Source organism: Nocardia sp. NPDC052112, from assembly GCF_040680135.1.
Classification (GTDB): Bacteria; Actinomycetota; Actinomycetes; order Mycobacteriales; family Mycobacteriaceae; genus Nocardia.
This window is the reverse complement of sequence record NZ_JBFAWD010000016.1, coordinates 1-56,712: the sequence shown is the minus strand read 5'-3', so window position 1 is coordinate 56,712 and position 56,712 is coordinate 1. Positions and strand designations below refer to the sequence as shown.

Here is a 56,712-nt window from a genome sequence, read left to right as displayed (position 1 = left end):
TCTCACGTTCTGCCCTGACACTCGAACTCCAACGTCACCACAGGCGCCGCGGCTACCACCAAGCCGCCGAACTCCTCGAGCTTGCTCGAGCACGCCCCCGAACCACCCTCCGCGCCCGCCTACCCTGCCCGAACACAAGTCTCCTCATCCCCGAGCATTAGGCCCTGGGGTCCAACTCGGAGGTCATTTTCCGGCGGAGCCCGTCGGTTTCAGCACTTGTCGGGTCGGGCGGCTGACTCGGGGTGAAGATGCTACGAGGCGATCATGCCGTTCCGCGGCCACGCCTTCTCACGATGGGCCCGATGGGCGTGGTTCTCGATCTATTCGATGTCCTCACGTGTGAGTCGATCGCGAACGCATTCCAGAACCAGGACCAGAGCAACGCGAGCAAGCTGAAGGAAGTCACCTAGCTTTCGGTGAGTCGGCCGTTGTCCATGTGCCAGCGGCGGGTTGCCGTGACCGAGTCGAGCATGCGGCGGTCGTGGGTGACCAGAAGCATTGTGCCCTCGAACGATTCGATGGCCTGCTCGAGCTGTTCGATGGCGGGTAGGTCCAGGTGGTTGGTCGGCTCGTCGAGGACCAACAGGTTGACACCGCGAGCTTGCAGGAGCGCGAGTGCGGCGCGAGTGCGTTCGCCGGGGGAGAGGGTTTCGCAGGGGCGCAGGACATGCGGGCCACGCAGGCCGAATTTGGCCAGCAGAGTGCGCACATCGGCGTCGGGCCAGTCGGGCATTTCGGCGCTGAAAGTGTCCGCGAGGTCGGCGCTTCCGCGGAAGAGTCCGCGCGCCTGGTCGACCTCGCCGATTTCGACGCCGGAGCCGAGCGTGGCGGTTCCGTTGTCCGGCTGGATCTTTCCGAGCAGCAGCGCCAGCAGTGTCGATTTCCCCGAACCGTTCGCCCCGGTCAGCACGATGCGGTCGGCCCAGTCGACCTGGGTGGTAATCGGGCCGAGTTCGAAATCCCCTCGGACGAGGGTCGCGTTCGACAAAGTGGCGACCACCGAGCCGCTGCGCGGGGCAGTCGCGATGGACATGCGCAGCTCCCACTCCTTGCGCGGCTCCTCGACCGCCTCCAGACGTTCGATGCGCCGTTGGGTCTGGCGGGCCTTGGCGGCCTGCTTCTCGGTGGATTCGGCGCGCATCTTGCGACCCGCCTTGTCGGAGTCGAGCTTCCTGGGGTCGCGGGCCTGGCGGCGAGCATTGCGAACACCGTGTTCGAGCCAGTTGCGCTGCATTTGGGCGCGGGCCTCGAGCCCGGCCTTCGTGTCGGCATACTCCTCGTAGGCTTCGCGGGCGTGCTGGCGGGCGATCTCGCGCTCCATCAGATACGACTCGTAGCCACCGTCGTAGATCCCGACCCGCTGTTGCGCAAGATCGAGTTCGACGATGCGATTCACGGTGCGCGCCAAGAACTCTCGGTCGTGACTGATCACCATCAGTGGCACCCGCACGCCGGTCACGAACTGTTCCAGCCGAGCGAGGCCGTCGAGGTCCAGATCGTTGGTCGGCTCGTCGAGCAGCAGAATGTCGAAGCGGGACAACAGCACCGAGGCGAGTCCGGCTCGGGCGGCTTGGCCGCCGGAGAGTCCGGTCATCGCGGTGTCGAGGCCGTTCGGCAGGCTCTCCGCGAGACCGAGATCCGCCGCGACCTCCTCGGCTCGCTGGTCCAGATCGGCACCGCCGAGCGCGAGCCAGCGTTCCAGGGCCGGTGAATATTCGTCATCGCCGCCGTCGGCCAAGCGCTCTGCCGCGGCATCCATGGTGCGCTGTGCTTCGGCGACACCTGTTCGGCGGCAGAGGAATTCGAGCACGGTCTCGCCGGGGATCCGCTCGGGTTCCTGCGCCAGGTAGCCGACGGTGGCGTCGGGCGGAGACAGCATGATACTGCCGGTGGGCGTCGAGCGATTCGCGAGCATGCGCAGCAGCGTCGACTTGCCCGCACCGTTCATGCCGACCAAACCGATCACATCACCCGGTGCGAGGGTGAAATCGAGGTCGTCGAACAGGGTGCGTTCGCCGTGGCCCGCAGAGAGTCCGCGCGCATGCAAAGTGGTGCTCACCAGCATGAGTCTGCCGTGTCCGTATCACGCGCCGACAGCCGGTCCACTGCGCGGGGTCCGGTCCTCGGGGTTGCACCCTGAGTCCACGGCCTGCGGAAATCAGGGTCGGGATAGGTCATGCGGCCGATGTCATGCACGGTTTTCCTGGGCAGAGTCGATGTCGTACCGAACATCACCAGAGAGGCAACACAATGACCGCCCCCGCGCCCACCCGCCGACTCGCCCGCTCCGCCCACGACAAGTGGATCGCCGGCGTCTGTGGCGGCATCGCCGAATACTTCGGCTGGAACGCCAACGTCGTCCGTTTGCTCTTCGTCCTGTCCTGCCTGCTCCCGGGACCACAGTTCGTCGTGTATCTGGTGCTGTGGCTGATCATTCCGAAAAAGTGACAGTCCCCAAGAATTAGGGGCAGCAGCTGCGCCCGGGACTCGCGGATGACACTATGGACCGGTATCCACCGATCGACCGCCGTGTCACCCACGCGAGTCCCGACCAGGAGGAGTCATGATCACCTCAGGTGAATTCCCGGGCATGGATCTACCCGGCGTCGACGCATCCTCCGCCCTGGACGGCCTCGGTGAAGTCGAACTGCACCACCCGACCCAGGACATCGACGGTGACGGCACCCTCGACACCGTCACCACCACCGGCCCCGAAGCCATGCAGGTGTGGACCGACTGGGACCACGACGGCATCGCCGACCAGGTCACCGTGGTCGAGAAGGACGGTGATTACTCCGCATGGGAGTTCCATCGGCATCCCGACGGGACCTCCGAGTGGGTGCGGACCGATCAGGGGAAGATCGGGCACTAGCCGCCGAGCGGCCTCGATTCCCGGCCCGGCCCCTCGTATCCGGGGGCGGGCCGCCCCGAATCCGCTCACCCAGCCGTGACATCGGACCGGTCATCGACGCTTTCGCCGTCCACCCGCCCCCAATTACACTGTCCGACAACGGCCCCCACAACCCAGCCCCTTCGTGGGTCCACCCGGCCGCAGGCTGCAATGATCCGCGCGCCTCGTGTGCGGATCATTGGAACCTGCGGAACCTCTCCGCCGCCGGCCATATTCGAGCTCACCGGCTCCTGACGGTTGGTTGTAGCCGATAGGCCCACCCAGTAGATTTCTGCTGATCGATCCGATGGAACCGAATCCCGCCCGTACACGTCGAAGGAAGTAGGGCTCGGCGCGAGCTGGATCGCCGCCGGACGATCGGACGACAGGATTGGAGGGGCCTCAGCGATGACCGATTCGAGCCAGATGTTGGGCGTCAAGACCGGGGAACTCGGTCAGTTCGGCAGCGATCTGCAGCTGTCGGCGGCGGTCGTGACGAACAGTGCCAAGCGGGTATCCGACAATATGTTCGGTGAAGGGGATGCCGGACGTAATTACGCGGCCCAGGGTAAAGCGATCGATGGCGGGCTCGAAAATGTCGTGAAATGGCTGAAAGCCTGGGGATCGGCAGGTGCTGCCATCGGCGACACCGTCGGTGCGGCCAGCATCGTCTATTCCGATACCGACAAAGAGAATGCGGACAAGACCAAAAATGCTTAGTCATATACCGGGGCTGGCGGGTTCGACGGGCAAGGAGTCATAGCATGGCGGATACCACGTCACCGGACCTGAGCGGCAAGAATGTCGATGCAATTCTTGACACGGGATCGTCGGGGCTCCAGTTCTTTGCGCAGTTGATCGAGCGGTATAAGAAGGCGTTCGGGCACGACCCCAGTCTGACCCTGAATCAGATCTATGCCAGATATGACGAACAGCGTGGCATGAATTTGGAAAAGTTGGCCAATACCGCGACCGCTCTTCGTTCATCGCTCAATGAGGCTGATACCCAGTGGGATACGCAGTACACATTGTCACAGAAGTTGGACACGATATGGACGGGGCAAGCGGCGGGAGCCGCGAAGTACATGTTCGGCCAGCAACTCGCGATGGCCAAGGAGGATCGCCGCAAGGCCAGGGCCGCACTCGATGCGATTACGACCGTAGTACCGAAACTGCGGTCGGCGGTTCAATCGAAGGCGGATCACGTCCATGAACTGGCAAGCAGCTCCGGTGAGGTCAAGGTCGACGGTAAGTCGCCCTCGGATATCGACGAGATAATCAAGAGTGTCGATACCGGCTGGTCGGATTTTTCGTGGAAGGATGCCGGAATTGTTTCCGCCGCTGGCGCGCCGACGTTCGGTGTAGGGGGCGTGATTGCAGGCGGGATCATGGCCTTCGATCGAGAATCTACAAAGAAGGTCAGCCGTAAGTGGCTCGATGATGTTTTCAAGAAGAAATTCGAGGAAACGCTGACCAACTTCGTGAACAAATGCAATTCGACGGATACGGCGATCAAAGAGGCGTATCCGTTGCTGGTCAAGGCCATGGAGGATCTGGATAGCAACCCATATCCACGCCCGAAAGGGACCGCCACAGACAAGACCAACGCGAACAACAACAACAATTCCACCAACAACAATTCCACCACGACTTCGTCGACCCCCGGCACTACGACGACCCCGAGCGCGACTACCTCGACACCGACAACCACCACCACAACGCCATCCGCTGCCACCACGGCGAGCAATCTGCTGTCCGGGTTGTCATCCCTCACTTCTGCGGCATCGCAACTCACCTCGCTCGGTCAGACCATCGGGGAAGGACTCACCTCGCTGGGCACTTCGATCAAGGACGGGATCGATAATGCGGTGCAGGAGATCGAAAAGACGCTCAACCCGACGAGCACCGAAGACAAGGATGGCGACGGCAAGCCGGACGACAACAAGTCGGGCGCCGAATTCGATTTGGCCGGTAAGCATTTGAAGTTCGAGATGGGCCAGGACGGGCAGCTGAAACTGGTCTCGACCGATACCGACGGAAAGTCACATGAGTACAGCCTGAAGCTGGACGAGAACGGTGCACCGGTTATCTCTGACACCGAGACCGGGAAGGAAGGCGAAGAGCCCGGGGGTACTTCCTCCGACAACTCGCAGCAGGAGGAGGGCACGGGAAGTCCGGGCACAACCTCCGGTGCGCCCGGTGGCACGGGCACCAAGCGGGAAGAGGACGGCGAGCACACGCCCGACCCGGCGCTTACCGGCACCGAAGAAGAGAAGCCCCAGGAACCGTTCGACAGTGGGGCGCAACTCGCCGAGGCCGGTCCGCTGTAGTAAGTGGACGCGATTAGTAGAGGTGCAGGATGACGAATTACTCGGAAGAGATCGAGCGGATATTCGAAGAGCACGACCGCCAGTCTCGGCTGCTGCGTGAGGAACTCGTGGAAATCGAGCAGCGCAGCGCAGCGCAGGGGCGCGAATTCGTTGAACAAATGAACGTAGAAATACGCGAGCGCTGGGAAGAACACGCTGAGGAACTGGAGAAGGCGCAAGCGGAGGCCGAGGAGCGGGAGCGGCGTGAGGTCGAGGCTCGTGCAGAGCAGGAGCGCCTTGCCGTCGAAGCGCGCGAACAGCGGGAAGCGATAGCGCGGTCGATCGCGGCCCGCAAGGCTAAAGGTGTCGTCACACCCATCGACGAGGATGACGATCCGGAGTCCGAGTACTTCCGCCGCAAGAGTTGGCTGGTCTGAAACAGCGCCGGGTTACCAGCGGTCTTCTTCGGCTTCGCGGAGGCGTTGGGTTACGTGGTCGATCCACGTGATGAAGTGGGTGGTCAGATCGGTGGGGGTGGTTGGGCGGATGGTTATGTGCTGGGAGCGGTGTTCGGTGTAGCGGCCGTCATTGGTTATGTCGTGCCATTGGAGCGTGGTCAAGGGGTTGGTGAGCTTGTTGACCGGGCCGGTGCAGAGGAGGGCGGAGCCGCCGCCGGCGGCGGGGCGGTTCAGGAGGCGTTGGTAGCGCTCGCGAGGGGAGTTGCGGGTGACGCTTTCGAGGTGGCCGTTGGGGCGGCCGTAGATGTCGTCGGGGTGGAAGGTAGCGGGTGGGTGAGTGCCGGGGGTGCAGGGCGGGAGGGAACTGGTCAGTTGGGCGGGGAGGTGGTCTGTGGGGAACAGGCGGCAGCGGATCGGGCCGTTGGTTTCGCCGAAGGTGGCTTGGGCCAGTGACATGGCGTGGTGGTCGGTGCGGGCGCCGACAATTCGGTAGACCCGGACACCGCCGGCCGGGTTCTTGTGTTGGGTTGTGCCACCGAGGATTTGGATGCGGATCGTCGAGGTGGTCAGGGTGTGCAGGGCGAGTTGGATCTCTTCGAGTTCGTCGCGGGTGTAGCGTCCGCGCACGGTGGTGCGGTGGGCGTCGAAGTCGTCGCGGTAGGCGAAACGGCTGGTGAAGCGGAGTGGATTGGGGAAGCGATCGTTCGCGGGGCCGAACCATAGTGCGGCGAAATCGTCCGGCTCCCAAGTCCATTCAGCCATCTAGAGATTCCCATCGATTGTGCGGTGTACGCCGGAGGAGGTGTCCGGGGGAAATACATATTCCTGTTGCTGTGAAAGAGTCCGACGGCACTACCGGGTTGAGCCGAAGCAGCTGCGCCCAGGCGGTTGCACCGAGATGAGCCGATGAGGCTTCGTCTCGTTGGTTGCACCGACACCGCGCGGGGAACGTGTCGCGCACCGTCGGACATTCGCGCGATCAGTTGCGCTTCGGCGGAGGGGGTTCCGGATTTTCACCGATCACCCCGCCTTCGACGGTCTTCGCGGTTTCGCCGAGCAGTTCTTCGGTATTGGCGGCATTGATGAGGTAGTCCGGTCTCTGATGGGTGCTGTCCTCATCGGATTTGCCGCGTCCGGCACCGGCGCCCATACCGCCCATCCCCATGCCGCTGCGTCCGGTCGAGCTGGACGTGGTGACGGCGGCCGCAGCGGGATTGGTCGTAGTCGTGCCGGGGATGCCGGATACGGTACGGCCGGGACTCGGCGTCGTCGGTGTGGAACTACCGGGCGAGCTCGGCGAGCCCATTCCGGTCGGTGTGGAACTCGGGGTTGTCGTGGTGCTCGGCGTTGTTGCGGTTGTCGTGCTCGGTGTCGTCGTAGTCGGTGTGGTGGACGTCGGGTTGGTCGAGTTCGTGGTCGTATCGGAAGGATTCGTGTCCGTGGGTTCCCCGGTGGACTTTTCGTCAGGTTCGGTATCCTCGGAAGTCCCGCTGTTCGGAGTTGTCGGGCCGCCGGAGGTGCCGGAGGTTCCGCCGGGGCCGGAGGATCCCGGATCGTCGCCTCCGGATTTGATCGGTCCGGAGATGTCGAGGGGATTGGTCGGGTCGAGTGCGGTGGGCAGCACAGGGACTCGTCCATCGAATTCGGCGAATTTGTTCACGTAGTTCGTGAGCATGGCATTGCGGGCGCCCGCGGTCGCCTCGTTCTTGGTGTTCTCCTCCTCGTGGGCGCGGGGCGGCCACACGTTCGCGGTCCAGGAGTGGTGGTTGGCTTCCGGAATTCCGTTGGCTACGTTGCGGACTCCGTCGGCTGCAGCTTCCATGTCATTGGACATCTGCGTGATCAGTGGAGTCAGCTCATGGGCACTGGTGACGTAGCGGTTGATCGCGTCTTTGGCTTTATCAGCGGCTGAGCCTTCCCAAGCCTCAGCGATGGAGCCTTGGACGGAACGGGCGAAGGTCTCCAGTCCCTGGTCCCATTGAGTGGCGACGTTGGAGTAGGTCATCGCCGCGTTGTGGGTGTCTTTGGGATCCAGCGGCTTGAACGCTTCCTCGATTTCGGTACGTTCCCAGTGGAATACGTTCTCCCCGTTCGGGGGAATTCTGGTGGGCTCATTGCCTGACAATGGATCACCCTTTCCCTACAGACCTGGCCAGGCGAAGATCTTCGGCGGCGCCGGAGCCCGCTGCGGCAGGTTCGCTTCCAGGTCCTTGTAGTGGGTTGCCTGGTCGGTGTCGACACCGGTCATCGTTTGCCATTTCGCTCCCCTCCCAGTTCGCTTCACGCAGCGGTGGTCAGGCATTTGGCAGGCAGGCTGGGCACAACCTTCTCGGCCAACACCACGACCCCAACCGCGAACACAGAACCGACCACGAGCTTCCCCCTGCTGACCATGTGGTCCTCCCGGTCGCCGGATGTCGATGACATCGAACAGGGCCGGACCGGCTCCCCGCCCCCTATTCAGCTGGATCGACCGTACCCAGCGGTCGACCACCATGCAAGCGGCTCACAACCGAGTTCCCACTGGTCCGCGGCCCGCGCGGAAAACCCGTCGAACTCCCGGAATGCAAACGGCCCGTTGACAGTTCACCGCCCACAGCGTTACCGTCTAATCGGAATCGGAATCGGATTCCGGTTCATCAAGCTGACCGATTGGACTCCCATGCCCATCCCGACCCACTGGACCCTCCCGCGAATCCTCGTCGGCGCCGTCCTCCTCAACACCCTCATCGGCCCCCTCCTGGCCGACCTGGTCATCCCCGATATCGCCGATCTCCACCTGCACAACCCCGCCTGGCCCCCGCATGCCAAATTCCACGATGCCCAATACATCGGCATGGGCACACTCATCGGTGCGATCGGACTGGTTGTCCTGTGGCAGCGCACCGGAAGCCTTCGCGCGCAGTTCTTCCTGGCCGCCGCACTCGGGTCGGTCACCTGGCTGGCCATGTTCGGCGCCCTGCTCTTCCCCGGCACCGCCGCGCAGGATCCGGAACATGCGGCCGACGCCACCGAGGTCATCGGCATGGACCCGCAACTGTTCATCGCTTTGGTAATGCTGATCGCCTTGGCGGCCGCGATCGTCGTCGAGCGCACTCGCCGACCGATTCCCGTCTAACCTACGACCGGCCAGCAGATATGGGAGATCGATGACCGACCCGAACGCCCGCAAACTCCGCACCGACGCCGCGCGCAACCGCGACCAAGTCCTCGCCACCGCGGTGGCGCTGTTCACCGAACGCGGTGACGAGGTGCAGATGGCCGATGTGGCGCGCGCGGCAGGGGTCGGGGTCGGCACCATCTATCGCCACTTCCCGACCCGCCGCGCCCTGATCGAGGCGGCCGCCGAACAGCGCTTCGCCGGGATTCTCGAGCATGTACGTCGCGCCTGCCTGCCGAATCCGGATACCAGGCAGGCGCTGGCCGGTTTCCTCAGCCATGTCGCCGAAGTGCACGAGCACGGGCGTGCGCTCTCGGGCACCATCGAATCGGTCCTCGGTGACACCGAACCGCGCGGCACCGTCCGCGACGATCTGGCCGAACTCGGTGCGGAACTACTGGCCAGAGGCCGCGCCGACGGCAGCATTCGCGCGGATGCGACCGTCGCCGACCTCTATATGCTCGTCGGCGCGGTCGCCACGATCAGCCGCGACGGTTTCGGCGATTGGCGCCGATTCATCGAACTCGCGCTGGCTGGATTGCGGCCCTGACCGGCCGCGATCCCGCTATTTGCGCAACAGTTGCGCGAGCTGCAACACCGAGACCTTCGGGCGCTCCTCCTCGCGCGGCGCTTCCGGATCGACAACGGTGGTGTGCGGGATAACCGCATCCGGATCGGAAAACGCGGCATACGTCTTGTCGCGCTGCAGTGTGTGCAGCAGATATCCGGTGAGCAGTGCCCGCGTCGTCCGCGCGGTCTTGGCCTCATGCTTGGCCGCGCCCAACGCGGCCAGTGCGCGACGCCCCTCGATAATGCCGTTGTGCGACGCGCCGTCGACCGCGCGCAGAACAGCTGGCCCGGCCCATGCGGCGGCCAGCGGGATCGCATTCGAGCTGACCGACTCGATATCGGCGGCTCCCGCCAATACCAACACGGGCGTGTCGATATCGGGCGCGATGGTCTCGGCGGTCGGCGCGGTCGGCGCGGGGTAGAGGGCGGCGACCGCGGCTACGCGACGCTGTCCGGCGGCGATGACCGCGGCACCCGCCCCCATGCCGTGCCCAGCCAGCGCCAGCCGGTCCGGATGCACGCTGATCGCACCGTCGCCGAGCCGGACGCTGGTGCAGATATCCAGCGTGGTGAGCAGATCGGTGGCCAACCCGAGGTGTGATGGAATCGGCCCGCGCTCGGTATCGGGGGCCGCGGCCACAAACCCCCAGGACGCCAGGTGTTCGAGGGTGGCGCGATAGTTGGCGGCGCTGGTCAGCCAGCCGTGGCCGAAGGCGACCGCGGGTAGATTCAGTCCGGACTCCGGCGTGAACACCACGCCGGGCTGACCGGCGATGGCGAGGTTGCCGCGCAGTACGCGGTGGGGCCCCCGGCTGGTCAGGGTGCTCAGAAGTGATTTCACAGACGCCGACACGACGTGAACGTTATCCGATAAGTACTCTGGTGAGCCATGTGCGGAATCGTGGGGTACGTCGGGTACCGAGACGCCCTCGGCGTTGTCGTTGACGCGTTGCGCCGCATGGAATATCGCGGATACGACTCGGCGGGCGTCGCGATCCTGGATGGCGCGGGCGTGTTGGCCGTGGAACGTAAAGCGGGCAAACTGGCCAACCTCGAGGCCGAACTCACCGAAATCGGGACCGACCGTTTCGCGGGCACGACCGGTATGGGACACACCCGCTGGGCGACCCACGGCGCGCCGACCGACCGCAACGCCCATCCGCACCGCGACACCACCAACAAGGTGGCTGTCGTGCACAACGGCATCATCGAGAACTTCGCGCCGCTGCGCCGGGAGTTGGAGGACGCCGGCGTCGAGCTGAGCAGTGATACCGACACCGAGGTCGCCGTGCACCTGGTGGCGCGCGCATACACCGAAGGCCCGACCGCGGGTGACTTCGCGGCGAGCGCGCTGGCCGTGCTGCGTCGGCTGGAGGGTGCGTTCACGCTGGTCTTCAGCCATGCCGACCACCCGGACGTCATTGTCGCGGCGCGCCGCTCGACGCCGCTTGTCGTCGGGGTCGGCAAGGGCGAGATGTTCATCGCCTCCGATGTCACCGCATTCATCGAGCACACCCGCGAGGCCGTCGAACTCGGCCAGGACCAGGCCGTGGTGATCACCGCCGACAGCTACACGGTCACCGATTTCGCGGGCAACGACGCACTGGCGCGGACCCGCCCGTTCACCATCGACTGGGATCTGGCCGCCGCCGAGAAGGGCGGGCACGACTTCTTCATGTTGAAGGAGATCGAGGAGCAGCCCGCCGGGGTCGCCGACACGCTGATCGGCCACTTCACCCACGACGAGGCCGGTGGCCGGATCGTGCTGGACGAGCAGCGCCTCGCCGATCAGGAACTGCGCGACTTCGACAAGGTATTCGTCGTCGCCTGCGGCAGCTCCTACCACGCCGGACTGTTGGCCAAGTACGCGATCGAGCACTGGACGCGGCTGCCCGTAGAGGTCGAGCTGGCCAGCGAATTCCGCTACCGCGACCCGGTTTTGGACCGGTCGACGCTGGTGGTGGCGATTTCGCAGTCGGGTGAGACCGCCGACACGCTCGAGGCGGTGCGGCACGCGAAGGAGCAGAAGGCGCGCGTGCTCGCCATCTGCAATACCAATGGCGCGCAGATTCCGCGCGAGTCCGATGCGGTGCTCTACACCAGAACCGGACCGGAGATCGGTGTCGCGTCCACCAAGGCGTTCTTGGCCCAGGTGGCCGCGAACTACCTGGTCGGTCTGGCCTTGGCGCAGGCTCGCGGCACCAAGTATCCGGATGAGGTGGCGCGCGAGTTCGCCGAACTCGAGGCGATGCCGCAGCTGGTGCAGCAGGTGCTGGAGACCGCGCCGCAGGTGCGCGCGATTGCCAGGGAACTGGCGCAGGTGCCGACCGTGCTGTTCCTCGGCCGCCACGTCGGCTATCCGGTGGCGCTGGAAGGTGCGCTCAAACTCAAGGAACTCGCGTACATGCACGCCGAGGGATTCGCGGCGGGTGAGCTCAAACACGGTCCGATCGCGCTGATCGAGCAGGGACTGCCGGTGATCGTCGTCATGCCCTCACCCAAGGGGCGTGCGGTACTGCATTCGAAGCTGCTCAGCAATATCCGCGAGATCCAGGCCCGCGGCGCCCGCACCATCGTGATCGCCGAGGAGGGCGACGATACGGTGCGCCCGTTCGCCGATGATCTCATCGAGATCCCATCGGCGCCAACGCTTTTCCAGCCGCTGCTGTCGACCGTTCCGCTGCAGATCTTCGCCGCCGAAGTGGCTCAGGCGCGTGGGTACGACATCGACAAGCCGCGCAACCTGGCCAAGTCCGTCACCGTCGAATAGCACCTGGACCCGATCGATCGTCGAACGAGGCGAGTATGAAACGTCGCGCGTTCGTATGCCGTTTCTCTTGGCAACGCTGGGAGCGGCGGCGATCGATCAAAAAATGATCGCGACCGGCCGCACTAGGACTCCGGCGTGGTCGAGGATGCGGTCGGCGACGATGCCAGATGCTGGATCCTTCTCGCCGCTTGCCTGCCGTAGCCATGTGCCGACCGGAGGGCGCCGTCGTTTGCCCGACAGGGGCAGCTTGGTGAGTGATGCAGCGCCACCGGTTACCATATCTTCAGGGCCGCCCAGCACCGACCAGGGTTTCGCTTGTCTCGCTTGACATTTCGACGCCGCGACGTTCGAGATTGCCCGACAGGACCGCCAGCCCCAGCGCACTCACAACCAGGATCACCCCGACCCAGTTGGGTGAGGTGTACCCGTAGCCTGCGGCGATGACGACGCCGCCGAGCCACGCGGAGACCGCGTTGCCGAGGTTGAATGCGCCGATATTGAGGGCCGATGCCAGGGTCGGAGCGTTGCCTGCCTGGTCGAGGACGCGCTTCTGCAGCGGCGGGACGGTCGCGAAGCCGAGGGCGCCGATCAGGACGACGGTAATGGCGGCCGCGACCTTGTTGTGCGCGGTAAGCGTGAACAGTGCGAGTACCAGTGCGAGGCCGCCGAGGGTGGTGTAGAGCATCGGCATGAGATGCCGGTCGGCGAATTTGCCGCCGATCAGGTTGCCGAGGAAGAAGCCGATGCCGAACAGGACCAGCAGCCAGGTGACCGAACTCTCCGCATAGCCGGTGACCTCGGTCATCATCGGCGCCAGATAGGTGATCGCCGCGAAGACGCCGCCGAAGCCGAGCACGGTCATGGCCATCGCGAGCAGCACCTGCGGGTTGGTGAGGACGGCGAGTTCGTGACGCAGGCGCGCGTCGTGTGGCGCGGACTGTTCGGGCACCAGCACGGCAACGCCGACCAGACCGGCCAGGCCGACCAGCGCGACGAGCAGGAAGGTGAGCCGCCAACCGAACTGCTGACCGAGCAGTGTGCCCAACGGCACGCCGATGATGGTCGCGACGGTGAGTCCGGTGAACATCATCGCGATCGCACCGGCCTTGCGGTCCGGACCGACCAGATGTCCGGCGACCACGGATCCGATGCCGAAGAAGGCGCCGTGCGCGAGCGAGGCGACGATGCGTCCGGTCAGCATGAGGCCGAAAGTCGGTGCCAGCGCGGACAATACGTTGCCCGTGATCAGTAGCGACAAGCTGATGAGCAGCATGCGCTTGCGTGATACCCGGGTGCCGAGCCCGGTCATGATCGGCGCGCCGACCAGCACGCCGAGTGCGTACCCGGTGACCAGCAGACCCGCGGTGGGGATCGACACGGTGTAGGTGTCGGCGATGTCGGGCAGCAGTCCGACGACGACGAATTCGGTGGTGCCGATTCCGAAGGCCCCGAGTGTCAGGGCGAGTAGTGCGAGTGGCATGGGCATGAGCCTCCACGTGATGTTGCGCCGGAGCTTTACAAGCGCCAACAATAATTGCAGACGCGTATTAATTGCAAACGCTGGCTATTGCGGGGTTCATCTATTCTGGAGGGACGAGCCCCGACGCAGAAGGAACGCCATGACCGCGGATGCCGCCCTGACCGGCCTGGCCGATGGTTGGTACGCACTGTCGCTGCTGCACGATCGGATCGAGGCGCATATCGAACGCGCTCTGCAATCCGGTCACGAGTTGAGCGTGCGCGAGTTTTCGCTGCTCGTCGTGCTCAGCCGCCAGCACGACGGACCAGGCGGGCACCTGCGGATGAACCAGGTCGCCGAAGCCGTGGTGCTCAGCCAGAGCGCGACGACCCGCCTGGTCACCCGCCTCGAGGACCGCGGCCTGCTGCAGCGCTACCTCTGCCCCGACGACCGCCGCGGCATCTACACCGACGTCACCCCCGCGGGCCTGGAACTACTGACCCGCGCCCGCCCCACCCACGACGCCGCGCTGTCCAGTGCCCTGGGCCAGGCCGCCGCCGACCCCGAACTGGCACCTCTCGTCGCCGCCGTCGAGGCGATGAACACCAACGCCGCCCGAATCCCGCAGGCGTAGCGCCGCATTCGGTGCACGAGTGATCGGCGGGACGGCCTGGCCGCGGCTCGGCCCGGGATGCAGATCGTGTGCGCTGCGATGCAGGCAGGTGGTTCGAATTTCGCGGGCCGCCGAGAATGATGTGCCGGTCGATGCGCTGCGATGCCGCGCTCGGACTCGATGCTGATCGAGTGCGTGCTGCGACGCGACCTCGGAAATTATCGACGGTTCCAGCTGCTACCGCCGATACGCAACGACCACACGATGGTCTTCGGTGACCTCTTCATGCGCAGCCTCGACGCGTTGATACCGCTGGTTCGGCTGATCACATGGTCCGCAATCTCGCGGCCGAGGATGGGGGCAACCGGTTGATCGGCGCGATGCCTGGGCCGCGCTCGTCTCGGAGCGAGTGCCGTGACGGGCAGTCGATGCCGATGCGCTGTGCGGGAGTTGAGCGTGATCGGGTCCGGCTACTGGACGGTGACAGTGCCGCGCATCTGGGGATGCAGGGAGCACAGGTAGCGATAGGTGCCGGGGGCGATGAAGGTGTAGCTCCATTCGCCCCTGTCGAAGATCGGGCTGTTGATGCCCATGGCCTTATCGCCGATGCCCTGCACAGTGTGCGGGACGGAGTCCTTGAACTTCCAGGTCACGGTCTCGCCGACCTTGACGGTGACATCGGCGGGAGCGAACTTCATCTCCGTGACGTCGATGGTGACGGCGGCAGCTTTCGAATCGCCGGACTTGGCGGTCGTGGCCTGGGCGACCTTTGCCGTGGTCGATGCCGTGGTCGAGTGCGTATCGCCGGAGCCGCACCCTGGCAGCACTAGCGTCGCAGCCAGGACGAATCCGGTTGCGATCCGGGTGGACATCGCGCGGCGCACCATCGGCATGACGGCCAAGCGTAGTCTGCTGACCGTGCGGGCCCGCGCGGCGCCACGGCGTTGTCGCTTCGGCGTATCCCGCACCAGTGGAACCGCAGTGCCCGATCGACGCAGTGGAGGCGAGCGTTCATGTCCAGCCAGCGGGGCTATTTCACCGTCGATGAAGTGCGCGCGGCCGAGGCCGAGCTGTTCACCCGTGTCCCCGAGGGCACGCCTATGCATCGGGCGGCCTACGGATTGGCAACCGTGGTCGCGAGCGAGTTGCGTGCGCGGACCGGCGGCATCGCGGGCAGATCGGTGTTGCTGCTCGTCGGCTCCGGCGATAACGGCGGTGACGTGCTCTGGGCCGGATCAATGCTGCGCCGCCGCGGCGTCGCCGTGACCGCGGTGCTACTGAATCCGGAACGCGCCCACGCGAAGGGCCTTGCCGCGCTGCGCAAGGCAGGTGGTCGGATCCGAACCGCGTCGGAGGTGTCGTATGCGCGCGCCGCGAGCTCAGCCGGGTCGGGTGATGCCGGATCGAGCCATGGCGTACCAATGCTGGACTCAGGTGCACCTGATCTGGTGATCGATGGCATCGTCGGCATCTCGGGCCATGGTCCACTGCGCCCGCTGGCCGCGGAAATCGTTGCCGCTCTGCATGCTCCGATCATCGCCGCCGATCTGCCGAGCGGCGTCGATCCGGATACCGGCGCGGTGACCGGTCCTGCCGTCCGCGCCGAGGTCACGGTCGCGTTCGGCGCATACAAGCCGGTGCATGCGCTGGCGGCATCGTACTGCGGCAGAATCGAATTGGTGCCCATCGGTTTACGGCTACCCGAACCGAGTCTCGCGGCGCTGGAACCAGCGGGGATCGGTGCGCGGTGGCCGACACCGGGGCCCACCGACGACAAATACACTCAGGGCGTCACCGGCATCTGTGCGGGCAGCGCGACCTATCCTGGCGCCGCTGTACTGGCCACCGGTGCCGCCGTCGCGGCCACTTCCGGTATGGTCCGCTACGCGGGAACCGGCGCGGCCGATGTCCTCGATCATTTCCCCGAAGTCATTGCCGCCCAGACCATCTCGTCTACCGGTCGCGTCCAGTCCTGGGTATTCGGCCCTGGCGCGGGCACCGACAGCGACGCCAACAAGCGACTCGCCGAAATCCTCGCCACCGATCTTCCCGTCGTCGTCGACGCGGATGGCCTCACCCTGCTGGCCGCCGATCCCGACCTGGTCCGCGGCCGCGCCGCCCCCACCGTATTGACCCCGCACGCAGGCGAATTCGCCCGCCTGACCGGGCACGAGGTCGGCCAGGATCGGGTAGCCGCGGTCCGCGACCTCGCCGAATCCTGGCAACTCACCGTCCTGCTCAAGGGGCGAGCCACCCTCGTCGCCAGCCCGGATCGCCCCGTATTCGTCAATGAGGCAGGTGGCTCCTGGGCCGCCACCGCCGGGGCGGGCGACGTCCTCTCCGGCATTATCGGCGCTCTCCTTGCCGCAGGTCACAACCCCGCCTGGTCCGCGGCCGCCGCCGCCCGCGTCCACGCCCTCGCCGCCAACCTCGCCGCGCACGAAAACCACCCGTCCGCCGCTCCCATCTCGGCAACCCCGCTCCTCGCCCATCTGCGCCCCGCCATCCGCGTACTGCGCGCCCTCGCAGTCTCGTGAACCGTGGGCCCCGCCGCCCACGAAATCCGCCCCTCCTCGGCGACCCGGCTTCTTGTCCATCTGCGCTTTGCGTGTTGCGCGTCCTTGCGGTCTTGTAATCCGGGGCTTCGTCGCGCACGAAATCCGCCCCTCCTCGGCGACCCGGCTTCTTGTCCGTCTGCGCTTTGCGTGCTGCGCGTCCTCGCGGCCCCATAATCCGGGGCCCTCGCCGCGCACGAAATCCGCCCGTCCGCCGGACCCCGGTTCTCGCCCATCTGCGCCCCGCCATCCGCGTACTGCGCGCCCTCGCCGCCCCGTAGACCGACGCCCTCGCGCGGGCCGGACGCCGAATGGCAGGATCAGTAAGCGTGGAGGCGCAAGTGGAGACGGTTATCGATCTGGATGCCATTGCCCACAACGTGCGGATCCTGCGTGCATATGCGGGGGATGCGGCGGTGATGGCGGTGGTGAAGGCCGACGGCTACAACCACGGCGCCGTCGAGGTCGGGCGGGCGGCGCTGGCGGCCGGTGCGGCGGAACTCGGGGTCACCACGGTCGCCGAGGCGGTGCAATTGCGCGCCGCCGGAATCACCGCCCCCATCCTGTGCTGGCTCAATAACTCCGATGCCGACTTCGGCGCCGCGATCGAGCACGATATCGAGATCGGCATCTCGTCCCTGGAACACCTGCATGCGGTCGAGGCCGCGACGCGCGCCGCCGGCCGGACCGCCGTCATCTCGCTCAAGGTGGACACCGGTCTCAACCGCAATGGCATCGCATCGCTCGAGTACCCGGCGGTGCTCGCGGCCCTGCGCACGCTGGTGGACGAACGCGTGGTGCGGTTCCGCGCGATCTTCTCCCACCTCGCACACGCCGACGAGCCGGAACACCCCTTCCTCGACGTCCAGCGCGACCGATTCGTCGAGGCCATCGCCGCCGCCAAGGAGTACGGCCTCGAACCGGAGTTGGTCCACCTCGCGAACTCGGCCGCGACGCTCACCCGTCCAGATCTGGCCTTCGATATGGTTCGGCCCGGTATCGCGATGTACGGCCTGACTCCGATACCCGAACTCGGCGAGTTCGGCCTGCGCCCCGCGATGACCTTCCAAGCGCGCGTCGCCCTGGTCAAGCACGTCGCCGCGGGCGAGGGCATCTCCTACGGCCACCAGTGGGTTGCTCCGCACGACACCACTGTCGCCCTCATCCCCGCCGGATACGCCGACGGCGTGTTCCGCCCGATGAGCAACCGCTTCGCGGTGTGGCTCGGCGGGGGGTTGCGTCCCAATGTCGGTCGCGTCTGCATGGACCAATTCATCGTCGATCTCGGCGACAATGCCGTGGGCGTCACCGAGGGCGACACCGCGATTCTGTTCGGCGCGGACCAACCGCGCGCCCAGGACTGGGCCGATCTGCTCGGCACCATCCACTATGAGATCGTGTGCGCGCCACACGGCCGAGTGGTGCGCCGCCACGTAGGGGGAATTCGATGAGGATGGTCGTCCGCGGCGGACTCGCCACCGCCGGTGTGGTCGGCGCGCTTGCTGGTGCCCATGCCTTGCGCCGCGTCGGCGCCCGCGTGCTCTGGCCCGCCCGCACCGACGAATACCGCGACGAGAACTTCGATCTGCTCGACGAGGACCGGTCCGGTGCGGTGCTCACCGAAGACGGTGTGCGCCTTGCCACCCGGGAATGCGGCCCACCCGACGCACCGGTCACCGTGATCTTCGTGCACGGCTTCTGCAACACCATGGAGTCCTACCACTTCCAGCGCCGTGATCTGGAAAAACGTTGGGGCACAAGCGCTCGGCTGGTCTTTTTCGATCTGCGCGGCCACGGTCGCTCCGGCACGCCGACCGCCGGCAGCTGCACCGTTGCCCAACTCGGTCGCGATCTGGCCGCCGTTATCGAGGCGACCGCCCCGACGGGGCCGGTGGTCCTGGTCGGTCATTCGCTCGGCGGCATGGCCGTGCTTGCGGCCGCCGCGCAGTTCCCGGAGTTGTTCGCGGCACGGGTGATCGGGGTCGGTCTGCTTTCGACCGCGGCGGCGGAGGTCACCTCGGCGGGCATCGCGCAGCTGCTGCGCAATCCGGCGGTCGACGGTTTCCGTTTGGCCGTGCATACCGCGCCCGCATTGGTGCAGGTCGGGCGCAACACCGTCCGGCAGGTGATCACGCCGATACTGCACGTCAGCTCGTTTCACGGGCCCGTGAGCCCCACTCTCTCGCGCTTCACCACGCTCATGATCGACCGCACGCCGGTCGAAACGATCGTGAAATTCCTGAAGGCCATCGAATTGCACGACGAATCGGCGGCACTACCGACGCTCGCGGGCCTGCCGGTGCTGGTGCTCGGCGGCGCGCACGATGTGGTCATCCCGTTCCGCAATTCCCGGGCGCTGGCACGTGAACTGCCCGATAGCGAACTCTTCCGACTCGAGGACGCCGCGCATATGGCGCATTTGCAGTTCCCGGATATCGTCAACGCCGCACTCGACCGGCTGCTCGTGCGCGCGGGAGTGATCGAAGACACCCCATCAACCGCGGAGGTCGCCGGTGGCTGAACGGCAGCAACGGATTCTGCCCACGGTCGACGACACCGAGGCCTTCGGTCGCGAACTCGCCGCGGGACTCGGCGCGGGTGATCTGGTGGTGCTCGACGGACCGCTCGGCGCGGGCAAGACCGCACTGACTCGCGGTATCGCCGAGGGCCTCGGTGTGCAGGGTCGGGTCAGCTCGCCGACCTTCATCATTGCCCGCCAGCATCGGGCCGGACAGCGCGAGGGCGCCGTGCCGGTACCGCTGGTGCATGTGGACGCCTATCGACTTGCGGGTGATCTGGACGAACTGGACGCCCTGGATCTCGATACCGATCTGCATCAGGCGGTCGTGGTGGTGGAGTGGGGCAAGGGTGTTGTGGAACACCTCGCCGAGCGGCACCTGTACGTGTTGCTCTCGCGCGAACCGAATTCCGAAGTCCGCACCGCGATCTGGGAATGGGTCGGTTAGATCGCGGAGATGGCCTATGCTGCGGGTGCCGTAACTACGAGTAGCTCCGCGCCGCGCGCAGGTACCACCCGGTATCGTTGGGTCAATCATGCTTGTACTAGCCGTCGACACCGCGACACCCGCCGTGACAGCGGGATTGGTGGAACTGGAGCAGGCCGCACCCGGTACCGTCGCCCCGGCGCGGCTGCACACCGTCGCCGCTCGCGTCCGGGTCGACGCTCGCGCCCATGCCGAGGTACTCACCCCACAAATCCTCGAATGCCTCTCGGAGGCAGATCGTTCCAGGGCCGATATCGAGGCCGTCGTGGTCGGCATCGGGCCGGGTCCGTTCACCGGACTCCGGGTCGGCATGGCGACCGCCGCCGCCTTCGGGGATGCGCTCGGCGTCCCGGTCTACGGTGTGTGCAGTCTCGACGCGATCGCCGCCGACGCTGTCCTCGAACCCTCATTGCTGCCGGACATCACGCCCGAGAGCGAACTGCTCGTGGTCACCGACGCGCGCCGCCGCGAGGTGTACTGGGCCCGCTACCGTGACGGATATCGCATCGCAGGTCCGGAGGTGAGCAAGCCCGGTGACCTGGATCCCGTGCAGGCCACCATGATCGCCGGATCCGCCTCGCACGTCGACCTGTTCGACCTGCCGGTGCTGCCGGCCGAGACCCCGTCACCCGCCGGTCTGGTCCGGGTCGCGGCGCCCGAACTGCTGGCGCGTGCCGTGCCGGAACCGTTGATCCCGCTGTACTTGCGCAGACCGGACGCGGTCGAACGGAGCTACCGCACGCTCGACCGGACGGGAGCGTGACGGCCGTGGAGCCCGACCGGAGGTCCGAGGGGCGAAACCCCGCAGCTCGGGAGGTGTTGGGGTCTCCCCAACAGGCGCCGCGCATCGAGCCGATGAACGTCGCGGATATCGAGCGTTGCGTCGAACTCGAGCAGTTGTTGTTCCCGGAGGACGATCCGTGGCAGGCGGTGTCCTTCCGCTCGGAACTGGCCGGACCGCACAACCGCTATATCGTCGCGCGCGACGAGGCCGGCATGGTCGGCTATGCGGGTATCGCGCTGCTCGGTGATGCCGAACATCCCGAGGCCGAGGTGCACACCATCGGCGTCGATCCCGGCTGCCACCGCCGCGGCGTCGGCACGATGCTGCTGGAGGCGCTGCTGGCCGAGGCCGGCAAGCGCGGCGGGCCGGTCTTCCTCGAGGTCCGCACCGATAACGCCCCCGCCATCGCGCTCTATGCCAAGCACGGCTTCCACATCATCGGCCTGCGCAAGAACTACTACCATCCCAGCGGCGCCGACGCCTACACCATGCGCCGACCGGAACTTACCGCCGCGAACCCGACCTGGGGCCCGCAGCCGGGCGAAACGGCACAACCGAACGGGGTGCTGTCGTGATCGTCATGGGCATCGAAAGCTCCTGCGACGAAACAGGAGTCGGCATAGTGCGCCGACACCCCGACGGCAGCTGCGAACTGCTCGCCGACGAGGTCGCCTCCAGCGTCGAACAGCACGCCCGCTTCGGCGGCGTGGTCCCCGAGATCGCCTCGCGCGCACACCTCGAGGCCATCGTGCCCGCGATGCGCCGGGCGCTGGCCGCCGCGGGCATCAGCAAGCCCGATGCGCTCGCGGTGACCATCGGCCCAGGACTCGCCGGTGCGCTGCTGGTCGGCGTCGCGGCCGCGAAAGCCTATGCGGCAGCGTGGGATGTGCCGTTCTACGCCCTGAACCATCTCGGCGGACACGTCGCGGTGGACACCCTGGAACACGGCCCGATGCCGCCGTGCGTCGCACTGCTGGTCTCCGGCGGTCACACGCATCTACTGCACGTCACGGATCTTTCCGAGCCGATCGTCGAACTCGGCAGCACCGTCGACGACGCGGCGGGCGAAGCCTTCGACAAGGTCGCCCGGCTGCTCGGCCTCGGCTTCCCCGGCGGACCCGCGCTGGATGCCGCTGCGGCACACGGCGATCCGAACGCTATCGCCTTCCCCCGCGGCATGACCGGCCCGCGCGACCCCCGCTACGACTTCTCCTTCTCCGGCCTCAAAACCGCCGTCGCCCGCTACGTCGAGGCGGCCCAGCGCAATGGCTTCACCGCCGACGAACTGCCGATCCCGGATATCGCCGCATCCTTCCAGGAGTCGGTCGCCGACGTACTCACCATGAAGGCCGTGCGCGCGGCAAAGGACGTCGGCGTCGAGACGATCGTCCTCGGCGGCGGCGCCACCGCCAACTCCCGAATCCGCTCGATGGCCGAAGATCGCTGCGCCGCAGCCGGATTGCGCCTCCGTGTCCCCAAACCTCGCCTGTGCACCGACAACGGCGTAATGATCGCCGCCCTAGGCGCCCACGTAATCACAGGCGGCGCACCCCCCTCCGCCCTGACCGTCGCCACCGACCCCGGCCTCCCCGTCTCCATCAGCCAAGTCAACTAACTGCGATCAAGATCAGGTGGACATGGCTGCGGGTGTTTCTCGCGCTTTGCCGCCATAGTTTCCCCCTGATCACTTGTCCAACGGCGAGCCGGGGCTGGTGCTCGGACTTGTGTGTTGTTTGGTGGGATTTGCGGTGTGGGGGCTAGGGGGTGGGCGCTCGCTTGTTGTCTGGGTCTCGCGGTGGTGCGGTTGCTCTTGTGCTTGGTGGCGTTTGCTCGCACGATGGGGGCTGCCTGCCTTTGGGATCGGTGCCGCCTGCACCTGACTACCCGCACCCCTCCGGCCCGGCTACCGGCTGTCGCTTTCTCGTCTCGGGCTTGTGCCTCTGGCTGATCTGGGTGTCGCTTTCTCGTCTCGGGCTTGTGCCTCTGGCTGATCTGGGTGTCGCTTTCTCGTCTCGGGCTTGTGCCTCTGGCTGATCTGGGTGTCGCCTTCTCCCCTCGGGCTTCTGCCCCTGGCTGACCCGGCTATCACCCTCACCCCTCCGGCCCCAGCCCCTCACAATGGACCTCAGTGGTGAGGCGCAACCAGCTGCCCCGCACTCGACCCCGAATTGCCCCTGGGCGGGAACGGAATCCGGGGTTGCGCAGGTGTTTGCGATGGCGTCGCCGATGAAGCCGGAGTGCGGTCCGGCACCGAGGATCCCACGCCTGTCGTGTTCGGATTTCCGAACAGCGGCCCGAGCAACTCCGGGAACGGGATCGGCGGCAGGTTCGGATCCGGGCGCAGCGTCGGCGCGGACGGGCTGGTCGCGGCGGGCGATGGGGCGGCCGAGGTGGATGGTTGGCTTCGGTCCGGGGTGAGCGAGGGGATACTGGCACCGGAGGGCCGGTTGGTGCTCTCTCGGTTCGGGCCGGTGATCGAAGCGCCCGCACCGGTCGGCGGCACGACCGTCACCGGCGCCGTAGGTAGTTGGGCACTACTGGTGGTGCCCGCGGGAGAGATCTCGTCGTCCCCGGCCGGCGCGAAGGTCTTCACCCCGTAGCCGATGACCAGCCCGACCACCACGATCGCACCTGCCAGCGTGCCGGCGACCTTGGTGAAGGTCCCTACCGGCGCGTCTGCGGCACCGACCACCGGGAATACCGACGGCTGCACCGAATCCGCCACCAGCGCGGCACCTTTCGCGATCACCGCCTCCGGATCGTCGATGGTGTGCACCGGGATGTCCAGCTCGTGTTGGAGGGTGGACAGGACCGCGGGAATATTGGCTCCGCCGCCGATCACGATGACGGCCTGCGGGAACCTGGGCGCCCGCGCGAAGACCGCGGCGACGAAGACGGCGGTCTCGCGCAGCAGATCCGAGATCAGTTCCTCGAAGTCGGCCCTGGTCAGCTTGAGTGGCTGCCCCGCGACGTGGTCGATGGTCACGGCGGGCGCGATCGACAGGTGTTCCTTGGCGGCGCGGCCGCGGTTGGTAAGCATGCCGCGGTTGGGCCTGGTGCCGCGCCGGGCGTAGTGCAGATCGACGAGGTGGTGATAGATCAGCTCATCGATCGCGTTGCCGCTGACCGCCGCGGTGCGCTCGGTGCGCAGGATGGTGGAGTCGGCTTGATCGGCGACGGTGACGCTGAGACCGGTCGCGCCGAGATCGACGACGGCAACCGTGTCGTAGCGGTCCACGAGTCCGGTGTGCCGCAAATACGTCAGTGCCGCAGTACCTTCCGGCACCAGCCGCAGATCGCGCTGTTTGCCGGTGGCCGACCGGATCACCTGTGCCTGCTCTTTACTGCGGTAGGCGACCGCGACGCTGGTGGGCGGGCGACCGGCGGAACCGGTACCGAGCGATTTCGCACCGGCGAAGCGCGCACCGACCGGATGCGCCGGAAAGGCCACGTCATAGGAGAGCTGTGTGGTCGGAAGTTGGGTCGTCATCAGCTCGATCGAGGACGCGACGAGATCGCCGAGATCGGAGTGGGCCGCGTCCGCGGAAACCACTCGATAGTCGAAACTCTGCGCGCCGTTGGACGCGGTAGCGACCAGTGCCGAGCACACGACCTCGTTACCGGCCGATATGCCGAGGGATGTTCGCATGTCACCTCCCTTCGAGCGGATGGTCATGGTGTCGCCGACCATCTCGAATGGACAGCCGGACTGCTCGCGTGGATGGCGAGCGATCCGGACGCGGGACCGGGCCGACCCATTGTCCGGATGGGTCGCTGGGACGGCCGTGGATCACGTGTGGTCTTGCCCTCTGGTGAAGCTTCTTGTGGAAAATGCTGGGTGTTTGTGACGCTGGTTCGAGCTCGGTATTTGACGCTGATCTTGCTCTTGCGGAGCGGGTATTGTGCTGTGGCACTGGGTGTTTCGCGACGCTTGGTGCTCCCCCCACGTGGCGGTTTCACCGACGATCACGGCGAGCGGAGCACGACCGCCGTCAATACTGTCACAATCCGTTATCCGAACGTTACAGATTTGCCGAAGTCTTGGGAAGCCCTCAGACATCCGGGCGTGGCGCGTCGCATGCGTGTCGGAAAACGACACGAGGTGCCCGGACCAACGGTTTTGGCACAGTCCAACCTTGAGCGCTGGCACTCTCATGTATAGAGTGCTAGTCGGCACTGTGTGATGTGCGTGTGCCAGTTCGACTACTGAGCAGGGGTCCCGGCACCCGCGACGACGGGGCTGATGCGCAGGGTCGAGTTCGAGTGACCGCCGGCGACTGCTTGCGTGTCGCTCGATACAACACCGATACCGATGGTCCGGGACAACAGTTTCGGACGACCGTAAATCCCCTGAAAGTGGAGGGCTCAACGTGGCGAGCGTGAACATCAAGCCGCTCGAGGACAAGATCCTCGTCCAGGCCAACGAGGCCGAGACGACGACGGCCTCCGGCCTGGTCATCCCCGACACGGCGAAGGAGAAGCCGCAGGAGGGCACCGTTATCGCCGTCGGCGACGGACGCGTCACCGACAAGGGTGACCGCATCCCGGTCGACGTCAAGGAAGGCGACGTCGTCATCTACAGCAAGTACGGCGGCACCGAGATCAAGTACCAGGGCGAGGAATACCTCATCCTGTCGGCGCGCGACATCCTGGCCGTCGTCACCAAGTAGCCGATAGGCACATGCGTTCCGCCCCGGTGTCTTTCGCGACCCGGGGCGGAGTGCGTTCGGCCCAGAACACACAGGAGCTGACAAACACATGGCAAAGCAGATCGAGTTCGACGAGAACGCTCGTCGTGCTCTCGAACGCGGCGTCGACAAGCTCGCCGACGCGGTGAAGGTCACCCTCGGGCCGCGTGGTCGCCACGTCGTGCTCGCGAAGGCCTTCGGCGGCCCGACGGTGACCAACGACGGCGTCACCATCGCGCGCGATATCGACCTCGAGGATCCGTTCGAGAACCTCGGCGCGCAGCTGGTCAAGAGCGTCGCGACCAAGACCAACGATGTCGCGGGTGACGGCACCACCACCGCGACCGTGCTGGCCCAGGCGCTGGTGCGCGCGGGCCTGAAAAACGTTGCCGCCGGCGCGAATCCGATCGTGGTCGGTTCGGGCATCGCCAAGGCCGCCGACGCGGTCTCCGAGGCGCTGCTCGCGCTGGCCACCCCGGTCTCCGGTGAGCAGGCCATCGCGCAGGTCGCCACCGTCTCCTCGCGCGACGAGGAGATCGGCGAGATGGTCGGCAAGGCGCTGACCACCGTCGGCAAGGACGGTGTCGTCACCGTCGAGGAGTCCTCGACGCTGCAGACCGAACTCGTCGTCACCGAGGGCGTCCAGTTCGACAAGGGCTATCTCTCGCCCTACTTCGTCACCGATGCCGACAGCCAGCAGGCCATCCTCGAGGATGCCTACATCCTGCTGAACCGGGAGAAGATCAGCTCGCTGCCCGATCTGCTCCCGTTGCTGGAGAAGATCGCCGAATCCGGCAAGCCGGTGCTGATCATCGCCGAGGACGTCGAGGGTGAGGCGCTGTCCACCCTGGTGGTCAACTCGATCCGCAAGACCCTCAAGGCCGTTGCGGTGAAGGCCCCGTTCTTCGGTGACCGGCGCAAGGCGTTCCTCGACGATCTCGCCGTTGTCACCGCGGGCACCGTGGTCAACCCGGATCTGGGCATCGCACTGCGCGAGGCGGGCATCGAGGTGCTCGGCAAGGCACGTCGCGTGGTCGTTACCAAGGACGACACCACGATCATCGACGGTGCCGGCACTGCCGAGGACATCGCTGCACGTGGTGCGCAGCTGCGGCGCGAGATCGAGGCCACCGATTCCGATTGGGATCGGGAGAAGCTCGAGGAGCGCCTGGCCAAGCTGGCCGGTGGTGTCGCGGTGATCAAGGTCGGTGCGGCCACCGAGACCGCGCTCAAGGAGCGCAAGTACCGGGTGGAGGACGCGGTGAGCGCGGCCAAGGCCGCCGTCGACGAGGGCATCGTGCCCGGTGGTGGCACCGCCCTGGTGCACGCCGCCGCCAAGCTCGTCGAACTGCGCGACTCGCTCTCCGGCGACGAGGCCATCGGCGTCGAGGCGGTGCGTACCGCACTGCGGGCGCCGCTGTATTGGATCGCCACCAATGCGGGCGCGGACGGTTCCGTGGTGGTCAGCAAGGTCGCGGATGGCAAGGAGGGCTTCAATGCCGCCACCCTCGCCTATGGCGATCTGCTCACCGACGGTGTCGTGGACCCGGTGAAGGTGACCCGCTCCGCGGTCGTGAACGCGGCGTCGGTGGCCAGGATGATCCTCACCACCGAGAGCGCCGTGGTCGACAAGCCCGCCGAAGAGGAGCACGACCACAGCCATCACGGTCACGCGCACTGAGCGTCGGCCGCACGGCAAAAGGCCCCCGGGACCGCACGTCCCGGGGGCCTTCGTTGTGTGAACAATATGAACGCAATGGCCCACAACAAGTCGGAAAAGGTCAATCGCGGCTGCTCCGCCTCCCTGAGCCTTTTGTCGACGAGTGGGGTGGCGTCGAGAGCTACGTCGCGAGCCGACTTCCGGGCGTATCGGACGAGTTACCCATGTGCCGGCGAAATCAGTTGTCCCGCAGGGGGGACGAAAGAGGACTCAAGAGGCTACTGGTGGCTGCTCAGCGGCGATGGCGGCGAGCAATCCGGCACGCAGGGCGGCGGGCGGCTGGGCCGCCGTCGCCTCCGCGAGAGCGGCGAGGACTTCCTTCGTCTGCTGGACTTCGGTCATGAATTCCGCGCGTAGTACGGGGTCCTCGCTGTCGAGCACTTCCTGCACCGCATTGTGGTCTTCGTCGTCGATCGATCCGAGCGCGACGGTGTGCGCGAGATCGATCCGGACTTCGTTCATCTCACGTCACCCCCAAACTTTTCTTCAGTCGTGTCAATCCATCCCGTATACGGGACTTAACAGTCGGCAACCCTACGCCTAGGAAGGCAGCGACTTCCGCGTAGGTGCGCCCGCCGTAGTAGGCGAGCGAAATGGCTTCCCGTTGAGTCTGTGTCAATGTCCCTAGACCCTCCAGGACCGCCTGCTGCTCGAGCCTGCGCTCTACTTCTTCGGTGACCTCATCGAATTCGTTGCCGAGAACCCTTATCCCATAAGCGACTTCGCGCAGGGTATGGGCCTGTTCGGCGCGGACACGGTCGACGGCCCTTCGATGGGCGAGGGTCATCAACCACGTCACCGCGGATCCCTTGGTCGCGTCGAAACTGGACGCGGTCCGCCAGATCTGGAGATACACCTCCTGGGTGGTCTCCTCCGCGTATCCGGGGTCGTGCAGGACGCGTAGCACCAGACCGAACACTCGCGCACACGTTCGGTCGTACAGCTCGGCGAATGCCTCCTGGTCGGACCGGCCGCAACGTTCGAGAAGTGCGGCGAGCTCGATACTTTCGGCGGCGCGTGCCGTTACCGCAGATTCCACCCCGTTGGAAGAAACGGTGGGTGGGATGGCTTCTCTTCGGAACGAGTCGCCCTCTGCGGCCGGCGGCCGCGTTGTCACAACGCTCCATTCTGTGTCATCGGTCACTACCGTAGCGGGCCGCTATGGGACCCCGTGCGGTGGGGTATCAGCGAACCACTTGCGAGCTAGCAACTTCCCGGTAAACCTCGACACGCCAGGCGTTTTCTGGCGGAGACTCGCCGTGACACGCCGAATGTTTTCGCGAAACGCCGTACATACAACCGACTTCGGCTTGTGGCCATCGCCGGGTGTTTGCTAGGCATTCGGCGCGCCGCGCCACATGGATGGGAAGAAGTTCGTTTTAGACGGCCATGCGACGGCGGTTGCGCCGGGCATGCATCTCGCGCTCGGTTTCGGACATACCGCCCCAGATGCCATAGGGCTCGCTGACTTTGAGTGCGTGGCTGCGGCACTGCATGAGCACCGGGCAGGCTCGACAGATCTCCTTGGCGCGCATCTCGCGTGCGGTGCGGGCGCGGCCGCGTTCACCGTCGGGGTGGAAAAACACCGCGGAATCCTGGCCGCGGCAGGATCCCCGCATCTGCCAGTCCCAGACGTCCGCGTTCGGACCGGGGAGGTGGGTCGGCATGGGCATTGGTGAACTCCTCGTGGTGCGAGCTCGTCAGCGTTGTCGAGCAGTTGTTCTGCAACAGTTGTGGCCACGGCGCCGGGTCGGCGGCGTGCCATGGGCTCGCCTATTGCGGTCGCTGCAATTTCGCGCGGCGCCGACCGTGGCGATGAGCTACGTTAGGTCCAGCCGTGAAATTCCGTCAATAGTTCGATGCAGCAGTTTTCTAAATCTTAAGCTGCGAAATTTAACCTCGAAGCTGTTTACTTTTTGGACCCTTCCGGTAATACTGATCGGTTGACCAGAGGCTGGTATGTCCTCGCATGGCGTCAGTATTCCGCATTCCCGCAGGTGGGAACGGGTTGGTGCTTGCATCCCAGCGTGGTAGCCAGTACGCCCCGACGTGGGTCCTGTCACACCGGCGACGGGCCTGTTCGATGTCCGGTCGATCCGAGATGGCAGAAACGGGGCGCTGAGGTTAATTGCGCGAAACGCATGTGAATTCCGGTCACACACGCTATGTGATTGCCGGAAGTACTTTTACTTGATGGAAACATGATGACGGCGATGAAATGCTCAATATTAGCCGGAAGTACCTGACGGACGGTTTCCTTGGGTGCGGTCGCATGCCGCGTTCGGGATAGAGTTCGGCCGTGTTCGTGCCCGCTTCCCCTATATATATCGAGTCCGCCATGCTTGCCGACGCGGCTTTCGGCACCGGCCCCGGCCGCGCCGCTACCGAGTTGCCAGCCGCCGCCAACCCGCTCGATCGGTGGTATCGGGCGGTGGTTTCAGGTGGTCAGGGCCGCTACGGCGCGGCGCGCGAAGAGTTGCGGATATTGCGCGCGGGCACCGCCGATCCGGTGTTGCTGTCGCTGGCCGCTAGTACCGAGGGCTCATTTCTGCGCCAGCTCGGCTGGCATGCCCGCGCCGCCACATACGACGGTCGCGCGGCCGCGTTGATCCTGCCGACGGAGGGTACGGTCGGGCCCGATCGCGTGGCCGCGATCTGTGATGCGCTGACCGGACTCGCGGCCGACGCACTCGGCACCGGCCGCCTGGCGCTCGCCACCCGCCTGCTCCGACGCAGTCACGACGCGATGACCCAGGCGCAGTCACCGCAGGGCTGGCGAACGCTGATCCGCTGGCATTGGGTCTGCGCGGAGACCGCACTCGCTTCCGGCGCCCCGGACACCGCCGCGCCCCACGCCGCGACGGCCCTCGCACTGGCCGAGGACGGCCCCTCGGTTCGGCACCGGGTCAAGTCCCGGCTCTTGGTCGCCGCGACCGCCGCGGCATCCGGTGATATCGACCGCGCGCGCACGCTGGCCGATGTGGTTGGCGAGCAGTGCCGCGAACACGGGTTGCTGCCATTGCGTTGGGCCAGTTCGATGTTGCGCGCCGGGGTGTCCGTCGGTGCCGACGCGAGCGCTGCCGCGACGGATGCGCAGGAGTGTGCGGAGGCCATCGGCCGTCGTGGCGGGCGCTTTCGTCCTATGAGTGATTCTCGTGTCTGATCGAGAGACCACCGTGTTGCCCGTATCCACGGGTTGTATCGCTATTGTTAGACCGTTCCGCCCCTTCGGCGGAAGCACTGGCCGTCTCCGCCGGTGCCACTTGTAACGCCAGGAAATTCTCTGACGATGACGAACACGGGCGAAGAGTTGGACCTCGCCGTCGCTGCCGCAGCGCAGGGCGACAGATCCGCTTTAGCCCAGGTACTCGAAATGGTCCGCCCGTTGGTGGTGCGCTATTGCCGCGCGCGGATCGGCGCCGCGGAGCGTGGACAGCTCTCTGCGGACGACGTTGCGCAGGAGGTATGTCTGGCCGTGATGACAGCTCTGCCCCGGTATCAGGACCAGGGCAGGCCCTTCATGGCCTTCGTATACGGAATCGCTTCGCACAAGGTTGCCGACGCTCATCGCAACGCCGCCCGTAACAAGGCGGAGGCAATGGCCGAAGTACCAGATGTCATATCCACCGACCAGGGGCCGGAACAGCGAGCTCTGGAATCCGAAACGAGCAGGCAGATGAATAGCCTGCTCGCGACGCTTCCGGAGAAGCATCGCGAGATCTTGATCCTGCGCTTGGTCATGGGTTTGTCAGCAGAAGAAACCGCAGTCGCCGTGGGCAGTACGGCGGGTGCGATACGCGTCGCCCAACACCGGGCGCTCGCGAAACTGAAGTCACAAGTGGCGAGGGCAGGTGAAATGTATGGCTAGGGATGGCGAGCGCGGTCGGGGCGACTGGAAGGCGCGACGTGGATCGCGAAACAGCGGTCCCTACGCCGGGAGTGGTGACACCGGTCCGGTGGACATCGCGGCGGTGCGCAGAGACGATGCGCTTATCGATGCCATTGCTAGCAACGGTCCGGTACAGACCGACAGCGCGGAGGAGTTTCAGCTCGCGTCGCTGCTGGCGGACTGGCGTGCGGAGCTGATTTCTCCGCCGCTGCCCGCGGAACCGAGTCTCGATGAGATCGTTGCCGCGGTCAACCAGGAGATCGGTGCCCGGCAGGTCCGTATCGGTGCGCAGTCCGGCGGGCGACTACGGCTTATCCGTCCGATTCTCGGGACGGCCGCCGCGCTGGCTCTGGTTATCGGTGGTCTGTCGGCGTTCTCCTACGGCGCCGCTCCGGGTGATCCGCTCTGGCGGGTCAAGGAAGTCGTGTTCAGCGAACAGGCACAATCGACCGTCGTGCAGCGCGCCGACAGCGATCTGGCCACCGCGAAAGCGGCACTCGCTCAGGACAATCCGGAGCAGGCCAGGGCAAAGCTGGAGGGTGCCAAGGCGAATGCGGAGCTCATCGACGATCCGGCCAAGCGGGACAAGCGAATCAACGAATTCAACGCCTTGCTCGCGGAGTTGAACAAGATCGCTCCGGAGATCGGCAAGTCGCTCGCGTCGAGCACGACAGCGACGACGACACCCAATCCGGCGACAACCGACGGCAGCAACCCGCCGACCACCAAGCCTTCCGGCGCCGCTGGTTCGACCTCCGTGGTGGTGCCGCCGGGCGATACGAAGGTGCCGACGACGGAACCGAATACACCGGGTAAGTCGACAACACCACCGACAACCCAGCCGCCGGTGACCACGCCCGAACAGCCGACTCAGCCGACCCAGCCCAGTCACACGAACCAGGGTCCGCCGAGCACCGTGGTGGGAACCCAGCCGACGGGGGTTGTGCCGAGCGTGGACAGCGGCCCGCCCGCGCAGCCCTCGACCCATCAGCAGCCGCCGCCGCCGACCTTCGTGGTTCCCACCGGGTTGCCGTCTTTGCCGGGGTTTCCCGGATCGGGGCCGACCTCTTAATCGGAGTCGCTACCCCGAAGGCGCTTTGGTCGGTGAAAGCGCTCGATCCAGCAGAAGCGCTGTGGCGGATGCATATCCGCCACATCCGCGCGTGCGTGGGTGCGCGGACATCCGAAATATCGTGCACGAACCGATCGCCGACCGGCGGTCGGCTTTTTCTGTCAGCTATTTCACATCGCGCCCGCGCGTCAGCGCGCGGTGTGGGCGCGCGATGTCAGCTGTCGAACCCGTCGAATCCGTCGCCGTGGAAGGCCTCGTTCATCGAGGCGTCCGCGTATCCCCGGCAGTAATCCCAGGTGACATACGCTTCCGGCATCGGATCGTAGGCGGGCTCGTGCGGGCGTACCGTGCCGTCGACCAGCAGCTGAAGCAGGTTGGCGCGCAGCATATCCCAGTCGTGGTAGTGGTCCTGTCTGCAGTCTTCGCAGCTGACCACGAGTCCTCGGATGCCACGGTGCGCTAGTAGTGCCTCGTATACCGCAAGGTCGGCGAGATCCTCCTCGACCGCAAGGCGCTCGTGGGGATCCAGCGGTTCACCGGGCTCGATGGCATCGAGCGCGGCGGACGGGTCGGAGGGGTCTCCGGCGAACGGATCCGGCGGCAAGCCAGGTGGTAGATGGTCACGCACACCCCCACGGTACGCAGAACAGGGTGCTCTTCGCCAGCTATGTGGCGCGCCAGTTTCGGCGATGGGCTGAGTTCTGTGAGCAAGCGCAGCGAGTGAACCATAGGCGCGGCCGCGCTCGCGCACCGCGCAGTCGAGCGACAGCGAGGCGCAGTCGTGCGTGAGCGTCAGCGAGTGAACCATGGACACGGTGCGCCTCGCGCATGGCCGAGCCGAGCGTTAGTGAGGCGCGGTCGGGCGCGAGTTTGCGGGACAGATACCATGGGTGACAGGCCCCGGCCAGTATCCGACAGCGCTGGCGGAGCCGCCACCGTCCATTCCATCAGCTTCCACGACGCCGGCCATCCCGGCGTTCGTTGCTTTCGACGTCCAGGAGGGGTCGATCCGAATGAGTAATCCCGTATCGGGCGAACGAATCGCGGTCCGCCCTCCTACGGGTGGTGACGATCCGAACAAGATCGCCATGCTCGGCCTCACGTTCGACGATGTGCTGTTGTTACCGGCCGCTTCGGATCTCATCCCCAGCTCGGTGGAAACCTCCAGCCAGCTGACCCGCGAGATCCGGTTGCGTACCCCGCTCTGCAGTTCCGCGATGGACACCGTCACCGAGGCGCGCATGGCCATCTCCATGGCGCGCGCCGGCGGCATGGGCGTGCTGCACCGCAATCTCTCGGTCGCCGATCAGGCCGCGCAGGTCGAGACCGTCAAGCGGTCCGAGGCGGGCATGGTCACCGATCCGGTGACCTGTCGCCCCAGCGACACCCTGGCCGAGGTCGACGCGATGTGCGGCCGCTTCCGCATTTCCGGCCTGCCGGTGGTGGATGAGACCGGCGCGCTTGTGGGCATTATCACCAACCGCGATATGCGGTTCGAGGTGGATCAGAACCGGCGGGTCGCCGATGTGATGACCAAGGCGCCGTTGATCACCGCGCAGGAGGGCGTCACCGCCGAGGCCGCACTCGGTCTGCTGCGCCGCCACAAGATCGAGAAGCTGCCGATCGTCGACGGCAACGGCCGCCTGCGCGGACTCATCACCGTCAAGGACTTCGTCAAGACCGATCAGTACCCGAACGCCACCAAGGACCGCGACGGCCGCCTGCTCGTCGGCGCCGCGATCGGTGTCGGCGAGGATTCCTGGTCGCGCGCCATGACCTTGGCCGATGCCGGGGTGGACGTGCTCATCGTCGATACCGCGCACGGACATCAGGCCGGTGTGCTGCAGATGGTGACCAAGGTCAAGGCCGAGGTCGGCGATCGCATCCAGATCGTCGGCGGCAATGTGGCCACCAGGGCCGGTGCAGCCGCGCTGGTCGAGGCGGGCGCGGATGCGGTGAAGGTCGGTGTCGGTCCCGGGTCCATCTGCACCACCCGCGTGGTCGCCGGTGTGGGCGCGCCGCAGATCACCGCGATCCTCGAGGCCGTCGCTGCGTGCAAGCCGCACGGTGTTCCGGTGATCGCCGACGGTGGCATCCAGTTCTCCGGTGACATCGCCAAGGCGATCGCGGCGGGCGCGTCCACCGTGATGCTCGGCTCGCTGCTGGCCGGCACCGCCGAGTCACCGGGTGAGCTGATCCTGGTGGGCGGCAAGCAGTTCAAGAGCTACCGCGGCATGGGGTCGCTCGGCGCCATGCAGGGCCGCGGCCAGGCCAAGTCCTACTCCAAGGACCGCTACTTCCAGGACGATGTGCTCGCCGAGGACAAGCTGGTCCCCGAGGGCATCGAGGGGCGGGTGCCGTTCCGCGGACCGGTCAACCAGGTGATCCATCAGCTCGTCGGCGGGCTGCGGGCGGCCATGGGCTACACCGGGTCGCAGTCCATCGCCGATCTGCAGGAGGCACAGTTCGTGCAGATCACGGCGGCCGGGCTCAAGGAGAGCCACCCGCACGACATCACGATGACCGTCGAGGCGCCCAACTACACTGGTCGCGGCTAGCCTGCTTGACGGGTTGTGTACTGGACGGAATTGTCCGTGCATGATTGACCGTGTTCGCGGTCATCGAGGTGCACAGCCAACGGCATCGCGAGGCGAGAGGACAGGATCACGAGTCCTGACCTGCCGCCCCGGACGTAGTCGCCTGTTGGCGATCGACCGCTCAGTATGGCTCTACGAGTATTGGCGATCGACGACCCGATCTGCGACTACGAATATTCGTGCGTCAGATTCGTCTGGCGCACCATGGCTGACGTGATCGGCACCCGAGGCGACCACAACGGAGCGAGTCTTACGAGCGACCCGTTCGCGGCCGAGCCGTCGAAGCGCATGCGCCGCAGGCGTGAGTCTCGACGGCGCCGCTAGCGGCTGCTTGCAGGTCGCTCGAAAGGGTCAGTCGCGAGACACCAGGGGGCCGCGAACACGCCGCGCCGAAGGCGCGGCCAAAGATAAGGAGAACAAGCGTGCGCGACATGGTCGAGATCGGTATGGGTCGGACCGCCCGGCGTACCTATGAACTGGACGATGTCGATATCGTCCCGTCGCGGCGGACTCGTTCGTCGAAGCAGGTATCGCTGGCGTGGCAGCTGGACGCCTACCGATTCGAGATCCCGTTCCTGGCGCACCCCACCGATGCGCTGGTCTCGCCGGAGTTCGCCATCGAACTCGGCAGGCTCGGCGGACTCGGCGTCATCAATGGTGAGGGGCTGTGGGCCCGGCACGCCGATGTCGCCGCGAAGATCGATCAATTGCTCGAACTCGTCGCCAAGGGCGGCTATGAGCGGGCCGTCGGGCTGCTGCAGGAACTGCATGCCGCGCCGATGCAGCCGGATCTGCTGGCCGCCGCCGTCGCGCAGGTGCGGGCCGCCGGTGTGACGGTCGCGGTTCGGGTGAGCCCGCAGAACGCGCGCGCCCTGACCCCGGCGCTGCTGCAGGCCGGTATCGACCTACTCGTGGTGCACGGCACCATCATCTCCGCCGAACATGTCGGTGACGGTGAGCCGTTGAACCTCAAGACCTTCATCGCCGAACTGGATGTGCCGGTGGTGGCCGGCGGCGTGAGCGATCACAAGACCGCGCTGCATCTGATGCGCACCGGCGCCGCGGGCGTCATCGTCGGCTACGGCTCGTATCCGGGCGCGACGACCACCGGCGAGGTGCTCGGCATCGGGGTGCCGATGGCCACCGCCATCGCCGATGCCGCCGCCGCGCGTCGCGACTACCTGGACGAGACCGGCGGACGCTATGTCCATGTCATCGCCGACGGCGATATCGCCACCTCAGGTCAGCTGGCCAAGGCCATCGCCTGTGGCGCCGATGCCGCCATGCTCGGGGTACCGCTGGCATTGGCCGCCGAGGCGCCGGGCCGCGGCTGGTACTGGCCGTCCTCGGCCGCGCATCCGTCGGTGCCGCGCGGTTCGCTGCTGCATGTGGAGGATCCGTGGGATCTGGGCGGCGAACTGTCCGGTGATACCGGCGAGACGGTGCGCCCGAACCTGGAGCGGGTGCTGTACGGGCCCTCCGACGACCCGTTCGGCTCGCTGAATCTGGTTGGCGGCCTGCGTCGCTCGATGGCCAAGGCGGGCTACTCCGACCTCAAGGAATTCCAGCGGGTCGGTCTCAGCGTTCGCGCGTGAAACCAGCCGCGCTCAGCGGACGTCGGTGGGCACGGTCCGCTCGCGGAGGAACTGCTGGATGGCGTGATTCACCGCTTCGGGGTGGGTCATGGTGACCGCGAGCCGTGCACCGGCGATCTCGACGAAGGTCGATGCGGTCAGACCGGCGGCCAGCTGTTGGGCGCGCTCGCGGGCGATACCGCTGTCGGTGGCGTGAATCACCAAGGCGGGGCAGGTGATTTCGGATAGGCGATCCAGTACCGAATCGCGGCCTAGCAGACAGCCCGCGGCGACCTCGATGCCGCGGCGGTCGCGGACCAGCCAGCGCTTGGTCCAGATCGCCCGGTACCACTCGTCATCGCCGATCAGCCAATACGCGAGTTGTTCGACAGCCTCCTGCCGGGAGCCGTCGTCATACCACTCGTCCAGGAATTTCTGGGTCGCGGCGGACTGCTCGAGCGTCGGACCGTGCGCCTCGGTGCTGATCAAGATCAGTGCGGAGACCCGCTCTGGTGCGATGAGCGCGGCGCGCAGCGCGGTGAAGCCCCCTTGCGCGGTGCCGCCGACCACGGCGCGTTCGGCGCCGAGCTGATCGAGGACGGTGAGCGCATCGCGCGCTGCGGTCCAGTAGGTGTACGGCAGCCCCTGGTCCCTGGTGCGGCCGTGTCCGCGCGCATCCCAGGACACGATCCGGAATTCCGGTGCGAGCGCGGCCCGCTGCGATGCGAACATCGTTCGGTCCATGAGGAATTCGTGTGCTAGCAAGACCACCGGACCGTCGCCGCCACTGTCCTCGTAATGGATGTCGGCGTCTATCGCGCGGGCGAAGGGCACGGCATGAGGATAACCAGCGGTGCGGGCGCGCGCGGCACGATTTCCGCCGCTGACATCTACGCCTCGCCAGCGGTCGGCTCCGATGCCGGCGATGGCTGCCGTGCCGATGGTTCGCTCCCTGCCGCCTCCGCCTCGCTGGCACTCGGCTCCGCCGTCAGGGAGAACCCTGCTGTGCCGATGGTTCGCTCGCTTCGCCCCCTAACTAAACTGTGCGAGTGGCAGAAACTCAGAGACCGGTCCTCGTCGTCGACTTCGGCGCACAGTACGCCCAGCTGATCGCCCGGCGGGTCCGTGAATCGAGTGTGTATTCGGAGGTGGTCCCGCATACCGCCACGGTGGATGAGATCGCCGAGAAGCAGCCACTCGCGGTGATTCTGTCCGGCGGACCGTCCAGCGTGTACGCCGAGGGCGCGCCACAGCTGGACCCGCGGCTGTTCGATCTCGGCATTCCGGTCTTCGGCATCTGCTACGGCTTCCAGGCCATGGCGCAGGCGCTCGGCGGCACCGTCGCGCATACCGGCACCCGCGAATACGGCCGCACCGAGCTCAATATCGACGGCGGCGTGCTGCACGGCGGCCTGCCCACCAAACAGCCCGTGTGGATGAGCCACGGCGATGCCGTCACCGACGCGCCCGAGGGCTTCGAGGTCACCGGCACCAGCGCCGGCGCTCCGGTCGCGGCATTCGAGGATCGGGCCCGCAAGCTGGCCGGTGTGCAGTACCACCCGGAGGTGCTGCACTCGCCGCACGGTCAGCAGGTGCTCAGTCGCTTCCTGCACGACCTCGCCGGGATCCCCGCCACCTGGACCCCGGCCAATATCGCCGAATCGCTGATCGCTTCGGTGCGCGAGCAGATCGGCGACCGCCATGCGATCTGTGGGTTGTCGGGTGGGGTGGACAGCGCGGTCGCCGCCGCGCTGGTGCAGCGTGCCATCGGTGACCGGCTGACCTGTGTGTTCGTCGACCACGGCCTGTTGCGGGCGGGGGAGCGCGAGCAGGTGCAGCAGGATTTCGTCGCCGCGACCGGCGCCAAGCTGGTGACCGTCGACGCGGTGGAGAAGTTCCTCGGTGAGCTGAAGGGCGTCACCGATCCGGAGGAGAAGCGCAAGATCATCGGCCGGGAGTTCATCCGGTCGTTCGAGGATGCGGTCTCCGAGGTCGTCGTCGAACAGAGCGGCGGCTCCGCTCCCGAGGTCGAATTCCTGGTGCAGGGCACGCTTTACCCGGACGTTGTCGAATCCGGCGGCGGCACCGGCACCGCGAATATCAAGAGTCACCACAATGTCGGCGGTCTGCCCGACGATCTGGAGTTCGAACTCGTCGAACCGCTGCGGCTGCTGTTCAAGGACGAGGTGCGCGCGGTCGGCCGCGAACTCGGGCTGCCCGAGGAAATCGTTGCCCGCCAGCCGTTCCCGGGGCCGGGGCTGGCCATCCGCATTGTCGGCGAGGTCAGCGCGGACCGCCTGGATACGCTGCGGCAGGCCGATGCCATCGCGCGCGAGGAGCTGACCGCCGCCGGACTGGATCGCCAGATCTGGCAGTGCCCGGTGGTGCTGCTCGCGGATGTGCGCAGTGTCGGCGTGCAGGGTGACGGCCGCACCTACGGTCACCCGATCGTGCTGCGCCCGGTCTCCAGCGAAGATGCCATGACCGCCGACTGGACCCGGCTGCCCTACGACGTACTCGAGCGCATTTCCACCCGCATCACCAATGAGGTGGCCGAGGTCAACCGGGTTGTCCTCGATGTGACGAGCAAGCCGCCGGGCACCATCGAATGGGAGTGACCCCGCAATCGGGCCTGGTTTGCCGGATTTCGGGAGTACCGTCAGCCGGATAGAACCCAGTCCCAGGGGGTCCGGATGGCAGCGAAGAAGCCGCTCTGCACCGTCAACGCGGTCGTCGAGGCGCCGTGTGGGGTGGTTGCCGCACTGCTTACCACGGTGAGCGCCGGTCCGGTCGGTCCGGACAACGCCTTCTTTCTCGCCGACGGGCCCGATTCCGAGCTGCGGCTGCGTGGTGGTCCGAATGAATTCCGGGCCGCGGTCGCTCGGGATCCCAATCGGATTCGGGTCGAGGTGGATAGGGCACAGGCGATGCTCGCGATCGAGGGACAGTGGTGGTTTCGCGCCGAATGCCGGGTGTTGCCGCATCCGAAGGGGGCCAGGGTGACCCAACAGGTGTTCAATGTCGCGACCAGTGCGCGGTGGATGGTGCCGATGGTCGCGCGGGGTGTCGAGGGTAAGCAGCGGGTGAGTGTGCAGCGACTACTCGACCGGATCAGTGTGCATTTGGGCTGCCCGGCCTACTTGGAGTAGTGGTTTCGGGGCGCACCTGTGCCGGCCGTCGGCGAGCCTGGTGTGCGGCCGAGGACGAGTTGTCCGAGTAATAGGCCGCCGCCGAGGTAGCTCCGGCTCGGTGTCAGCGGCATGAAACGACCGATCGGGATTCCGGTATGTTCGCTCGGTTCGTCGTGGCTGTCGAACTGTTCCATGGGCATTGGCGTTGTGCTCCTCCGGAAAGAAAATGGCCCGTCGTTGGCGGGCCATTCGCGGTGATCAGCGGGGTCTACGCGGGGTAATGACCAGCAGGATGCCGACCACGATGGCGGTGATCACGACGATCCAGCCGAGCGAGGCCACGCCGGTTGCGGTGGTGGTCGGGCCGATGAAGGCCCAGATGCTCACGCCGAGGGCGAGCAATCCGACGATCAGCAAAGAGACCGAGGGTCCCCGCTTGGTGATGTTGTCTTCGGTGGGTTCAGCCACGGCGCACCTCCGCATCGCCGGTCCGGACATGGACTTTCAGGTCGAGCACCGGTGTGCCGTCGGCATGTGGGCCGGTAATGCCGGTGGGGCAGTTGACATCTCCCATATTGACCGAGCAATCGGTGCGTACCGCCATCCCCTCGGGCAGCAGGATCTTGGCCTCGCCGATCTGGACCGCGACCTCGATGGCCCGGTTCTCGGTCAGCTGCAGCGACCGCAGATCCAACGTGCCTGTCCCTATGGTCAACTCGTACTTCGGGGCCAGATCGGCCATTGTGGCCGGCGCCCAGGTGCGATCGCCGACGGTGGCACTGTCGAAGTGGATCGGGCCGAGCATCGAGGCCAGCACCACGAATCCGGCGAGCGGTGCGGTCAGCACCAGCAGCCCGAAGCCGCGACGGAGGAAGGCGCCGATCACCAGCCCCGATCCGATCACCGCCAGCGCCACCGCGCCGATGCGGCCGGGTGTCATCCATTCGACGCCGGAGGCCGCAAGCGCACCCGCGCCGGCGGCGGCCAGAATGGCCAGGCCGAGCACCACCGGGGTGAGCCGGGAGCGCGGGCGCTTCGGCGGTGGCGCGACGATGGTGCGGGTCGGGGCGGGTTCGGGGAGATCCCAGGCGAGTGGCGCGACGCCGAGCGGATCCCAGGAGGGTGGGGTCGGGCCGGTGGGGTGTGCGGGTGCCGCGGCCGTTGTGCGGGATGGGGGAGTGTTTGTGCCCAACGCGGATTCGGATCGTGACGGGGTACCGCCGTTGGTCGGGGCGGTGGTGCTCTCGCTGGCAGGCGGTGTGATGCCGGCACCTACCGGGGCGGATGTCGTGTCCGACGGGCCGCCGGTCGGGTGCGGTGTTCCCGGTGCTTGGTTGTCGGGCGCCGTGGGCTCGACGGGAAGCGCCGATGATCCCACGTCACTCTTGTCGAGCCGGACGGTGTCCTCAGGTAGCCGGACGGCATCAGCTGACGTATTGTCCGAATCGGTTGGCGTGCCGCCGATTTCCGGCGTTGCGCTCTTTTCGATCAGTTCGGCTGCGCCGTCTTGCGGCCGGGCCGTGTCCGGATCTACCTGCTGGGTAGGGGTATTCGCAACCGGTGCCTCCGGTGCAGGAGTGTCCGGAACGTACGCGTCGGGCAGCTTCGTGTGCGGCGTGTGCATGCTGGTCTCCGGCGCGTAGAAATCGCCGGGCATGGTGCGCTGCGGGAATACCGCCCCGGGATAGCCGGTCGCGGTGAGACCGCCGTCGAATGGCCCGAGCGAACTCGTGCCGGGCGGCGGCTGTGGATTGCGCATATGCAGCATCCACCAACCGGCCAGCATCAGCGCCATGCTGATCATGCCCGAGCCGGCAAGTCCGACGCCGACCGGTCCGATGGTGCTGACCGCGATGGCGAGTGCCACGATCAAGACGATGGTCTTGGTCTGTGACTGCGAGCTGTGTCCCTTGCCGAACAGTGATTCGGCCGCCGAGGACTGATCACCCGCCTCGCTGAACAGCAGCCAGGCGAGCAGGTACAGCACGATGCCCGCCCCACCGAAGATCGTCGACACCACGAGCGCGACCCGCACGAGCACCGGGTCGATCCCGTAGCGCTGCCCGAACCCGGCCGCGACGCCGGCGATCGGACCTTGCCGCGGCAACCGGACGGGCCGCGTCTGCCACATCTGGTGTATCTGATCGCCGAAGCTCGTTTTCGTCATGACTCCCATGGTGGTGCTGACCAGCACTTCGGCGCATCGGGGGGAACCCTGAGAAAATCTCTGATCTCTTTGGACCAAGCGGTCTCTTGTTCAGGCGCAGGGCGGACGGTAGGTGAGCTGGGGAAGGTGACGCTGCCACAGTTCAGGCGTCATGAGGGTGGCACGGCAGATGCGCTCGATGGCGTGCCGCTCGTCCAGATCCCACAGCCGTCGCGCGCCATCGCTGCTCGAAGCGGACAGATAGTTGCCTTGCGGACGGAACTGGATGAACCAGACGTTGGGGCCGAACGGTGCGATGGAACTGGACAGGAGGCGGGGATGACGGCGATCGGTGAAATCCCACAACCGCACCGAACCGTCGTTTCCGCTGGTGGCCATGATCGTGCCGTCGGGGCTGAACGAGGTCGAGATGATCGCCAGATTATGTGCGGTGACCCGATCACCGATCGGTTCGGGCGAGGCCGGGTTACCGATGTCCCAGACCTGGAACGTTTCGTTCGCCACGGTGACGGCGGTGTGGCCGTCGGGGTGCATGATCACGTCGAGCATCAACGACGAGTGCTCCGGCGCGGATGCCCCCAGCCGGACAGGGCGGTCCGGGTTGGAGATATCCCACAGCGCCAGCCTGGTTCGTAGAGCCATCGCTGGGGAGCCCGGTTCGGACAGCGTCGCTTCGATCACCGCGAGGGTCGGCCCGGTCGGATTGAATCCGAGGGCTTGGACCTGCGCGGGAGCCACGGATGTCGGTGTTCCCAGTAGCACCGGGCGGGAGCGGTCCGTAATGTTCGCGAGTTGGAAGGCCTCGACCTTGGCATCCGGAGTCAGCGCCGCCAGGGTCCAGTCACCGTTGAAGTTCAGGTGCGACCATTGCGACGATGCGGCCTGCCAGTTGTCGGATATTCGCATGCGCTTCGGGTCGGACAGGTCGACAAGGACCAGCGGCCCGGTCGCGCCGTCCTGCGCGATCAGGGACTTCCCGTCGGGGCTCGAGGCCCGGATCGATGATCCCGGTCTGGCCCGGAGTTCCCCGATCCGGACCGGCTCCCGGGGGTTGCTGGTATCCCATATGACGAACGTGCCGTCGCTGGAATCGCTCACCATTCGGGTGCCGGTCGCGTCGAATATCGGACTCCTGCCCCAATCGGTGTGTCCATCGAGCACCGCTGGGGCCAGCGTCCACAGCCGCACGATTCCCTCGCTGCCACCGACGGCCAAGTTCTTTCCGTCCGGGCTGAATGCCAGTCCCGTCGGTTCACCGCTACATCGGGTAGGAATCTTCGCCTCGTCGAGGCAGCGCGACGGAATCGCCGACAGCAGGGCGCCCAGCGGGGTCGGCTGCGCGGGATCGGCGATATTCCATAGTCTCGCACCGGTGGAGCCGCCGGTTGCCAGCGTGCGGCCGTTCGGGCTGAAGTCGAGCAGGGGGACGGGCTGCTGAACCACGGTATCCACCAGCGGAGTTCCGAGCGGGCGCGGCTGGGCGGGATGATCGACGGCCCATAACTGGGTCACGCTGACGTAGGTATGTCGTACGGTCAGGCGTGGACCGGCCAGGGCGAATGCGGTGTTATCGGGGCTGAACCGGATTGCCTCGACATTGTGGGCCACCTCGAATGGTTTTCCAGCGTGGGTGACCTCCCCCGCGTCGGGGACGGTCCACAATTCGACCGTCGCGGTACTGCGGTCCCAGTCGCTGGTCGCGACGGCCAGTAGTCGCCCGTTGCCGCTGAACGCGAACGCGGAGAGGTCCCGATCATGCGGCGCGGGAATGAAGCGACCCTGGATCGGTTCGGCCGGATTGCCGACGTCCCATAGGGTGACGCCCTTATCGCGCATGGATCCGACTGCCAGCGTCCGCCCGTTCGGACTGAAGGACACCAGATAGCCCTTTTCCCCGGTGGTAGTCGGCGGTGATCCGAACAGCAGGGGATGCGCCGGATCATGGACATCCCACAGCTGTGGCTGCGCCGACGTGCCGGTGGTCGCGAGTACCGTGCCATCACGGTTGAATGCCATGGACATTGCCCCGGAAGGGGATTCGCGTAAGGGCTCGCCCAGCGGGCGGGGATGTCGTGGATCGGCGACGTCCCAGAGGCGGATAGTGTTGTCGTTGCTCGCCGAGGCCAGCACCCGGCCATCCGGGCGATAGGCGATGGTCCTTATCCGCTCCTCGTGTGCGACGAATGGCGTTGCGAGGGGGACGTTCTGGGTCGCGAGCAACCGTGCCCGCACCTCCGGATCGCCCGGCCTGAGTTGTTCGGCAACGAGATATAGCTGTGCGGACAAGGATGGATCGATTTGCTGTAGTCGATCCGCCTCTGCCAATACGGATCCGAAGTTCTTGTCGTTGCGTTGCTGTTCGGTGCGCTCGACCTGTGCGTAGGCAGCTGTGCCGAGTACGAGTAGGCCGACGCCGAGCATGGCGAAAACTACGCGGGTCACCGATGACTGTCTGCGGCTGCGTGTTCGCGCTGCTCGGGAACGATCGAGGAAGGTGCGGACCTGACCGCCGACCACGGGTGGATCGACATGACCGAGAGCGGTCTCGAGCCGGGTGCCCCGATAGAGCAGTGAGCGATCCTGCCCGGTCGAATCCCATTCCGCGGCATCGGCTTCCAGCCGCTGCCGGACCAGGTAGCCGACACGGTCTTCATCGATCCAGGTGTGTAGGCGCGGCCACGCATCCAGCACGATCTCGTGGGTCAGGTACACCGAGCCGGAGTCGAGGGTGATGAGGCGGGTGCGGGCCAGCAGTTCCAGTGCGGCCGTGGCGGATACCGGGTCGGTGGTGCGTTGCAGCAGGGTCGGGCGCGCGGCGATGCGCCGGGTATCACGCGAATCATTGGCGACGGCAACGAGTCCGAGTAGGACATCCTTCGCGGCGGCCTGCTGGGTGTCGGACAGTTCGCTCCATGCCTGTTCGGCGGTGGCGGCGATGGAGCCGACGACACCGCCCGCCTTGCGATATCCGGCGATGGTGAGTTTGCGACCTTCACGGTGCTGCCAGGTGGCGGCCATGACGTGGGAGAGCAGCGGAAGTGCGCCCGGATCGTAGCTCTGGCGGTTCTCGTGATCACCGACTCCGCAGAGTTCGGTGATCACCAACTCCTCCAGACCGGACTCCAGTTCGAGCCCGGCGTGGTTGGCCGGTCCGGTGAGTGCCTGGGCGAGTTCGTCCAGCCGCATGGGGCCGAGCAGATAGCTGCGTTGTTCGAGAGCGTGCTGCAGGATCGGATAGTCCAGGCAGTGGGCATAGAAATCGGCGCGCAGGGCGATGATGACGGCGATGGCATCGTCGGGCCGGGTGGCGCAGCGGTCCAAGACCTGCAGAAAGGCTTCGCGCTCGCGTTCATCCGGACAGGCGGTGAACAGCTCCTCGAACTGGTCCACGATGAGCAGACGCCGCTGGCCGATGCTCCACCGATCGAGTGCCGCGAACACCTCGTCCGCGGACGGATTCGCGATCGGGTGATCGGCGTGAAAAGCGTTCGCCAGCGCGGAAAGTGGTGTCACCCCCGGCGTCATCGCCACGGTCGACCAGTTGTCGGCGGTGACAGTGGGGATGAGTCCCGCCGCCAACAGCGACGACTTGCCCGCCCCCGATGCGCCGATCAGGACAGCGATACCGTCCGTGTCGGCGGCGGCCTGGACCAAATCGGTGAGTTCGGCAGTGGACCGGGTTCTGCCGAAGAAGATGTCCCTGTGCTGTTTGCGATACGAGGTGAGCCCCAGGTAAGGGCAGGCCGCATCGTCCTCGTCATCCGGCGTCCAGGCGATGGCGGCTTGCCAGAGCCGCTGCCATTCACGGACTTCCAGCAACCGCCGAGCTGTCTGCGGTTCGGCCTTCTTGGCCAGGTCGATCAGGGTGAGCACCACCGGAAGCAGCGATTCGAAACGAGCCGGAACATTGCGCCCCGCTTTCCAATCACTGATCCGCTGCACCGAAGCAGTCGCCGCGGCCCGCGTACCTTGCGCGGCCCGCATCCTCGCCGCGGCGGCATTGGCCACCCGCCGCAATGTCGGATTGCCCGCGGCGGCATAGAGATCAGCGAACCGTTGCGCGAAAATCGCACGTGGTGTTCGGATTTCCCCCCGGTCTTCGGCGGTGGCGGCCCCGGTCACCACGTGCGCCCGGCGAAACTCCTGGGCGATACAGACATAAGAACAATTTAGCCGGTTCGGGGGTGGGCGACGAGGTAGCCGGCCTTCATGGTGCCCGTGCATTCGCGGGGATGGTGCCGTAGAAGGTGTTGTCCAGGAACACCTCTCGGTTGGCCGGCATTCCGTTGAGTGGGAGCACCGCGCGGAACTGTTCGTCCATGTGGCCGACGGCGAGTTCGAATCCCCCTGGGCCCGAGTAGTTCTTCTCGTGTGGAGCCATCCCGTGCGCATCGGGCCGATGGCGCACCCGCCACGGCGATTCCGACCAAGGCGGTGGCGGTGAGCAGTTACCGCGTGCGGCGGCTGAGCGGCGGATAAGAACGAGAGGTCAGCTTGTCCGACCCGGACGCTCGGGCTGCCGTCATGGCCGATGCTCTGGTTGTGGGCGGACGGTGAGAATCTGCTGGGCGTATCCGATGGGGCCGCGGGTGTCGTGCAGGACCGTGGAGGTCAGGCCCTGGCCGGTTCGGCCGAAGGTGACATGGGTGTCGAGGCCGGTCCATCGGCCTTCGGGTCGGCGATAGAGATGGATGGTCAAGTCCAGGTTGGGGAACATCCATTTGGTGGGTTCCTGCCGGACCGCGATGCCGTTCGCGGTATCGACGAGGGCGATGTATGACGCGAGGGTGCTGGCTTGTTCACCGGCCACCAGGTCCAGCGGCGTGGTGATCCACGCGGTGGTACGTCCGGGCTGCGGGATCCCGACCGCGCGGGTGTCGAGGGAATTGATGTATCCGCCGGGCCACACCGAAGTGAACGGCCATGACGGCAGTGATTCGGGCTCCGGGAGCCGGTCGGGCTCGCCGCCCGCGACATTATCGGTGTCGTGGGTGTCGAGGAACCATGCGCGCGCGGAAACGGTATCGCGGCCCGCGACGGTGACCGTCGCCTGGACGAGTTCGATGGTGCGGCCGGGCCGGACGGTCTGCACGTGGATATCGAACTCCTCGAACGCGATTCGGCCGAGGATGTCGAAGCTGATGCGGCTCAGCACCAGGGCGGGGCGCTGTTGGTGCGCCCGCACTCGTTCGATCTCGTGGACGATCAGCCCTCCGAGCGGGCTGAAGTGCTGCTCGTCGGTGGCCCATGCCCCGCTCGCATGGCCGGTCGGGGCGAAGCGGTGCGCGCCGACTCGTTCGAAGTAGCTGGGTTCGGGTCCGGTCGTGTCCATCACAAATATCAACCTAAGGGTCGAATTTCCGTATAGATAGTCGGAAGATAGTCTTTGTGGTTGAATTCACGGGTGCGGTCGAGTTATCGACCGCCAGGTCCATCCGTGCGGTTGACGGTGGATTTTTCGACAGCTGCCCCCGGATATGATCGGCCGATGACATCGACGGTGGACGGGGCAGCCGCTCCCGCCGGGCGCGCGGCTCGCCGTCGCGATCGCCGCAAGGCGGAGATGATCGCGGCCGCACTGCAGATCCTGTCCGGCAGCGGATATCAGGGCATGCGCTTCGAAGATGTGGCCGAGCGCACCGATATCGCGAAAGCCACGCTTTACCACTACTTTCCGAGTAAGGACGCACTGGTCGCCGCGGCCTTGGCGAAGCTCACCACCGACGTCATGACCCGTCTCGGCGAAGCCCTCGACGCCGTTGCCGACCGGTCCGCCACCGATCAGCTGCGCACGCTCGTCACCGAGCAGCTACACATGCTCACGGTGCTGTACCCCGAAGTAGGCAAGCTCTTCTCGTTCCCCGCGCCGTGGCCGGATGAGCACAGCGAAGCCATCAAGACGATGCGCCGCCGCCACGACCAGCTCTTCCGTGATGTCATCGACCGCGGCATCGCCGCCGGCGAGTTCGATTGCCCGGATCCGTCGGTCGCCCTGCACTGCCTGCACGGCATCCTCAACCACGCCTCCATCTGGCTGCGTCCGGACGCCGATCCGGACAATCGAACTCGCGCCGCCGTCGTCGACGCGGCTCTGCGGCTGTTCCTCCGAGCCTGATCGCCGATGGTCGCGAATCGGTGAAGATCAGGGTGATTCCTGATGGTCGGGTGTCGGTATGCCGTGCCAGTATCGAAGGCATGTACCCGTCCGTGCCCGCGTTCGATGCTGCTCGGGGCGCCGATCCCCGAGGTTTCGGCGCCGCGCCCGGGTTCGCGCCCGGCCCTGGCCGCTTCGGCGCCGTGCCGGCCCTTCCGCCGACCCCGCCGTATCCGAGGATGGTGCGGCGTTCGGGCGGCCGGATCGTCGGTGGTGTGGCCGGTGGTGTCGCCGATCATCTCGGGCTCGATGTGTTCAAGGTGCGGATGGCATTCGTCTTGCTGTCCGCGCTCGCGGGGGCCGGGATCGTCGCCTACGGGATGCTGTGGATCTTCACGCCGGGCGGCCACGATGCGGTAAAGCCGACCGGTAGGGAGCGCCGTCAGGCGATCGGATTGGCCCTACTCGGACTCGGGCTCGCGGTCGGGGTTTCGTGGTTGTTCAGCGGTACCGCGGCGAAGGTGATCGTGCCGATCGTCGTGGTGGCGGTGGGTGCGGCACTGGTGTGGCGCGAATACGACACCGACGGCCCGCGGTCACTGCTCGGACTGCCCGCGCGACCGTCGGTGGTGACTTGGTCGCGCATCGTCGCCGGGATCACGATGATCGTGCTCGGTCTCGGTGTGGTGGTGCTGGCCAGGATCGATCTGAGTTCGCTCGGCTCGGCACTGATCGCGGTGGCGGTGACGCTGATCGGCGCCGGTCTACTGACGGTGCCGCTGTGGCTGCGCATGATGCGCGCGCTGAATGCCGAGCGCGCGGCTCGGATTCGCAATGAGGAACGCGAGGAAATCGCGTCCCACCTGCACGATTCGGTGCTGCAGACCTTGGCGCTGATCCAGCGTCAGGCCGACGATCCACAAGAGGTGGCCCGGCTGGCGCGCAGTCAGGAGCGGGAACTGCGGCGCTGGCTGTTCGAGGATTCCGCGCCCGCACAGTCGAGTCTGGCCGCGGCGCTGCGCACGATCGCGGGCGAGGTCGAGGATCAGCACGGGGTGAAGGTGACTCCGGTCACCGTCGGCGATGTGACGATGGATGGTGCCGACAGCGGATCCGGCCTGCCGAAGGAGCATTTCACCGCATTGCTCGGCGCGAGCCGGGAGGCGCTGGTGAATGCGGCCAAACATGCGGGTGTCCCGGAGATCGATCTGTTCGCCGAGGCGGAACCGCATCAGGTGAGCATTTTCGTGCGCGATCGCGGGGCCGGATTCGATATCACGGCGGTGCCGCAGGATCGGCGGGGTGTCGCGAAATCCATTCGCGCCAGAATCGAGCGGCGCGGCGGTCAGGTGGAGATTCTGTCCACACCCGGTCGGGGCACCGAGGTACGGATCATCATGCCGCGCACCGATTCCGGTGATCAAGATCGGGCCGAGGACGTGCCGGTCGGCGACGACCAGGGTGATGGGGTACGGCAGACGGTTCGCAACTGTCGATGATCGCGCCGTTTCGGGATCTGCGGTGAGCCCGACGGTGCCGCATCGACGGAACTCGGGACGCGGTCGGAAGGGTTCGGACCGGGTGCCGTCGGAGCGCGTCCGCTCTGGTCGGTCGGCAGCGGACTCGAGGCGTCGCACTCGGTCGTTGGCGATGGTGCGGTGTGTTCGGTGGCCTTCGATGGCGGCGGATGTGGTGGCTGTTGTGGTACCGATGAAGTGCGGACGGCCTGCGGGCGGTCCGTGCGTCAGGGTGGGTCGATCCACCGAGGGTGAGGAGAAGTAGGTGGCCGTGCGGGTCTTTCTCGTCGATGATCACGCCGTATTCCGCTCGGGTGTGCGGGCCGAATTGAGCCGGGAGACCGATATGGAGGTCGTCGGGGAGGCCGGGGGCGTGGCCGAGGCGGTCGCCGGAATCAATGCCGCGCGTCCGGACGTCGTACTGCTCGATGTGCATATGCCCGACGGTGGCGGGGTCGCGGTGCTGTCCGGGATCGATGACGGTCCGGTGTGCCTGGCATTGAGCGTCTCCGACGCGGCCGAGGATGTGATCGCGGTGATCCGTGCGGGTGCGCGCGGCTACGTGACCAAGACGATCTCGGGATCCGAACTGGCCGACGGCATTCGGCGGGTCGCCGGTGGTGATGCGGTGTTCAGCCCGCGGCTGGCCGGTTTCGTACTCGACTCGTTCACCGGAAAATCACCGGTGCCGGAGCCACCGCTGGATCCCGAACTCGATTCGCTCACCCCACGCGAATTGGAGGTGCTGCGCTTGCTCGCCCGCGGCTACACATATCGGGAAATCGCGGAGAAGCTCTACATCTCGGTGAAAACCGTTGAAACACACGCCTCCAACGTGCTCCGCAAAACCCAACAATCCAACCGCAACGCCCTCACCCGCTGGGCCCACCGCCGCCGCATCGACTGACCCCAGGCATTCCGTCCACCGCGCACCCCTCCCCCGGCGGCCGCCGCGCCGTTGGACAAGTGATCAGGGGGAAACTATGGCGGCCAAGCGAGAAGCCGCCGCCAACATGTCCACCTGATCTTGATCGCAGTTAGTTGACTTGGCTGATGGAGATGGGGAGGCCGGGGTGGGTGGCGACGGTCAGGGCGGAGGGGGGTGCGCCGCTGGGCGCCTGGGGCGGCGATTATTACGCCCTTGGTGTACAGGCGAGGTCTGGGGACACGGAGGCGTAATCCGGCTGTGGCGCAGCGGATTACATCATGGCGATGATGATGGCGATGATGATGATCAGGCCGATCAGCAGGCCGACGGCGATGGCGAGCGGGGCATTGCTCGGTTCCTTCGGCTTCGGGCGCTGGGGTGCGGCGGCCACTGGGGCTGATGGGTTGCGGTGCGGGCGCGGCAGTGGAGTCGAATGCGGGCTGCGCAGGCCCGATGCCGAATTGCGTGCCGCCCAGGCCGGAATGGTGCCGTCCTCGGTGCGGACCGGAGCGCCGAGAATATACGGACCGGTGCCGGGACCGAATGCGGCGGTGAGGATTTCGTCCCGCGCCTCGGCCATGGTCGGCCTGCGCTGCGGGGCCGGTTCCATCATGTGCAGCAAGGCATTGGTGAGCATGCCGCTGCGGCTCGGCGGGATGATCTGGGCCATGGCCGCGCGATAGACCACGGCATCGGTGTCGTCGTCCATGCCGAACGGCGGTTGCCCCTCGATCGCGGTGTAGAGCGTGGCACCGAGGGAGAACACATCGCTGGCCGTGGTCGGCTGCGCGCCGCGCGCCACCTCCGGGGGAAGGTAGGCCGGGGTGCCGGTGATCACGCCGTCCGGTTCGTCGGAGCTGTCGGTCGCGCCGCGCGAGATGCCGAAGTCGCTGAGTTTGGCCATGCCGACGCCGGTGCCGCGGTCGGCGACGAGGATATTGCCCGGTTTGATATCGCGGTGCACGATGCCCGCGGCGTGCGCGGCAGCCAATGCGTCGGCGACCTGCGCCCCGATCTGTGCCACCTCGATCGGCGGCAGCGTATTCACCAACGCCAAAGCCCTTGCGACACTGCGCGATGGCAGATGCTCCATCACCAGCCAGGGCTCACCGGCCTCCAGCACCACGTCGTAGACGGCGATGGCGTGCTCATGCGAGAGCTTGGCCGCGACCCGGCCCTCGTGCATGATCCGGTTGCGGATCTCATTGGCCTCCGCCTCCGGAAGTCCGGCGGTGGAGAGCACCTGCTTGATCGCGACATCCCGGTTGAGCAGGCGATCGGTTGCGAGCCATACCGCGCCCATACCGCCGCCACCCAGCTTCGACTGCAGACGGTAGCGGCCGGCAACCAGATAATCGGGGCCGACAATGGGACGAGCGCGTTCGGTCACGGGTGCAGGGTAGCGGAAAATGAGGCTAGCTGGCCTGATTCGAGGCCGACAGCCTATTGCGTCAGCAGCCGATCCGGGTGCATGCCGTCCACCATGCCGATGAAGGGCGGGTGAATGTTGTAGCCGAGCATGCGCCGGATTTCGGGTGAGACCGCGCGCGCCGTATCGCGACTTGTCGAGAGGGTGAAGGCCTCCTGGGTGCGCAACCACGGCTCGCAGTATTGCGCGGTGGCGGCCAACCGCGAGTTCGCCGAGCGATTCGCACCGCCACCGTGCCAGAGCGTGCCGAGGAAGAACACGCAGGATCCGGCGGGCATGACTCCTGGCACGCGGACATCGTCCTCCTGTGGTGTCCGACCGTCCGGCCAGCGGTGACTGCCCGGGATCAGCATCGTCGCGCCGTTCTCGGCAGTGAATTCGTCGATCGCCCAGATGGTAGCCGCCGACAATGCCTTTCGTGGTCGCGGCACCGGATAGAAGCCGTCGTCGGGATGCAAGAGCTGGGCATTCTCACCGGGGGCGATATTGATGATCTGCAACTGCGACAGCAGATATCCGGGTAGCAGAAGTCGATCCAAGAGGGCGAGCACGCGGGGGTGGTCGACCAGCCGATCGACCATGCGGGTCTTGCCGAGCACGCTGTAAAACCGCTGAGTCCGGTGGCCCTCGAACGCATTTCGCCCATTCGGGCCGAGCAGGGGGAGGAGTTCGGTGCGAAGTGCCGCGCACTGCGCCGCGTCGAGCAGGCCCTCGAGAATCACGTAGCCGTCGCGATCGAGGGCGGCGAGATCGGCGTCCAGCTGCGCGGCGGGGACATCGCGAACTTCGTGCACCGCGCGATGGGTTCGGGACAGGTCGCCCGCGAGGTCCTCGAGTCGTTCGACCTCCGGTTGTGCATTGCTCATCGGTCTTCCTTTCCCGAGCCGGTTGCTCCGGCCACGAATTCCCATACCTGGTCGGCGACGACGGCGCGGTCCGGGCGCGGGTCGCGAGTGAGCGCCACCGCAACGGCCATGTGCACGCCGCCGAGGACGGCCGCGACGAGCAATTCCGGATCCCGGTCCGCGGGCACCATGCCCTGGCGCTGGCCCTGCGCCATATTTCGGATGCCGACCTCGATCGCCTGCTGCAGCCGTTGCCGTTCCACGCCCGCCGCCTCGGCGTCACCGAATCGTCCGAGCGCGACGGGGGCGAGCGGATCGTCGTAGAGGAAGTTCACCCAGGCCACCACGCGCGCGTGTTCGCGTTCGCGCCAATCCTTTCCGGCGAATTCCGCGTAGGTGACGGTTTCGCCGAGTCGGTCGTAGAAGTCGGTGATGACGGCGGTGAGCAGTCCGCTGCGTGAGCCGAAGTATCGGTAGGGCAGCCCGACGCTGACTCCGGCGCGCCGCGCGACGGCGGCCACCTCGAGTTCGCCGGTTTCGCTCAGCTCCGCGTGCGCCGCCGCCAGCAGTCGCCTGCGTGCCGTCGCGCCGCGGCCGGTCCATTCTTGGTCGCTCATGATTCCGCCTCGCCGGCGTTCGGCACCGTCATGACCGACATGTCGGCTGTGTTGATGTTCGCTCGCTCATGACTCCGCCTCGCCGGCGCTCGGCACCGACAGGCCACGTTGATGTTCGCTCGCTGCACTGGCTCATGACTCCGATAATAAGTTGAGTTCAACTCAAAAACAACGGCGACGTTGCGAAGTGATCGCGGCCGGTGCGCGTACTTGACGGAAGTCAGGGGCGGGTTTCTACTGAGCGGGTATCGAACGTATATTCGATATCGATCGATAGCTGGATCGGTGCTGAGCCCTTGGTCGTGGGGTTCGGGCCGCGCGCTTCGCCTCGGGTCCATCGTTGGAAGTAGGTGGTTGTGATGGGTTCGGATGAGGATTCAGGGGCGGGGAGGCGGCGGGTCGGGACGCCGCCGAGGGATAAACCGACACTGGATGAGCTGCGCCGACGGATGGCCGCGATACCCGGGCGTGGAGAAGCGGCGGCCGAGCGGATTCCGCGCGCCGCCGAATTGCGCAGGGAAGCGCTTGCGGTGCCGCCCGCCCTTGCGGAGTTATTGCCCGATGGTGGCCTGGTCAAGGGGTCGGTGGTGGCCTATTCGGGTGCGAGTTCGCTGTTGGCCGGGTTGCTCGCCGCGGTGACCGAGGGCGGTGGGCATGCCGCGGTGGTCGGGATGCCGCGGCTCGGGTTGCTCGCCGCGGTCGAAATGGGTGCGCAGTTGCAGCGCCTCGCCGTCGTCGCCGATCCCGGGCCGGATCCGGTAGAGGTGGCCGCGGTGTTGCTCGACGGCCTCGACCTGGTGGTGCTCGGCCTCGCCGGTGCCGCCGTCGCCCCGTCCCGCACCCGCGTCATCGCCGCCCGCGCCCGCAACAAGGGAGCCACCCTGGTGGTCACCGATGGCCGCTGGCCCAATCCGTCCCTGCGCGTGGACACCCGCATCGCCGGCTACGGCGGCCTCGGCGCGGGCCGCGGCCGCCTCCGCTCACTCAGCCTGGAGGTCGCGGTCCGAGGCAAGGCAACCGCACCCTGCCACGGCCGCCTCGAACTACGCCCCAACGCAACCCGACTGGAATGGGTATCCCTGGAACCCCCCACCGACAAAACCGTCGAATCCCACGGTGCAGCATCATGACCCCCGCACCCTCCCGTAACCCCACCACACTCCCAGCGGTACCGGGCACCCTGTCTTGCGACCGGGCACCCCTGACAACGGGTGCCCGGTCCTCACACGGGGTGCCCGGATGGTGATTCGGCCGAGTCGGGTGCTGGCGCTGTGGTGTCCGGACTGGTCGGCGGTGACGGCGGCGGCGGTGGCGCGGGTGCCTGCGACGCGGCCGGTGGCGGTGTTGTTCGCCAATAAGGTGGTGGAGTGTTCGGCCGTTGCCAGGGGTGACGGGGTGCGGCGTGGGCTTACCAAGCGGGAAGCGCAGGCACGGTGTCCGAATGTGTATGTCGCGCAGGTAGATCCGGATCGCGATGCGCGACTGTTCGAGCCCGTGGTGGCGGCCATCGACGCGACGGTGCCGGGAGTGGAGGTGCTGCGGCCCGGGTTGTTGGTGCTCGGTGCGCGGGGCGCGGCGCGGTTTTTCGGGTCCGAGGAGGCGGCGGCCGAACAGCTCGTCGACGCGGCCGCGGCGGTGGGGGTGGAGGCGCAGATCGGCATTGCCGACGAGTTGTCCACGGCGGTGATCGCCGCGCGTTTCACCGCGATCGTGCCGCCCGGCGACGGTGCACGATTCCTGGCACCACTGCCGGTACGCGAACTCGCACTCGAACCGAGCCTGTCCGCACCGGAGCGCTTCGATCTGGTGGATCTGTTGCACCGCTTGGGATTACGGCGGATCGGTGATTTCGCCGCGCTGACCCCGATCGAGGTCACCTCGCGCTTCGGCGCCGATGCCGTGCTGGCGCACCGCTGCGCCAGGGCCGTGCCGGAGCGTCCGCCGTCCGTGCGTCGCCCGCCGAAGGATCTGACGGTGCAATATCGCTGCGATCCGCCGATCGATCGGGTCGACGCCGCCGCCTTCGCGGGGCGCCTGCTCGCGACCCAGCTGCACGAGGAGCTGTCCAATGCCTCGATGGCCTGCACGCGATTGTCGGTGCTCGCGGAAACCGAGGCGGGTGAGCAACTTTCGCGTATCTGGCGGTGTGCCGAACCATTGACCCCGGAGGGCACCGCGGATCGGGTGCGCTGGCAGCTGGACGGCTGGCTCACCCGCCGCGACCGGCCGACCGCACCGATCACACTGCTGCGCCTGGAACCCGTCGAAGTCGTTGCGGCGAGCGCACTTCAACTCGGTCTGTGGGGCGGCGTCGGCGAGGAGGACGAGCGGGCCCGCCGCGCCCTGATCCGGGTGCAGGGGCTGCTCGGCGGCGAGGCGGTGCGGGTCGGTGTGCTCAGCGGTGGTCGCGGGCCCGCCGAGCGCATCACCATGGTCGCACTCGGTGACGAGCCGATTCCGGCCGCCGACCCGGCCCTGCCGTGGCCCGGCCGCCTGCCCCGGCCCGCACCCGCGGTGATTCTGGTGAACCGTCCTGTGGTGCATCTGGAGGCCGCCGACGGGACACCCGTGCAGGTCACCGACCGCGGCCTGTTCACCGCCGACCCGGCTCTGTTGCGCTGGGGCAGCAGGCAGTGGCACCTCGCGGGCTGGGCAGGTCCGTGGTCGGTGGACGAACACTGGTGGACCACGGAGTCCGACACCCTGTGTGCCGGAATCGCCGCCCGCATCCAGGTGCAACTCGCCGGTGAACCGGCCGATATTCGTGTCCTGCTGCTCATCTACAACGATCGGATCTGGCGCGCCGAGGGGCTTTACGACTGACCGGTTATGTGCGCGACCACACCAGTGCCAGCGTGAACGGATGTCCGCGCAGCTCGGCCCATTTCGGCTTGGCCGCGAGCCATGCGTCATCCACCAGCGCCTCGGCCATCTCGGTGAGCACCCAGCCCGCCGCCGTTGCCGCCGACACCTGTTCGCTGATCAAATGCAGATGCGTGCTGATCGCGACCGGCGCACCGGTCGCGGGGGTGTAGTGCGTCGGCATGCCGGTCACCATCATGAACTGCGGGTGATAGCTGACCGTGACACAGGTGCCGCCGGGCGCGGCCAGCCGCCAGGCTTCCGCGTAGAAGGGCGCGAGCTCTTCCAGGTGCTCGTCGATCAGTGAGGAGATCACCAAATCATATGCGCCACTTGTCAATCCGGTGTCGCATACATCGGCCTGAGCAAGTGCGGTGTGCACGCCGCGCGCACGTGCCCGCGCCAGCATCCCCGCACTCACGTCGACGCCATCGATATGCCGAATTCCCCGCTCCCGCAACCAGGCTCCGGTCCGCCCGGTCCCGCAGCCGAGATCCGCGGCGCGCCGCACCGCACCCCAGTCCGGGCGCCGCAGTCGATTCAACAGCGCGAGGTCCATCTCGTCCATGACGGTCTGCTCATACGTCGGCGCCCACCCGTCGTATCCGGCGGCGACATCAACGGTGCGATAGTTGCGGCGGTCGAAGTCCGCGAAGGAGGGCATGGCCGCAGTATTGCCGTGATCCACCAGCCTCCGCCAGACAATTTCCGGCACCGCGCCCCGTGAAATGGCTTCGAATGCCGAGCGAAGGAGATCCGCGGACCATGCGACCTGGTGATCACTGTGGGGTGAGTCTTACTCGTGGCCCGTTGGTGGTTCGTTTTGTGTCTGGCGGGTCGAGCTGTGTATGCCGCGGGTGTGGGGTTTGCCTCGTCTGGTGCGTGTGTATCGGGTGCTGAACGTCTCGTCATCAGTGATCACTGTGGGGTGAGTCTTACTCGTGGCCCGTTGGTGGTTCGTTTTGTGTCTGGCGGGTCGAGCTGTGTATGCCGCGGGTGTGGGGTTTGC

The 56,712-nt window shown here is 66.5% G+C and carries 53 protein-coding genes and 1 pseudogene (1 of these 54 only partly in view); 31 read left to right on the top strand and 23 right to left on the bottom strand.

From position 1 onward, the window contains the following. On the top strand, window positions 1-161 hold the 3' end of the coding sequence (locus AB0L58_RS27845) for a hypothetical protein (RefSeq protein WP_364390827.1). 469 nt of this gene lie to the left of the window's left edge; the window shows 161 of its 630 coding nt (coding positions 470-630); its start codon lies beyond the left edge, outside the window; the stop codon is at window positions 159-161. Between the two features lie 245 nt (window positions 162-406). Here the strand turns inward: AB0L58_RS27845 and AB0L58_RS27840 are convergent, their stop codons facing one another. After that, window positions 407-2,059 (bottom strand): ABC-F family ATP-binding cassette domain-containing protein, encoded by a 1,653-nt coding sequence (locus AB0L58_RS27840; protein WP_364390824.1) that lies wholly within the window; start codon window positions 2,057-2,059, stop codon window positions 407-409. A gap of 191 nt (window positions 2,060-2,250) precedes the next feature. Here AB0L58_RS27840 and AB0L58_RS27835 point away from each other — a divergent pair, with 191 nt between their 5' ends. From AB0L58_RS27835 to AB0L58_RS27815, 5 genes are all read left to right on the top strand, one after another. After that, entirely contained in the window at window positions 2,251-2,448 is a 198-nt protein-coding gene (locus tag AB0L58_RS27835; RefSeq protein ID WP_364390822.1) for a PspC domain-containing protein, read from the top strand. A gap of 115 nt (window positions 2,449-2,563) precedes the next feature. Continuing rightward, the gene (locus AB0L58_RS27830) at window positions 2,564-2,872 is read left to right on the top strand and encodes a DUF6802 family protein (protein WP_364390820.1); all 309 of its coding nucleotides are present in this window, start codon (window positions 2,564-2,566) and stop codon (window positions 2,870-2,872) included. Window positions 2,873-3,298: 426 nt separating this feature from the next. Further along, complete coding sequence (locus AB0L58_RS27825) at window positions 3,299-3,610, top strand: hypothetical protein (protein WP_364390817.1); 312 nt, start codon at window positions 3,299-3,301, stop codon at window positions 3,608-3,610. 44 nt (window positions 3,611-3,654) lie between these two features. Continuing rightward, entirely contained in the window at window positions 3,655-5,220 is a 1,566-nt protein-coding gene (locus tag AB0L58_RS27820; protein ID WP_364390815.1) for a hypothetical protein, read from the top strand. A 29-nt stretch (window positions 5,221-5,249) separates the two neighbouring features. Then, on the top strand, window positions 5,250-5,636 hold the full coding sequence (locus AB0L58_RS27815; protein WP_364390813.1) for a hypothetical protein: 387 nt from the start codon (window positions 5,250-5,252) through the stop codon (window positions 5,634-5,636). A gap of 12 nt (window positions 5,637-5,648) precedes the next feature. Here the strand turns inward: AB0L58_RS27815 and AB0L58_RS27810 are convergent, their stop codons facing one another. Continuing rightward, entirely contained in the window at window positions 5,649-6,419 is a 771-nt protein-coding gene (locus AB0L58_RS27810) for an ESX secretion-associated protein EspG (RefSeq protein WP_364390811.1), read from the bottom strand. Between the two features lie 217 nt (window positions 6,420-6,636). After that, window positions 6,637-7,782, bottom strand: a complete 1,146-nt coding sequence (locus tag AB0L58_RS27805) for a WXG100 family type VII secretion target (RefSeq protein ID WP_364390808.1) — start codon at window positions 7,780-7,782, stop codon at window positions 6,637-6,639. A gap of 537 nt (window positions 7,783-8,319) precedes the next feature. On the opposite strand from AB0L58_RS27805, the gene AB0L58_RS27800 reads away from it, so the two are divergent. Further along, window positions 8,320-8,775 (top strand): DUF6640 family protein, encoded by a 456-nt coding sequence (locus tag AB0L58_RS27800; RefSeq protein ID WP_364390806.1) that lies wholly within the window; start codon window positions 8,320-8,322, stop codon window positions 8,773-8,775. Between the two features lie 31 nt (window positions 8,776-8,806). Beyond that, entirely contained in the window at window positions 8,807-9,367 is a 561-nt protein-coding gene (locus AB0L58_RS27795) for a helix-turn-helix domain-containing protein (protein WP_364390804.1), read from the top strand. 15 nt (window positions 9,368-9,382) lie between these two features. Here the strand turns inward: AB0L58_RS27795 and AB0L58_RS27790 are convergent, their stop codons facing one another. Beyond that, window positions 9,383-10,240 (bottom strand): dienelactone hydrolase family protein, encoded by an 858-nt coding sequence (locus AB0L58_RS27790; protein ID WP_364390802.1) that lies wholly within the window; start codon window positions 10,238-10,240, stop codon window positions 9,383-9,385. A gap of 36 nt (window positions 10,241-10,276) precedes the next feature. Between AB0L58_RS27790 and glmS the strand changes: the two genes are divergently transcribed. Next, complete coding sequence (gene glmS, locus AB0L58_RS27785) at window positions 10,277-12,157, top strand: glutamine--fructose-6-phosphate transaminase (isomerizing) (RefSeq protein WP_364390800.1); 1,881 nt, start codon at window positions 10,277-10,279, stop codon at window positions 12,155-12,157. Window positions 12,158-12,440: 283 nt separating this feature from the next. Here the strand turns inward: glmS and AB0L58_RS27780 are convergent, their stop codons facing one another. After that, a complete protein-coding gene (locus AB0L58_RS27780) occupies window positions 12,441-13,637 on the bottom strand; it encodes an MFS transporter (protein WP_364391092.1) in 1,197 nt (398 codons plus the stop codon). A gap of 139 nt (window positions 13,638-13,776) precedes the next feature. On the opposite strand from AB0L58_RS27780, the gene AB0L58_RS27775 reads away from it, so the two are divergent. Beyond that, window positions 13,777-14,250 (top strand): MarR family transcriptional regulator, encoded by a 474-nt coding sequence (locus AB0L58_RS27775; protein WP_364390797.1) that lies wholly within the window; start codon window positions 13,777-13,779, stop codon window positions 14,248-14,250. A 449-nt stretch (window positions 14,251-14,699) separates the two neighbouring features. Here AB0L58_RS27775 and AB0L58_RS27770 read toward each other — a convergent pair whose 3' ends face one another. Continuing rightward, on the bottom strand, window positions 14,700-15,197 hold the full coding sequence (locus AB0L58_RS27770) for a cupredoxin family copper-binding protein (RefSeq protein ID WP_364390795.1): 498 nt from the start codon (window positions 15,195-15,197) through the stop codon (window positions 14,700-14,702). Between the two features lie 45 nt (window positions 15,198-15,242). Between AB0L58_RS27770 and AB0L58_RS27765 the strand changes: the two genes are divergently transcribed. From AB0L58_RS27765 to tsaD, 7 genes are all read left to right on the top strand, one after another. Beyond that, on the top strand, window positions 15,243-16,766 hold the full coding sequence (locus AB0L58_RS27765) for an NAD(P)H-hydrate dehydratase (protein WP_364390793.1): 1,524 nt from the start codon (window positions 15,243-15,245) through the stop codon (window positions 16,764-16,766). A 329-nt stretch (window positions 16,767-17,095) separates the two neighbouring features. Next, complete coding sequence (alr, locus tag AB0L58_RS27760) at window positions 17,096-18,235, top strand: alanine racemase (protein WP_364390791.1); 1,140 nt, start codon at window positions 17,096-17,098, stop codon at window positions 18,233-18,235. Continuing rightward, complete coding sequence (locus AB0L58_RS27755; protein WP_364390788.1) at window positions 18,232-19,305, top strand: alpha/beta hydrolase; 1,074 nt, start codon at window positions 18,232-18,234, stop codon at window positions 19,303-19,305. The genes alr and AB0L58_RS27755 overlap by 4 nt, the downstream gene beginning before the upstream one ends. Beyond that, on the top strand, window positions 19,298-19,750 hold the full coding sequence (gene tsaE / locus AB0L58_RS27750; protein ID WP_364390786.1) for a tRNA (adenosine(37)-N6)-threonylcarbamoyltransferase complex ATPase subunit type 1 TsaE: 453 nt from the start codon (window positions 19,298-19,300) through the stop codon (window positions 19,748-19,750). Before AB0L58_RS27755 ends, tsaE begins: the two co-directional genes overlap by 8 nt. A gap of 88 nt (window positions 19,751-19,838) precedes the next feature. Further along, on the top strand, window positions 19,839-20,552 hold the full coding sequence (tsaB, locus tag AB0L58_RS27745; RefSeq protein WP_364390784.1) for a tRNA (adenosine(37)-N6)-threonylcarbamoyltransferase complex dimerization subunit type 1 TsaB: 714 nt from the start codon (window positions 19,839-19,841) through the stop codon (window positions 20,550-20,552). Between the two features lie 92 nt (window positions 20,553-20,644). Further along, window positions 20,645-21,148: a ribosomal protein S18-alanine N-acetyltransferase gene (gene rimI / locus AB0L58_RS27740; RefSeq protein WP_364391090.1), complete on the top strand. Its 504-nt coding sequence runs from the start codon at window positions 20,645-20,647 to the stop codon at window positions 21,146-21,148. Beyond that, window positions 21,145-22,188 (top strand): tRNA (adenosine(37)-N6)-threonylcarbamoyltransferase complex transferase subunit TsaD, encoded by a 1,044-nt coding sequence (gene tsaD, locus AB0L58_RS27735; protein ID WP_364390782.1) that lies wholly within the window; start codon window positions 21,145-21,147, stop codon window positions 22,186-22,188. The genes rimI and tsaD overlap by 4 nt, the downstream gene beginning before the upstream one ends. A gap of 510 nt (window positions 22,189-22,698) precedes the next feature. On the opposite strand, the gene AB0L58_RS27730 is transcribed toward tsaD, so the two are convergent. Then, a complete protein-coding gene (locus AB0L58_RS27730) occupies window positions 22,699-24,222 on the bottom strand; it encodes an Hsp70 family protein (RefSeq protein ID WP_364390779.1) in 1,524 nt (507 codons plus the stop codon). Between the two features lie 721 nt (window positions 24,223-24,943). On the opposite strand from AB0L58_RS27730, the gene groES reads away from it, so the two are divergent. Next, complete coding sequence (groES, locus tag AB0L58_RS27725; RefSeq protein ID WP_364390777.1) at window positions 24,944-25,243, top strand: co-chaperone GroES; 300 nt, start codon at window positions 24,944-24,946, stop codon at window positions 25,241-25,243. 88 nt (window positions 25,244-25,331) lie between these two features. Next, complete coding sequence (gene groL, locus AB0L58_RS27720; protein ID WP_364390774.1) at window positions 25,332-26,942, top strand: chaperonin GroEL; 1,611 nt, start codon at window positions 25,332-25,334, stop codon at window positions 26,940-26,942. A gap of 249 nt (window positions 26,943-27,191) precedes the next feature. Here groL and AB0L58_RS27715 read toward each other — a convergent pair whose 3' ends face one another. The 3 genes from AB0L58_RS27715 to AB0L58_RS27705 all read right to left on the bottom strand — a co-directional run bounded on the left by AB0L58_RS27715 (window position 27,192) and on the right by AB0L58_RS27705 (window position 28,654). Further along, window positions 27,192-27,443: a hypothetical protein gene (locus tag AB0L58_RS27715; protein ID WP_364390772.1), complete on the bottom strand. Its 252-nt coding sequence runs from the start codon at window positions 27,441-27,443 to the stop codon at window positions 27,192-27,194. A 1-nt stretch (window position 27,444) separates the two neighbouring features. After that, window positions 27,445-28,020, bottom strand: coding sequence for a sigma-70 family RNA polymerase sigma factor (locus tag AB0L58_RS27710; protein ID WP_364390770.1), 576 nt, complete (start codon window positions 28,018-28,020; stop codon window positions 27,445-27,447). Window positions 28,021-28,360: 340 nt separating this feature from the next. Continuing rightward, window positions 28,361-28,654, bottom strand: a complete 294-nt coding sequence (locus AB0L58_RS27705; protein WP_014981828.1) for a WhiB family transcriptional regulator — start codon at window positions 28,652-28,654, stop codon at window positions 28,361-28,363. Window positions 28,655-29,280: 626 nt separating this feature from the next. Between AB0L58_RS27705 and AB0L58_RS27700 the strand changes: the two genes are divergently transcribed. The 3 genes from AB0L58_RS27700 to AB0L58_RS27690 all read left to right on the top strand — a co-directional run bounded on the left by AB0L58_RS27700 (window position 29,281) and on the right by AB0L58_RS27690 (window position 31,942). Continuing rightward, window positions 29,281-30,144 (top strand): hypothetical protein, encoded by an 864-nt coding sequence (locus AB0L58_RS27700; RefSeq protein ID WP_364390768.1) that lies wholly within the window; start codon window positions 29,281-29,283, stop codon window positions 30,142-30,144. A 126-nt stretch (window positions 30,145-30,270) separates the two neighbouring features. Beyond that, window positions 30,271-30,849, top strand: a complete 579-nt coding sequence (locus AB0L58_RS27695) for a sigma-70 family RNA polymerase sigma factor (RefSeq protein ID WP_354951867.1) — start codon at window positions 30,271-30,273, stop codon at window positions 30,847-30,849. After that, the gene (locus AB0L58_RS27690; protein ID WP_364390764.1) at window positions 30,842-31,942 is read left to right on the top strand and encodes an anti-sigma-D factor RsdA; all 1,101 of its coding nucleotides are present in this window, start codon (window positions 30,842-30,844) and stop codon (window positions 31,940-31,942) included. Before AB0L58_RS27695 ends, AB0L58_RS27690 begins: the two co-directional genes overlap by 8 nt. A 214-nt stretch (window positions 31,943-32,156) precedes the next feature. On the opposite strand, the gene AB0L58_RS27685 is transcribed toward AB0L58_RS27690, so the two are convergent. Further along, window positions 32,157-32,570 (bottom strand): DUF5319 domain-containing protein, encoded by a 414-nt coding sequence (locus tag AB0L58_RS27685; RefSeq protein WP_040686729.1) that lies wholly within the window; start codon window positions 32,568-32,570, stop codon window positions 32,157-32,159. Between the two features lie 385 nt (window positions 32,571-32,955). Between AB0L58_RS27685 and guaB the strand changes: the two genes are divergently transcribed. After that, on the top strand, window positions 32,956-34,500 hold the full coding sequence (guaB, locus tag AB0L58_RS27680) for an IMP dehydrogenase (protein ID WP_364390761.1): 1,545 nt from the start codon (window positions 32,956-32,958) through the stop codon (window positions 34,498-34,500). Between the two features lie 461 nt (window positions 34,501-34,961). Next, window positions 34,962-36,134, top strand: a complete 1,173-nt coding sequence (locus AB0L58_RS27675; protein ID WP_364390760.1) for a GuaB3 family IMP dehydrogenase-related protein — start codon at window positions 34,962-34,964, stop codon at window positions 36,132-36,134. A 12-nt stretch (window positions 36,135-36,146) separates the two neighbouring features. Here AB0L58_RS27675 and AB0L58_RS27670 read toward each other — a convergent pair whose 3' ends face one another. Beyond that, complete coding sequence (locus tag AB0L58_RS27670) at window positions 36,147-36,947, bottom strand: alpha/beta hydrolase (protein WP_364390759.1); 801 nt, start codon at window positions 36,945-36,947, stop codon at window positions 36,147-36,149. Window positions 36,948-37,162: 215 nt separating this feature from the next. On the opposite strand from AB0L58_RS27670, the gene guaA reads away from it, so the two are divergent. Both guaA and AB0L58_RS27660 read left to right on the top strand, forming a co-directional pair. Then, complete coding sequence (gene guaA / locus AB0L58_RS27665) at window positions 37,163-38,731, top strand: glutamine-hydrolyzing GMP synthase (protein ID WP_364390758.1); 1,569 nt, start codon at window positions 37,163-37,165, stop codon at window positions 38,729-38,731. A gap of 75 nt (window positions 38,732-38,806) precedes the next feature. Continuing rightward, window positions 38,807-39,262: a hypothetical protein gene (locus AB0L58_RS27660; protein ID WP_364390757.1), complete on the top strand. Its 456-nt coding sequence runs from the start codon at window positions 38,807-38,809 to the stop codon at window positions 39,260-39,262. Here the strand turns inward: AB0L58_RS27660 and AB0L58_RS27655 are convergent. The 6 genes from AB0L58_RS27655 to AB0L58_RS27630 all read right to left on the bottom strand — a co-directional run bounded on the left by AB0L58_RS27655 (window position 39,250) and on the right by AB0L58_RS27630 (window position 46,743). Beyond that, window positions 39,250-39,444: a hypothetical protein gene (locus tag AB0L58_RS27655; protein ID WP_364390756.1), complete on the bottom strand. Its 195-nt coding sequence runs from the start codon at window positions 39,442-39,444 to the stop codon at window positions 39,250-39,252. The two genes, AB0L58_RS27660 and AB0L58_RS27655, sit on opposite strands and share 13 nt — an antisense overlap. 58 nt (window positions 39,445-39,502) lie before the next feature. Then, on the bottom strand, window positions 39,503-39,712 hold the full coding sequence (locus AB0L58_RS27650) for a hypothetical protein (RefSeq protein ID WP_364390755.1): 210 nt from the start codon (window positions 39,710-39,712) through the stop codon (window positions 39,503-39,505). Next, a complete protein-coding gene (locus tag AB0L58_RS27645; protein ID WP_364390754.1) occupies window positions 39,705-41,411 on the bottom strand; it encodes a PspC domain-containing protein in 1,707 nt (568 codons plus the stop codon). The genes AB0L58_RS27650 and AB0L58_RS27645 overlap by 8 nt, the downstream gene beginning before the upstream one ends. 90 nt (window positions 41,412-41,501) lie before the next feature. Beyond that, entirely contained in the window at window positions 41,502-45,533 is a 4,032-nt protein-coding gene (locus tag AB0L58_RS27640) for an NACHT and WD repeat domain-containing protein (RefSeq protein ID WP_364390753.1), read from the bottom strand. An 85-nt stretch (window positions 45,534-45,618) separates the two neighbouring features. Further along, a complete protein-coding gene (locus AB0L58_RS27635) occupies window positions 45,619-45,792 on the bottom strand; it encodes an MspA family porin (protein WP_364390752.1) in 174 nt (57 codons plus the stop codon). A 141-nt stretch (window positions 45,793-45,933) separates the two neighbouring features. Beyond that, a complete protein-coding gene (locus AB0L58_RS27630) occupies window positions 45,934-46,743 on the bottom strand; it encodes a thioesterase family protein (RefSeq protein WP_364391088.1) in 810 nt (269 codons plus the stop codon). 156 nt (window positions 46,744-46,899) lie between these two features. Between AB0L58_RS27630 and AB0L58_RS27625 the strand changes: the two genes are divergently transcribed. From AB0L58_RS27625 to AB0L58_RS27615, 3 genes are all read left to right on the top strand, one after another. Continuing rightward, complete coding sequence (locus tag AB0L58_RS27625; protein ID WP_364390751.1) at window positions 46,900-47,526, top strand: TetR/AcrR family transcriptional regulator; 627 nt, start codon at window positions 46,900-46,902, stop codon at window positions 47,524-47,526. Between the two features lie 218 nt (window positions 47,527-47,744). Further along, window positions 47,745-49,004: a PspC domain-containing protein gene (locus AB0L58_RS27620; RefSeq protein WP_364391086.1), complete on the top strand. Its 1,260-nt coding sequence runs from the start codon at window positions 47,745-47,747 to the stop codon at window positions 49,002-49,004. A gap of 289 nt (window positions 49,005-49,293) precedes the next feature. Next, complete coding sequence (locus AB0L58_RS27615; RefSeq protein ID WP_364391084.1) at window positions 49,294-49,929, top strand: response regulator transcription factor; 636 nt, start codon at window positions 49,294-49,296, stop codon at window positions 49,927-49,929. Window positions 49,930-50,059: 130 nt separating this feature from the next. Here AB0L58_RS27615 and AB0L58_RS27610 read toward each other — a convergent pair. The 4 genes and pseudogenes from AB0L58_RS27610 to AB0L58_RS27595 all read right to left on the bottom strand — a co-directional run. Then, window positions 50,060-50,219, bottom strand: a pseudogene (locus AB0L58_RS27610) (tRNA (adenosine(37)-N6)-threonylcarbamoyltransferase complex transferase subunit TsaD); the annotation flags it as partial. A gap of 2 nt (window positions 50,220-50,221) precedes the next feature. Next, window positions 50,222-51,340, bottom strand: a complete 1,119-nt coding sequence (locus AB0L58_RS27605) for a serine/threonine-protein kinase (protein WP_364390749.1) — start codon at window positions 51,338-51,340, stop codon at window positions 50,222-50,224. A gap of 53 nt (window positions 51,341-51,393) precedes the next feature. Continuing rightward, a complete protein-coding gene (locus AB0L58_RS27600) occupies window positions 51,394-52,245 on the bottom strand; it encodes a phytanoyl-CoA dioxygenase family protein (protein WP_364390748.1) in 852 nt (283 codons plus the stop codon). Next, the gene (locus tag AB0L58_RS27595; protein WP_364390747.1) at window positions 52,242-52,841 is read right to left on the bottom strand and encodes a TetR/AcrR family transcriptional regulator; all 600 of its coding nucleotides are present in this window, start codon (window positions 52,839-52,841) and stop codon (window positions 52,242-52,244) included. The genes AB0L58_RS27600 and AB0L58_RS27595 overlap by 4 nt, the downstream gene beginning before the upstream one ends. Before the next feature lie 449 nt (window positions 52,842-53,290). Here AB0L58_RS27595 and AB0L58_RS27590 point away from each other — a divergent pair, with 449 nt between their 5' ends. Both AB0L58_RS27590 and AB0L58_RS27585 read left to right on the top strand, forming a co-directional pair. Then, on the top strand, window positions 53,291-53,971 hold the full coding sequence (locus AB0L58_RS27590) for a hypothetical protein (RefSeq protein ID WP_364391082.1): 681 nt from the start codon (window positions 53,291-53,293) through the stop codon (window positions 53,969-53,971). Window positions 53,972-54,080: 109 nt separating this feature from the next. Then, window positions 54,081-55,664 (top strand): DNA polymerase Y family protein, encoded by a 1,584-nt coding sequence (locus AB0L58_RS27585; RefSeq protein WP_364390745.1) that lies wholly within the window; start codon window positions 54,081-54,083, stop codon window positions 55,662-55,664. A 4-nt stretch (window positions 55,665-55,668) separates the two neighbouring features. Here AB0L58_RS27585 and AB0L58_RS27580 read toward each other — a convergent pair whose 3' ends face one another. Further along, window positions 55,669-56,367, bottom strand: a complete 699-nt coding sequence (locus AB0L58_RS27580; RefSeq protein ID WP_364390743.1) for a class I SAM-dependent methyltransferase — start codon at window positions 56,365-56,367, stop codon at window positions 55,669-55,671. Between the last annotated feature and the right edge of the window lie 345 nt (window positions 56,368-56,712).

Coding starts and splice junctions, on each gene's coding strand:
- AB0L58_RS27620 (WP_364391086.1), top strand. CDS start 47,745: ATGGTGCGGCGTTCGGGCGGCCGGATCGTCGGTGGTGTGGCCGGTGGT.
- alr (WP_364390791.1), top strand. CDS start 17,096: ATGGCAGGATCAGTAAGCGTGGAGGCGCAAGTGGAGACGGTTATCGAT.
- AB0L58_RS27635 (WP_364390752.1), bottom strand. CDS start 45,792: ATGGCTCCACACGAGAAGAACTACTCGGGCCCAGGGGGATTCGAACTC.
- AB0L58_RS27825 (WP_364390817.1), top strand. CDS start 3,299: ATGACCGATTCGAGCCAGATGTTGGGCGTCAAGACCGGGGAACTCGGT.
- AB0L58_RS27755 (WP_364390788.1), top strand. CDS start 18,232: ATGAGGATGGTCGTCCGCGGCGGACTCGCCACCGCCGGTGTGGTCGGC.
- AB0L58_RS27800 (WP_364390806.1), top strand. CDS start 8,320: ATGCCCATCCCGACCCACTGGACCCTCCCGCGAATCCTCGTCGGCGCC.
- AB0L58_RS27580 (WP_364390743.1), bottom strand. CDS start 56,367: ATGCCCTCCTTCGCGGACTTCGACCGCCGCAACTATCGCACCGTTGAT.
- guaB (WP_364390761.1), top strand. CDS start 32,956: ATGAGTAATCCCGTATCGGGCGAACGAATCGCGGTCCGCCCTCCTACG.
- AB0L58_RS27780 (WP_364391092.1), bottom strand. CDS start 13,637: ATGCCACTCGCACTACTCGCCCTGACACTCGGGGCCTTCGGAATCGGC.
- AB0L58_RS27585 (WP_364390745.1), top strand. CDS start 54,081: ATGGTGATTCGGCCGAGTCGGGTGCTGGCGCTGTGGTGTCCGGACTGG.
- groL (WP_364390774.1), top strand. CDS start 25,332: ATGGCAAAGCAGATCGAGTTCGACGAGAACGCTCGTCGTGCTCTCGAA.
- AB0L58_RS27705 (WP_014981828.1), bottom strand. CDS start 28,654: ATGCCCATGCCGACCCACCTCCCCGGTCCGAACGCGGACGTCTGGGAC.
- AB0L58_RS27590 (WP_364391082.1), top strand. CDS start 53,291: ATGGCCGCGATACCCGGGCGTGGAGAAGCGGCGGCCGAGCGGATTCCG.
- AB0L58_RS27600 (WP_364390748.1), bottom strand. CDS start 52,245: ATGAGCAATGCACAACCGGAGGTCGAACGACTCGAGGACCTCGCGGGC.
- AB0L58_RS27810 (WP_364390811.1), bottom strand. CDS start 6,419: ATGGCTGAATGGACTTGGGAGCCGGACGATTTCGCCGCACTATGGTTC.
- AB0L58_RS27765 (WP_364390793.1), top strand. CDS start 15,243: ATGTCCAGCCAGCGGGGCTATTTCACCGTCGATGAAGTGCGCGCGGCC.
- tsaB (WP_364390784.1), top strand. CDS start 19,839: ATGCTTGTACTAGCCGTCGACACCGCGACACCCGCCGTGACAGCGGGA.
- AB0L58_RS27655 (WP_364390756.1), bottom strand. CDS start 39,444: ATGCCCATGGAACAGTTCGACAGCCACGACGAACCGAGCGAACATACC.
- AB0L58_RS27690 (WP_364390764.1), top strand. CDS start 30,842: ATGGCTAGGGATGGCGAGCGCGGTCGGGGCGACTGGAAGGCGCGACGT.
- AB0L58_RS27835 (WP_364390822.1), top strand. CDS start 2,251: ATGACCGCCCCCGCGCCCACCCGCCGACTCGCCCGCTCCGCCCACGAC.
- AB0L58_RS27625 (WP_364390751.1), top strand. CDS start 46,900: ATGACATCGACGGTGGACGGGGCAGCCGCTCCCGCCGGGCGCGCGGCT.
- AB0L58_RS27595 (WP_364390747.1), bottom strand. CDS start 52,841: ATGAGCGACCAAGAATGGACCGGCCGCGGCGCGACGGCACGCAGGCGA.
- glmS (WP_364390800.1), top strand. CDS start 10,277: ATGTGCGGAATCGTGGGGTACGTCGGGTACCGAGACGCCCTCGGCGTT.
- AB0L58_RS27795 (WP_364390804.1), top strand. CDS start 8,807: ATGACCGACCCGAACGCCCGCAAACTCCGCACCGACGCCGCGCGCAAC.
- AB0L58_RS27630 (WP_364391088.1), bottom strand. CDS start 46,743: ATGGACACGACCGGACCCGAACCCAGCTACTTCGAACGAGTCGGCGCG.
- AB0L58_RS27775 (WP_364390797.1), top strand. CDS start 13,777: ATGACCGCGGATGCCGCCCTGACCGGCCTGGCCGATGGTTGGTACGCA.
- AB0L58_RS27660 (WP_364390757.1), top strand. CDS start 38,807: ATGGCAGCGAAGAAGCCGCTCTGCACCGTCAACGCGGTCGTCGAGGCG.
- AB0L58_RS27815 (WP_364390813.1), top strand. CDS start 5,250: ATGACGAATTACTCGGAAGAGATCGAGCGGATATTCGAAGAGCACGAC.
- AB0L58_RS27820 (WP_364390815.1), top strand. CDS start 3,655: ATGGCGGATACCACGTCACCGGACCTGAGCGGCAAGAATGTCGATGCA.
- rimI (WP_364391090.1), top strand. CDS start 20,645: ATGAACGTCGCGGATATCGAGCGTTGCGTCGAACTCGAGCAGTTGTTG.
- AB0L58_RS27715 (WP_364390772.1), bottom strand. CDS start 27,443: ATGAACGAAGTCCGGATCGATCTCGCGCACACCGTCGCGCTCGGATCG.
- AB0L58_RS27645 (WP_364390754.1), bottom strand. CDS start 41,411: ATGACGAAAACGAGCTTCGGCGATCAGATACACCAGATGTGGCAGACG.
- AB0L58_RS27730 (WP_364390779.1), bottom strand. CDS start 24,222: ATGCGAACATCCCTCGGCATATCGGCCGGTAACGAGGTCGTGTGCTCG.
- AB0L58_RS27830 (WP_364390820.1), top strand. CDS start 2,564: ATGATCACCTCAGGTGAATTCCCGGGCATGGATCTACCCGGCGTCGAC.
- AB0L58_RS27695 (WP_354951867.1), top strand. CDS start 30,271: ATGACGAACACGGGCGAAGAGTTGGACCTCGCCGTCGCTGCCGCAGCG.